The sequence below is a fragment of the Serratia sp. CY31944 genome, from assembly GCF_052169175.1.
GTDB lineage: Bacteria > Pseudomonadota > Gammaproteobacteria > Enterobacterales > Enterobacteriaceae > Serratia > Serratia sarumanii.
Window position 1 is genome coordinate 1 of sequence record NZ_JBJNLG010000011.1, and the last position, 57,671, is coordinate 57,671.

The window sequence follows — 57,671 nt, forward strand, 5'->3', positions numbered from 1 at the left end:
TATTAGGGATGAAACATAAAGATAAAATCCACCGAGAGCAGAATAAGTAAGGGAGCGGTTATTAATGCGGAGCAGGATATTGGCTAGATGCGTCCGCATTAAATGATGTTGATGATTTCAATAATAATAAACTTTCTTTATCTCGCATCAATATCAGAGGGCTTACCGGTTGGTTTTGCACGAGAAAAATTTCCTCCGTCGTGATAGATTAAACTCATGAGATATTGGTTTTAACTTTCAACTATTACATAGCTAATTAAGAGGGTGTCATGGGGTTGTTCACTTTGGAAGAAAAGGAATTCAAAAAGGTTGCTAAAACTACATTTATGCGAGAGTCGATCCTTGAACGCAGGGATATCCAGTCAGCGATAGCCAAGAATATGAGCGATTTTTTGCCTGATTGCCTGGTAATCCAGGAAGAGTTTAACAATTGGGAAAATAGTCAACGTAGAATTGATTTACTCTGCATCGACAAGGCGTTTAATCTGGTTGTCGTTGAGCTGAAGCGGGATGAGCAAGGTGCGCATATGGAACTTCAGGCGGTAAGATATGCCGCTATGATTTCGCAAATGACGTTTAATGATGCTGCAGAATGCTACCAAAAACGTCTTGATAGCGCAGGTCTTGCTAAGAATGCGGAGCAGGAGATACTCAAGTTTTGTGAGCGAGAGGAAAGCGAGATTGCTGACTTCAATACTCAGGTAAGGATTGTACTAATCTCGGCAGATTTCTCTACGGAAGTGACTAATACGGTACTGTGGTTGAACAATAGTGGGCTAAATGTCAGCTGTTTCAAGTTAAGCCCTTATATGCATCTTGATAAGGTACTGGTAAATTTTGAACAGATAATACCGCTGCCCGAAGCAAAAGATTTCTTGGTTAGACAGAAGCGTAAAGAAACGGAGGCCAGGGATGCCAAAGAAAAAGGAGAGAAGGATTATTCGAAATTTATCTATAAGGGAGGGGTTTATAATAAAAGAAATTTGGCATATGAACTGATGAACGACTGGATCATAGATGCTAACCCGGATGATATGCAAGCGATAGCCTCTGTTTTTGGTGATGATATCCATCGCAGTCTGATTAAGGTTGAACAGGATGTGATTGCGTCACGGCGTAAGCGCTTCCATGATGAAACCGTTGAGCTTGCCTCCGGTGAGATAGTACTAATTACCAATCAATGGAGTATTGGCTCTATTCAAAAGCTGATAAATAAGTTTGCCAGTCTTGGCTATAACATTGAGATGCACCAGCAAGAGTGATACCAGGCGGCCAAGCAGACGGTCTCAGTTGTGAAAGCGGAACCTTGCCACTATATGCGATGGCATTGCTCCGCTTCGTATTATCTCCGTTGCTCGCAAACCTTGCCAAGACCGCCTTTACACCAGCGCTATCCCTAACCCTGCCGATCAAACCGATACCAGCGCCGGGATCAGCAACTGCGGGGCGAGGAGGGTGGTTGAGGTTCTTTGGGGGGAGCACCCTCGCATCAGCATAAAAAATATAGCGTTACACTCTAACTAGCGACTCAGTTTCAGTGAGCGAGAGCTGATAGCGTTTCACTGCCTCTGCAAAGGCTTGGGCGGCATCGGCATTCGAGACCATATATTCTTCAGTTACACCCGTTTGAGAGTGGAAAGTAATATTCCCATAAATACAAATAGGGATTTGATAGTTGTCTTTGAATCTGCGGTCTGGTGAGCCATTCTTGTTCGTTTTAGCCCATGTATGCCCAGCTATACTGGCATCATTTGGAACGCCATCCTCTTCATGGAATCTGCGAGGTTCTGCACTAATTTGTAATTCTCGTAAGTCAATTAGAGCAAATGCCCCATCAGCTCGCGGTATGACTGCAACACCGGGATAAAGCAAAATATCGTCACCATTGGCATTTTCAAACCGCATCGCTCGTCCTGTAAACTGAATGAGATCGGTTGAACTAAAATCGAAGGCAACCGGATGACGATTAACAGAGCGTGTGGCTAACGTCCTTTCGGCAAACTGGTCTACAGCTTTATCAGCAGTAATATCCCATTTTTTGACGCTCGATTTTAACACGTCGAATGCACGAACCATTGCGTCATAAGCTCTCTGTGAGGCATCGCTGCTTTCGAAAGTGATAGCGATTTTTGTACTGTCTTCCCAAGATACGAGGCGAGATATTTCTGCTTGGGTTTGGGGAAGTTTGATCTCAAGTTCTGCTATACGACGCTTGTAGAACAAGCGGAATAGGCTTGATTTACGTCGAGCCAATTCGCTTTTTTGTTTTGACTCTTCAGCAATGGCCTCTTGTAAATCAGCTTTTACCTCAGCTCTTTGCTCACGTGCTTTGGCGAGCAAGTCTCGTAAAGGTAAAAGAGATGTGCTTGTCAGAACTTCAACAGAAGCGCTGGAAATTTCATTCATGCCAGTTTGAGGCATATAAATTTTGGCGTTTGATGGAACGTTACCTGGCGTTGTCTCCGGCATTTCAAGATGAGTTTCTGTAGCAGACGGATTCAGTGGCTGGGTAACTGAGTGCTTGGCTCCGTAGGAAAAATTAGGTGTTGTATAAGATAAACCAGAACCCGGTAGTCCTACGGTTGCTCTAATCCCTTTTTGCCCAACATTGACTGTTGCGCCAGATACACCGATGCTCGCGCTGATTCCACGCTTACCAATATTGAGGCGAACGCCGGGGAAAAGAGTAAAGGTTTGTCTGAAGCGGAGAGACATAAGGTAATCCCTGTATAGTAATACGCATCAAAGTCTGAAATTTTCTTCGTATGAACATTAAGTTGATACTGAAGCCTAATTCTTAGGCTATTCCAATGCTGACTTATAGAAATTGATTTTTGCCTCAAAAAATACAGCAATAAATTGGCTTCTTCATGCGTAATTCTCGCACTCAACGGGATAAATATCCATATGAATTATGGTGATGGTGATCAAGGTTAGATTGCGGATAGTACTGTTATAGCCTTTAATTCTAATGATCAAGTGCGAAAAATATTTGGATGCTAATTATGAAAGGTGATCTCGAGCTACATTTCCCATTAATCTCACAATGTGGCCGATTGGAGGCTGCTCACTTCCATTTTCGCCCATATTTACCAATACCCACCAACATCTAGCGTGTGAACTCAGGCGCTGTGTTAACGCCGCTTGCGGACGAGTCAATCACCTGCAACCCTTCCCATTATTCCACTGTTCTCACTCTTAACCCCGCCGATCAAACCGATAAACCAGCGCCAACGCCAGCGCCAGGATCAGCAGCGGCGGGGCGAGGGCGGTGAAGGGCGCGTTGAGGGCGAACAGCAACCCCAGATTGAGAACGATCTGGTAAGCGATGTAGGTCAGCAACCCGATGATGACGCCAAGCGCTAACCGGCTGCCCATGCCGGGGGCGCGTGGAGCGGTGAAGGTAAACGGGATGGCCAGCAAAATCATCGCCAGCACCAGCAGGGGCTGGCCGAGTTTTTTCCACAGCGCCAGGCGGTATTCGGTGCTGGGCTGCCCCGAGCCCTGCAGGTAATCGATATAGCGATCCAACTGTTGGAGCGAGAAGCTGCCCGCCGGCAGGGTCAGCTCTTTCAGGCTCGGCACGGCGAACAGCGAGCGCCAGAGCAGGCTATCTTGCCGCGCAATCGTCTCTTTTCTGCCTTGCCAGCTTTTCAGCATCACGTTGTGCAGCAGCCAGCTGCCGTCGGCGGCGGTGCTGGCGCTGTCGGCGTAGATATAAGATTCCAGCGCGCGGTTGGCTTGATAACGGAAGATCTCGATGCCGTGGGGCTGGTCGTTCTCATCGACGGTCTTCACTGTCACAAACTCGTTGCCGCGCCGCGCCCACAGCGGGTTAACGGTGACGTCGTTATCGTTCGACTGCGCCAGGGCGTTGTTCTTCATCTGCAGCGCGCGTTGCTGCAGCGGCGAGGCCGCCCATTCATCGAGGGCGCCGAGCGAGAGGTTCATCAGCAGCCCGGCGGCGAGCATCACCAGCGCGATGCGGAATATCGACATCCCGGCGGCGCGGATCGCGGTCAGCTCCAGGGTTTTAGATAGCTGCCCCAGCCCGACGATGCCGCCGAGCAGCGCGATAAACGGCCCCAGATCGACCAGGCTGCGCGGCAGGGTCAGCACGGTCACCAGCAGCGCCTGCTGCCAGCGGTAGCCGCCCGGGGTCACGTCCTCCAGCTCGTTGATCAGCGTAAAGGTGGTGAACAGCGGAATGAGCAGCCCGGCCGCGGCGGCGAAGCCGATGAACACGTTGCGGATCAGGTAACGGCTAAAAATAGTCATCGGGAGGGTTTCCGCAGCAGGGATAAGTCGCGCGCCAGCAGCAGGGCGATGCCGGCAGCCATCGCCAGCGGCACCAGCCAAACGCCGGGGATCGTCGGCAGAGAGCCGTTGGCCACCAGCGTGCGGCAAATGTTGCCGCCATAGAAAATCGCGGTAAACAGCACCGTCAGAGGCAGCAGCGCGGCGTAGCGCCCTTGTCGCGGCTTGATGCGGCTAAAGGGGATCGCCAACAGCACCATCAGCACGGTGGTCAGCCCGCGGCTTTCGCGCCATTGCAGTTCGGCGGCGTCACCCGGATCGGCGGAGCGCGCCAGCTCCGCCGGCGAGGCCGATTTGTGCCGGCTCTCGGCGCTGGGCACGAACGGTTTGAGCGCGATGTCGAAGTTGTCGTAATTCTGCCCGTTGTCGTCGGTGCCCTGGCGATCCAGCACATAGGCGGTGCCGGTTTTCAGCCGCACGGCGGGGCTGGCGGGGGAGGCGTCGAGCACCTCCACCGACTGCGCGCGGTACAGGTTGGTATGATGGCCGCCGCGCACATAAATCAGGGCGTCCGTCAGGTGGTTGGCCGTTTTGTCGACGTGGTTGGCGAGGATCATGCGGCCGTTGCCGCTGACGTTGAATTTGTCGGCCTGCAGGTGGCTCACGTCCAGCACCGACTGCGACTCTTGCTGCAGCTGATAAATATTGGCGTACGCCCAGGGCCTGCCATACAGCGACAGCAGCGTGACCGCTATCGCCAGCGGCACGGCCAGTATCAGCACCGCCTTGTACAGCCGTAGCGGGCTGGCGCCGGCGGCCAGCATGGCGGTGATCTCCGCATCGCTGTACAGCTGGCTCAGCGCCACCGCCACCGAGACATACAGCGCGACGGGCAATATCATCTCCAGCGCGATCAGCGATTTATAGAATACCACGTCGGCCACCACCCGCAGCGCCAGCGTGCCGTTGGCGGCGTCGGTCAGGTAGCGCTGGGCGGAGTAGCTGGCGAACATAAAGATCAGAAACCCGGCGATCATCATCACCAGGCGGCGGATCTCAACCGTGATGTAGCGCTCAATCAAAGACATGCGTCATCGGCTCCCGGCGGCGTGCGCTTCATGGCGTCTCCCGCGCGATCAGCGCGCGCAGCAGGGCAATCACCTGGTCAACTTCCTGCGGGGTGAGTGCGCCGTCCTTCGCCCACTGCACGCGCCCGGCCTGGTCCAGCACCACGATGGTGGAGCTCTCCTCTGGCAGCCGCCAGGCCATGCGCCCCAGCCCGTCGCTGTCGACGATGAACTGCGCCCAGGGGTAATTCCGCTTGTTTTTCTCGATCTTGCCGCGCACGAAAAAGCCGGAGCCCGGGATCGCGTCGTCGGTGTTGACGATGGTGGTCGGCTGGAAGCGATCGCCCGGCAGGTTCGCGTCCTTGACGGCGTTGATCAGCAGCGAGTTCTTCTTCTTGGCGGAGGTACGCCCGGCGATGTATTGGATCACCCGCACTTTGCCCGCCAGTTTTGCGCTGTTCCACGGCCGGTAGCTGAAATCGCCGTTGCGCAGCAGCAGTTCGCCGCGATCGGCGATGGCGATCGGCGCCACCGGCCGGCCCTGCACGAAGTTATGCGCGGATGCCGCCAGCGGCGAAAGCAGCAGCGTGAAGATCAGCAAGCGACGCAACGTCATCATGGCTCCTTGCAACGCGCTTATCTGCCCGCCGCGACGGCCGGCGGGGAAAAGGACAGCGGAAAGCGCGCCAGCAGCAGCTCCAGGCGCTGGCGAATGTCGATATCCAGGATCGCCGGCCGATCGTAGATATCGCCGCCGGCCAGTTTGTCCGCCACCATCACGTCGTGCCGGTCGCCCATCAGGCCGTTAATCGCCGCCAGGAAGCGCGAGATCTGCCGGGCCTCGCGGTTGTCGGGGTCGATCGATCTCAGCGTGTCGTAAAACGACACCTGGCGGCTGACGATTTTGCGCACGTTGTGGAACTGGTGCCCGGTCAGCGCCGGGCCGGCGATCAGCGTCTGCAGCTGGCGCATTTGCTCCTGGCGGTAGGTGATAAAGCCCTGTGCGCTTTCCAGCCGGGTGTGGCGCAGCGCATAGCGCACATATGACCACACCGGCTTGCTGAGCAGCAGCCGCAGCAGGTTGCCGTACAGCGTCAGGTTCTTCTGGTTGCCGTTGCGAAACGCGTCCTGAAAATGGCCGAGCACCACGGTGGTGGTGTGGAACAGGCGGTTGGCGCGGTGGGGCGCGCCGTACAGCTGCTGGGCGAAGCGCAGGTGCTTGTAGCGGGCGCGGATATATTTGTAGCGCATGCGGGTGGGCGCCGCCAACTGCGGATCTTGCAGGAAACCGTTCACCAGTTGCAGCAGCTCGCGGCGGGAAAAGCCGTCTTCCCAAAACTGCAGGCACAGCGCGTAGTTGTCCCGGATGCTCTCGGGGGAGCATTCCAGATCGATCTGCTGCGGCAGGCTGATATTCGCCTCAACCAGGTCGTCTTCTTCCACCGCGACAAACAGCGCCTGGGTGGTTTCGGCGGAGAACTTCTTCCAATTATCGTTAGCGGTCATTGATTACTCTCTTTGGGCGCATTCAGCCCCAACATAAAGCGATTGCGGTAGGCGCCGATCGTCGGTATCAGGGATAACAGAACGTCTAAACATTGCCCCAGTAAATAAGCGAAGGCGGCACCCTGCACGCCGAAGGCATACGCCATCGACACCAGCAGCGCAATGTAGGCCGCCGAGGCCGTCGCCTGCGCGATCAGGAAAGCGCGCTGCTTGCCTGCCATAAACAGTAAGGATTCCTGCGGGAAGCCCATCATGGAGACGATGATCGCGCCCAGCATGATTTGAATCAGGTCATAGGCTTCCAGGTATTGCTGCCCGAACACCGCGGAAATGAACGGTTTGCCCACCAGCAGCATCAACACCGCGACGGCGAGACCGATGCCGCCGGCCAGCAGCGAGGAACGCAGGCCCAGCAGCCACGGGGTCTTGGTGCGCGGATCCAGGCGCATGATCTCCGGATAGAAGCTTTTCTCCAGCAGCTTGGCCGGGGTGCCCGTCGCATCGAAGAAGGTCATGGCGATCTTGAACAGCCCGGCGGCGGCTGGCCCGAGCACCACGCCCACCAGCACGGTGGTGCAGGAGTTGCGTGCGGCCCAGATGGTGTGGGCGATGTTGGTGGTCCAGACGAAGTTCCAGGCGCCCTCGATGCGGCGCGCGACGTTGAACAGGCGCGGCCTCAGCGCGCCGTGGATATCGCGGCGGCGCAGCTCGCGCGCGGTGAACCACCAGAACAGCGTGCCACCGATCAGGTTAGAGGCGTACCAGGTGACGATAAAGCCGGGGAATCCCAGATCGAAATAATAGGAGATGACGCTGCCCACCGCCTGCAGGAACGGCTTGATCGCCTGCTGGATAGCGATGAGATCGAAGCGGTTGAAGGCGCGCAGCACGCCGGTCGGCGTGGACGAGGTCATCGACGGGATCAGGGTGCAGTACAGCATGGCGAGCCAGAAGCTTTCGCTGTCCAGCCCCAGGGCGTGAGACAAGAACGGCAGCATGATCATGCCGCCCAGCACGGCGATGACGCCGCTGGCGATATCCAGCCCGAAGGAGAAGGCGACGACGTCGCGGAAGCGCCCGGTGTTTTGATGCTCCAGCGCCGGGGTGCCGAATTGCACCACAAACTGCCAGGTCTGGAATTTGATGAAATCGCTGACCGCTTTGGTATAGGCCTGGATCACCACCAGCACGCCGAACATTTCAGGCGACATGCCTTTACCGGCGCAGGAGAGCGCCAGCAGGCCGAGCAGCGCGCTGGCCACGCTGCCGGAGCCTAAGTAGGCGGCATTACGTAAAATGGAGCGAAACGCGCCATCGGAAAACCACCGTTTCATAACCCAAACCAGCCGTTATCGTTGTTTCTCTGCATCTTGTGTTCCGCTGTCATGCGCTTGCCCTGTATGCGTTTAATAAACCTGAGTTTCTTCGCCAGCGTTTTCGCCGGGTTGCCCGATGTCGCTCTGTGGGCGCTTCGCGGGGTTCACCACGGCGGAAATGGCGTTGAGCGCGTTGCTCAGCACCTCGTCGTAAGGGGCTCTGGCGTCCAGCTCGATGATGCGCGCGCCGTTGTACTGCAGGCGCACCATGGCGGAAATCTTGTCTTTCAGCTCTTCATAGCTGTGATCGGGCTTGCGGGAAAACGCCGTATCGACGTCGATATCGAGGCGAATGATCAGCGCCGGCCGATAGACGGCCATGCGTTGATATAAACGGCGTTCGCGCGCCGCCAGGCGGCTCACTAGCCAGCCTTTTGCGCGTTCCACGCCGATGCCGGGCCCGTCGTAGTAAAAACCTGAAATTTCCGCCTGCGGGTAGCGATCGCTGATCACCAGCACGCCGCTCTGCGCCAGCCGCCGCACCTTGCGCAGGTTGGATGCGCGCCACAGCGAAAATCCGTACATGATCAGCGCCGCCCACAGCGCCGGCGGCCTGTTGCTCATGCGCTGGGTTTTATCGGATTTGGCCGCCAGGCGCCGTTCCAGCCACACGCCGATGAACGGCAACTTCTTGATTTTGTCGCCGTCTTCGCCGGAGATCAGCCCCAAATAGCGCCGCTCCGTGGGGCGATGTTGCTGCAGGTTCTTGACCAGATCGGCGGTCAGCGTGGACTTGCCGGTGCCGTCGCTGCCCACCACGGCAATCAGCCCGGTGATGCAGGCGGAAGAGGTATTCTGTTCGGCGGTGAGTTTATTTTTTTTCATCTGTTTCGGTACGAAAAGGTTATTTGGCGGCTAGGCATTGGCGGCCCTCAGCGATATTTTAACGGCGCGCAGAGACTCGTCGAAAATACGATTGGCCGGCTCGCGGCCGTCTAAATCCAATATGTTAGCGCCGTTAAACGTCAGGTGCGGGATGACGGCGATCTTTTCGCGCAACGCCGCCAGCGAGTGATCGGGTTTGCGTGAATAGGCCGTTTGTTCGTCAATATCCAGCCGAATTAATAATAAGGGCTGATAAGACGCCATCCATTGGTAGAGGTTTTGTTCGCGCTTTCTCAGCCAGCGGATCCAGCGATTGCCGCCGGCGGTTTTCGCCAGCTGCGGGCCATCGAAACGAAACCCCGCCACTTCGGCCTGCGGATAACGATCGGTGATCAGCAATGCGCCGCTGCGGCTTTTCTTCAGCATGCGACGGAATTTATAAACGCGCCAATAGGAAAGTAAAAAAATCACCAGCGCCGTGGCATTATCCGGCGGCGTGGAAGGGCGCTCATGCACGCGCTCCGACTTCTTCAATAAATAACGCCCGAAGGTGGCGCCAATAATCGGCAGCGAACTGATCCATTCGCCGATACGCCCGGATGACTGGCCGAGATAAAGAAGTTCGGCAGGTTCTTGTGCCGATAAGGCGTTGACCAGGCTGGCGGCTAACGTGGATTTTCCCGAGCCGTCACAGCCGGTTATCGCTATTACGCGCACGGGCGAGCGATCAGATGAAGGTCTTATCTGCTGACTCACAATAATTGATCCAATGCGAAAAAAACTATTGTATTCCAATACGCCTTGGGTTCAAGATATTTATTGTGCTTTGCTGCGATAAAATAATGAGATTGCTATTCCTGTTCGTTATTTGAATTGATATTTATAGCGTTCGTTCTTGTTATTTTGTGCTAATTGTTGGTGCGTGGGCCGGTTTCGCTTTTTATGTTAATTTCCGGCCGGTCTCACGGCGAAAAAAGAGCAGGATTTTCAATTTTCGCTTAATGTTTTGTGCTTTTTTGGCGTCGCGTTACGGAAAATTTTTTCCACGCGGCCGCCACGGCAATGATAAGCGGTAGTTCGCTTCAAATATGGCACGCCGTTTCTGGTGTATTGAAAGAGAGTCTTATTATGAGTGCAAAATTTCCGCCGCTGATTGCGGTTATCGGCAGCGACGGATCGGGTAAGTCCACCGTTTGTGAACATCTGATCGCGTATATGAAACATTATGGCCCGGCGGTGCAGGTGCATCTGGGCAAACAGGCGGGCAACGTCGGCCGCGCGGCGGCGAAGTTGCCGCTGCTCGGGCGCTCGGTGGGCAAGGCTATCGAGAGCAATACCAAAAAAGTCAAAACGAAAAAATCCCGCATTGGCCTGCTGCCGTCGGCGGTGATCATCGCTTTCGTGGGGCGGCGGCTGCTGCGGTTTCGCCGCATGCTGGCGTATCGGCGGCAAGGGTTCATCGTGTTGACCGACCGTTTTCCGCAGGCGCAGATCCCCGGTGCTTACGACGGCACGGTTTTTCCCGTCGACGTTGAAGGGAGCCGGTTTGTCCGTTGGCTGGCGGCGCGCGAGCGGGCGGCGTTCCAATGGATGGCGGGGCAAAAACCGGATCTGGTGCTCAAGCTGAATGTCAGTCTGGCGGTGGCCTGCGCGCGCAAACCCGATCATCGCAAAGCGGCGCTGGAGAAGAAGATCGCCGTCACGCCGTTATTGACGTTCGAAGGCGCCGACATCGTGGATCTCGATGCCGATCGGCCGATCGAGGAGGTGCTTTCGGCGGCGGAAAAAGCCATCGCGGAATTTATGGCGGCGCAGGGTTATCGCTATTCCGCTGATGAAGTATCAACGGCTGCGCACTGAGGCGCGCATCGGTTCGGCAGGGCGGCGATGCCATTTTCGGCACCGCCGCCGCGGCCGAGAGGGAAGGCTTTATTTTTTCAGCGCCGCAAAGGCGCGCACGATGGTGTCTATTTCTTCATCGCTGTGCGCGGCATTGACGCTGCAGCGCAGCAGGGTAACGCCCGCCGGCGCGGCCGGTGGCAGCACCAGGTTTACATACACGCCGTGGGCGATCAGCTCGCGCCAGAAACGCAGCCCTTCTTCCTTCGAACCGATCATCACCGGCACCACCGGGCTGATGCGCGGCCCCAGGGTATACCCCAGCTCGGCGAGGCCGTGGTACAGGCGGTGCGCGTTGCTCCACAGCTTTTCCCGCAGTTCGGGATGGCGCGCGATTTTTTGCAGCGCCGTGCGCACCGACGCGATGCTCGACGGCGACGGCGACGCGGTAAAGATATACGGCCGGCTGCTGTAGCGCAGCACCTCCATCCCCTTGCCGCCGACGGCGAAACCGCCGATCGAAGCCAGGCTTTTGCTGAAGGTGCCCAGGATGATATCCACGTCTTGCTCGACGCCCAGCGCTTCGGCCAGGCCGCGGCCGTGCTCGCCCATCACGCCAAAGGAGTGCGCTTCGTCGACCAGCAGATACCCGCCGAGCCGCCGCTTGATGTCGACGATTTCCACCAGCGGGGCGACGTCGCCCAGCATGCTGTAGATGCCTTCCACGATAATGATCGCCTCGCGCGCACGCTCGCCCAGGCGCACCATGCGGCGCTCCAGATCGGCGGCGTCATTGTGGCGGAAGCGAATAATCTCCGCGCCGCCGAGGGCGCAGGCGTCGTAAATGCTTGCGTGGCTGTCCGCGTCGATCAATACCACGGCGCCCGGCCCTGCCAGCGTGCTGATGACGCCCAAGTTGGCGGTGTAGCCGGTGGAGAACACGATGGCGCTCGGGCGATCGAAGAATTCCGCCAGCTCCCGCTCCAGCGTCAGGTGCGATCCGTAGCTGCCGTTCGCCATGCGCGAGCCGGTGGTGCCGGTGCCGAGCGCGGCCAGGGCCGCCTGGCCGGCGGCGATCGCCTGCGCATCGAACGTCAGGCCAAGGTAATTATTGGTGCCGGCGAGGACAATCTTTTGATCGCCGATGCGGCCCTGGGTGGCGGAATAGACTTCGTCGATGCAGGTGCCGAACGGATTCAGACCGGACGTTTGAAATTGTTCGCGGTCATTGGCGAGGCGCGCAAACTTATCATACAGTCCCATGGTTTTTCTCCAGATAAGGGCGCAGCGCGTCAAGCAGTTGCTCAGGCGTTCTGACATCAAGCAATATATTGATAGGAATGGAGATATCTAATTCATCTTCCAGCATCATCAGCAGATCCAGGACTCTGATGGATTCCAGGCCAAGATCATTGACGAGATCGCTATCAGGTTTTATTTCCACTCCGCCTTCGACGATACCTTGCAAACACGTCAGGATATAATCCATTACAGCATCGCGATTTAGCATAAGAACGTTGACACACCTCTATTTGGAATAATTAAAACAGCCCTTCGCGCAGCGCGCGCTCCAAACTTACCTGTGGAAACCAATTAATCTGTTGCGACAGCGCGTGATTACTGGCGGACCAGTCGTGATGGGTTAATTCGCGTATTTTGCTGCGCGTCAGCATCGGCTCCTGTTTTACCAGGCGGTTCCACACCACGCTGATATCCGCCAGGGCTTTCAGCAGCGGCAGCGGAATGCCCACCAGGCGCACCGGCCCGTGCCGCACGGCGGCGCCGATGTCCCGCAGGCGCAGCCAGTTATAGCCCTCGGCCACGCCGTCGCACAGTTCGTAAATATTCGGCTGCGTGGGTTCGGCCTGCACCCATTGGCTGACCGCCTTGGCCAAATCGCTCACGTGCAGAAAAGAGAGCCTGGCGTCAGGCGCGCCCAGCCGGGGCAGCACGCCGCGCAGCAGGCCGTTGAACAGCGGTTTCAGCTCTTTATCGCCGGGCCCGTAAACCGCCGTCGGGCGGAAAATCCCCAGCGCGATCTCGCCGCTGGCGGCGATGAGTTGCTGCTCGGCGGCCTGTTTTGAATGGGCGTACCAGGACAGCGCCGGATGGCGGGCCGCCAGCGACGACATGAACAAGAAGCGACGGCAGCGGCCGTTCTGTTTGGCCGCCTGCATCAGGTTCAGGCTGCCGGTGACGTTGCAGCGGGTGAACACCGCTTCCGCATGCCCACGCACCTGGCCCGCACAGTGCACGACGCACTCCGCGCCGCGCACCAGCTCGGTGAGCGAGGGCCGATCCTCCAGCGCGCCGGGGATCCACTGCAGGTTATCGGTGGCGGCTTTTCCCGCGTGCCGCGTCAGGGCGCGCACGTTAAACCCTTGCGCCAGCAGTTCCTGGACGATGTGCCGGCCGATAAAACCGGTCGCGCCCGTCACTGCCACCGTGCCGCTCATTGCGCGAAACCGGCCAGCTGCGGCATGTGCGGGTAGAGCGAGGCGCTCAGCCAGCGTTTTTTGGCCTCCGCGCGCGCGGGTTTGCCCGACGACGTGCGGGGAATGCTGTGCGGCGGCAGCAGCTCGATGTCCACCGCGATGCCGAACTCGCTTTGAATGCGCGCGCTCAGCGAACGCACGATTTGCTCCCGGCGTTCTTCCGAGCTGACTCGGCACTGGATTTGCAAAATGATCCTGGCCGCTTCGTCGTGCTCTTCGGTTACGAAGGCGATCGCATCGCCGGAACGGATTTCCGGTTCGGATTCCGCGACGTACTCGATATCCTGCGGCCAGATATTGCGGCCGCGAATGATGATCAAATCCTTCTTGCGGCCGGTGACGTACAGATAGCCGTCCAGCAGGTAGCCCAGATCGCCGGTATCCATCCAGCCGGTCACCTGAATTTGCTGTTGGGACTCGTCGTCGCAGAAATAGCCGTTCATCAGGCTGGGGCCGGAGATCGTGATATGGCCGACCTGGCGTTCCGGCAGCGGTTGCCCGGTTTCGCTGCGGATCTCGATGCGGTGGCCGGGCAGCGCTCGGCCGCAGTTGACGAAGGTCGAGATGGCGCGGGTTTTCTTGCCGGGCGCGACCGCTTTACCCTCGTACTCCAAAATATCGCGGTCGACCGCGTTGGTTTGCGGGCCGGAGCAAGGGTCGGAAAAACTCACCGCCAGGGTGTTCTCGGCCAGGCCGTAGCACGGCATGAAGGCTTTGCTGTCGAAGTTGATGCTGCTGAAGTGTTCGCCGAACTGGCCGAGCAGCTCGGCCGGGATCGGCTCGGCGCCCACGCCCGCGACCCGCCAGCTGGAAAGATCCAGATCGGCCAGCTCTTTGGCGTTGCTGCGGCGCAGGCACAGATCGTAGCCGAACGGCGGGGCGACGGACACCGTGCCGCGATTTTTGGCGATCAGTTTCAGCCATTGCATCGGGCGCATGGCGAAATCTTGCGTGCGCAAGTAATCGACGGACAGCTGGGTCGCCACCGGCGTGAGCAGAAAACCGACCAGGCCCATATCGTGATAGAAGGGCAGCCACGAAACGCAGCGGTCGCCCGCGCGCAGCTTGATCCCGTCGCGACTGATCGCGTTCAGGTTCGCCATCGCCGCCCGCTGGGTAATGATCACGCCGCGCGGAAAGCGGGTGCTGCCGGAGGTGTATTGGAGATAGGCGATGTCGTCGGGCGAAGGCGCCGGCAACGCGATTTCCGGCTCCGGCAAGGCGTTAAAATCCGCATCGCTGAGGATGTGCAGCGCCGAGGTGTTTTCCGTGGCCGACGCGATCAGCGGCGTCCACTCTTCGCTGCTGACGATCGCCGCGGGGTTGCAGCTGGCGATCAGCCCTTTCAGTTTGGCGGTGTAGGAGTCGCGTTGGCCCACGCCCATCGGGATCGCCAACGGCACCGCCACCAGGCCGGCGTATTGGCAAGCGAAAAAGGCTTCGACGAATCCTGCGCTGGTTTCGGCGATAAGCGCCACGCGATCGCCTTTCTTGAGTTTCAGGGACAATAAACGCCGCGCGCCCGAGATCGCTTTTTGCTGTAGCGTGCGATATTCGAGAACGGTCACGAGTTGATTGCGACGGTCGTAAAAATTCATTCCCGTATTGCCCAGCGCCGCGTAATCCAACGCGTCCACTAAGGTGGGGAAGTCCGCATAGCGCATGGGAAGAGAATGAACGGAACTTGTTTCAGACATAGACAAACTTAGCCATAGATTAAAAATCACCAAAAGAGAAAATCACTCTTGGCGAGGTAATTGATGTTTTACTATGAATAGGTTTTGAATAAGTTTGTTATTCAACCATCTTCATTCCGCGAACAGCGTATAATGCCGTGCTTGAGGGCACGCCGGTTATTAACCGGTCAGAGCGTGAGTAGCCCGTGTTATCAGCCTTGAGCGGCACCCTGGCGATATACGAGAGACTATTGTAATATCCGGGCTGCGCCGTTCTTTAGCCTGTCTCTTTCGGGCAGGAAATAACTGTCGGCTCATAGGTTATGACCTCATGCATGGCTATCTTGGAACTTAAACACTTCCTAAACAGTATGCCGCAAGAAATCCAAAAGTGAACGATTCATTTAAGGCTAATCTTAAAAAGAGCATTAAGTGGTAAAGATGGCGGCACACCTCCTGATTAAAGTCGGTACACTAAAAGCGGCGAGTTTCTTTTGCCGTAACAGCACGAAATAATAAAAGAGCACCATTAGCGTAGCCTGGCTGCGCCGCTTTCTGTTTCCTTTTTTTATCAATTACGGACATCACAGGGTGAATGTCGGGCGCAATAATGCGCTGTTTCACAGGGGGTAATATTCGGTTTTTCTTATCATTGAACCGGAGGCAATACACAATCCAATAAATGAGAACAGCATAAAAAATGCTAAAGACGTTGTCGCGTGCTTATTTAATTATTTTATTAAAACGTAAGGCTATTTATGATCCGTGTTGAGAAAGTTCTGAGTAAACGCGAACTTAAAGAATTTATTGCTTTCCCCTCGCAACTGTTTCGCGATGATCCGAACTGGATTGAGCCGCTGCATGTAGAGCGCGGAGAGCATCTGTCAAAGAAGAATCCCGGCACCGACCATATTGAATGGCAGGCATGGGTGGCCAAAAAACAGGGCAAAGTCGTTGGGCGCATCACGGCGCAAATCGATGCTCTGCACCGGGAGCTGCATGGCGAGGATACCGGCCATTTCGGCATGATTGACGCCGTTGACGATCCCGCCGTTTTCAGCACTTTATTCACGGTGGCGGAGGAATGGCTGAGGTCGAAAGGCGCGCGCAAAATCACCGGGCCATTCAGCCTCAATATCAATCAGGAAAGCGGCCTGTTGGTCGAGGGGTTCGATACGCCGCCTTCCGCCCTGATGACACACGCGAAGCCCTACTATGCGGCGCAAATAGCGCAGCAGGGCTACAGCGAAGGGATTGATTTGCTTGCCTATTGGATGAAAAGAACCGACCTGCATTTTTCGCCGTCGTTAACCCGGATGATGGATCAGGTGCGCAAAAAGGTGACCGTTCGCCGCCTCAACCGCAAGCGCTTTCGCGAGGAGATGCAGGTGCTGCGCGAGGTGTTCAACTCCGGATGGCAGCATAACTGGGGGTTTGTCCCGTTCACCGAGCACGAGTTCGCCACCATGGGGGATCAGCTGAAGTTCCTGGTGCCCGACGATATGATCCATATCGCCGAGGTGGATGGCGCCCCCTGCGCCTTTATCGTCGGTCTGCCGAACATCAACGAAGCGATTGCCGATCTGCAGGGGCGGTTATTGCCGTTCGGCTGGGCGAAGCTCTTGTGGCGGCTGAAAGTCAGCGGCGTGCGCACCGCGCGCGTGCCGTTGATGGGCGTGCGCCAGGAATATCAATTCAGCCGCATCGGGCCGATTATTGCGCTGCTGCTGATTGAGGCGCTGCGCGAGCCTTTCGCCAAGCGCAATATCGACGCGCTGGAAATGTCGTGGATCCTGGAAACCAATACCGGCATGCGGACGATTTTAGAACGCATCGGCGCGGTTCCCTATAAGCGCTACCGCTTATACGAGAAAACGCTTTAACCGGCTGATAACGCATCGCCTTTTCACGTTCTCAGAATAATAACCGCGCCGGGGCATTTTCGGGCGGTGCCGTTTCAGGGGCAGGGTGACGGCGCGTGAGTGAATGCATCGTCGCCGCAAAGAGAACGGTTAAGGCCTTTAATTAATAAACTCGAGATAAATTCACGCCGCGTGATTTATTCGCGAGTGATTGTGGCAGTATTGACGAGAGCTGATTGCATGCCTGTGGAAAAGAAAAAAGGAATAAGCCGATTAACCTACAGCATAAGGAATTCCTGGGCCGGATTTATTGACGCCGTGCTTACCGAAGATGCGTTTCGCCAATTATTGGTTATTAACGCCATTTTACTGGTTGTTACATTTGGTTTAGATATTACAAATATAGAGCGACTGTTATTAATCGCCTGCAGTTTTCTGCTATTGGTGGTGGAGCTGCTTAATACGGCGATTGAAACCGTGGTCGATCGCATTTCGCTGGAATTACATCCGTTATCCAAACGCGCTAAAGATCTGGGCGGCGCTGCGCAGCTGGTGGCGGTGGTGATGACTATCATTATTTGGGGAATGGTGCTGCTGGGGCGATAAGGGCTTGGGTGGCTCAATTACCAGGCCGGTTGCCGTGGCGCTATAAGCGGTTATCATCGTTGTTTTGCGTTCAGCAAGGAGAGTCGGCCGCTATGCCAGTGAATTTTGATCTCAACGATCTTTATGCCTTCCGCGCGCTGGTGGAGTACGGCAATTTTCGGCTGGCCGCAGAATCCATCTGCCTGTCGCAGTCGGCCTTGAGCCGCAGGATTGAGAAGCTGGAAAACGCGCTGGGCAGCAAACTGTTCGAGCGCACCACCCGGCGCGTGACGCTGACGCTGTACGGGCAGGCGTTTGCCGAGCGTTCGGATCAACTGCTGATGAATGTCGAAGCGGTGTTGGCCGATATCGATAAGGTCAGCCAGGAGCGTACCGGGCTGGTCGCCGTCGCCACGGTGCCGTCGGCGGCCTACTATTTCATGCCCGACGTAATACGCCGTTTCCGGCTTCGCTATCCGCGCGTGCGCGTTAAACTGATCGACGGCAGCGCGGGTAATGTGATTGAGGCGGTCACCGGCGGCCAGGCTGACTTCGGCATCTGCTTTGCCGGGCGGCTGCAGCCTAACCTTGAATTTGTGCCGTTGGTGGGTGACGTTTACGTGGCCGCCTGCCGGCGCGACCATCCGCTCGCCGCTAAAAAGAGCCTCACCTGGCGGGAATTTTATCAGCAGGATTACGTGTCGCTGGATAAAACCTCCGGCAATCGCAATCTGCTCGATCAGCGCCTGGAACACCTCGTGCCGGAGCGCCCCAGCGTGTGCGAAACTCGCCATGTGACGACCATGCTGGGCATGGTTGAGGCGGGCATCGGCATTGCCGCCGTGCCCGCCATGTCGATGCCCGCTTCAGAGCATTCGGTGTTGACGTCGGTGCCACTGGTCGAGCCGGTGGTGAAACGCACCGTGGGCCTGATCCGGCGCAGCGGCCGCATGCAGTCTTTCGTCGCCGCCGAGCTGGAAAAGCTGATTACTGAACGGTATCACTCTGCCTGACCGGCTGCTGCGCCGGCACGCTTCGCATGCCGGTCGCGCGAATGGTCGGCTGTGCCTGAGAGGAGGCGAGGAACTCCAGCAGCGCTTTGCCTTCGCGGCGATGTTCCGCCTTGGCCGTTACCGCGCCGGCGAAGCGGGTGATGTACTGCACGTTTTCCGGCAGTTCGCCGATAAAGGTGACGCCCGCCACGGGCAGCAATTCGCTGACCTGCTGGAAGCCCAACGCGTATTTCCCCTGCGCCACTTCAGAGGCCACCGGAATGCGCTCAACCATGTGCGCTTTTCCTTTCACCTGTTCCTCGATGCCCAGCTTTTTGAACAGTTGGCCGCTGACGTAGCGGCCGCTGGCGCTGTCGGAATAGGCGAAAGAGTCGGCTTGCAGCAAGGCATTACGCAGCTCGGCATCCGTTTTTATCGCCGGCTTGGGCGCGCCCTGTTTCACCACCATGCCGATCGGCGAATCGGCCAGCTCCACGCGCGAACCCCGCTGGATCCAGCCGCCTTTGTCCAGTTGGGTCAGCGCGTCGCCCACCATGATCACCACATCGGCTTGCTCTCCGCGCGCCAGCCGTGCGGGGATCGCCTGCGGCGTTTTCCCCATGGAAGGGCCGGACACCAGAATGATTTTGTCGCCGCTTTGGGGTTCATATTCCGGGGCCAGTTTCTCCAGCGCGGCCTTGAAGCCGCCGGAGATCATCACGGTCACGTCTTTGGCCAGCGCCGCGGTGCTGAAAGAGGCGCACACCAGCGCGGCGAGGATCGAACGAGTGAGTTTCTGCATGGCATTATTCCTTATGGCGATGGCGCGTTAGCGTGCGGTTTGCAGCGGCATGGCGATGCGGCGATACAGATACAGCGTCGCCAGCAATGCGCACAGCGCGGCGAAGCTCATCCAGTAGCCCGGTGAAGCCTTATCGCCGGTGTATTCGATCAACGCGGTGGAGATCACCGGCGTAAAGCCGCCGAACACCGCCGTCGCCAGGCTGTAGGCCAGCGAGAACCCGGCCACCCGTACTTCCGTTGGCATGATCTCGGTTAAGGCCGGGATCATGGCGCCGTTGTAGAGGCCGTAAATGAAGGACAGCCACAGCAGCACGGCCAGCATCATGCTGAAGCTGGGGGCGGCGGCGAGCAGGCTCAGCGCCGGGTAGGCGGTGGCCAGCGTCAGCAGCGTCATGGCGACCAGCACCGGTTTGCGGCCGAAGCGATCCGACAGCGCGCCGCCGATGGGCAGCCAGATGAAGTTGGAAATCGCGACCAGTAAAGTGACCAGCAAACTGTCGGAGGCGCTGAGCAACAGCACCTTTTTGCCGAAGGTTGGCGCATACACGGTGATCAGGTAAAACGCGGTGGTGGTCATGGCGACCATCAGCATGCCGGCGATTACCACCGGCCAGTTTTTCAGCAGGGTTTTAAACACGTCGCGCATCGCCAGGTGGTGACGGCGGGCGGTAAATTCCTGCGTCTCTTCCAGCTTGCGGCGCAGGAGGAAGATGAAGGGAACGATCAGACAGCCGAACAGGAAAGGCAGGCGCCAGCCCCATTCGCGAATGGCACTTTCTTCCAGCGCCGCATTGAGCGCGAAGCCCATGGCCGCCGCCACCATGATCGCCACCTGCTGGCTGCCGGACTGCCAACTGGTGTAGAAGCCCTTACGGCCCGGCGTGGCGATTTCGGCCAGATAGACGGACACGCCGCCCAGCTCCGCGCCCGCCGAGAAGCCTTGCAACAGGCGCCCGCACAGCACCAGCAGCGGCGCCCAAAGCCCGATGCTCTGGTAAGAGGGGATCAGCACGATCAGGAAGGTGCCCGCGGCCATGATCGACAGGGTGACGATCAGCCCTTTGCGGCGGCCGACTTTATCGATGTAGGCGCCCAGCACGATGGCGCCAATGGGGCGCATCAGAAAACCTGCGCCGAATACCGCGAAGGTCATCATCAGCGAGGCGAACTCGCTGCTGGCCGGGAAAAAGGTGTGTGCGATGTAGGTGGCGTAAAAGCCGAACAGAAAGAAGTCGAACTGTTCCAGAAAGTTGCCGGAGGTGACGCGCAGGATCGCGCCGGCTTTGGCCCGGGTGGTCATGGGTGAGGTAGAGGAATGCATCTTTATCTCCAGTTTGTTATGGGCGCCTGACGCCGCGCCTGTTGCTGAAGACTCGCTCAGGAAAATAAACTAAATAAGCGCAATAAACGCATGGCGCGATGCGTTTGGCGCATCAATCGCCGTTAACAATGTTGCCTAACCTGATGTAACGTGGCGTTAACAAACTTATCGCTCACCGCCCGCGGCGGAGAGCGCCGAAAACGTTATGCGCATTTTGTGACAGGGTTCATAAAGGGGCGGCGGGGAAACGCCCCGTGCCTCTGACCGATTGTCCGTTACCGCTCGTAAAAAGGTGAATGCCTCGCACTGCGTTTGCAAAATGTCCGGATGTACGTTCAGCCTTGCAGTAACCACGAATGCTTTTGCATGCCATTCTGACGCCTCTCTGCTATAGCTTTACATCTATATAGTTGTTGATCTATATTGCAGGGAGGTCCCGTGTGGGAAATTAAAACAACGGATGCGTTTGATAACTGGTTTAGCTCACTCCACGATGCCGATCGGGCTGGCGTGCTTGCCGCATTGATGATCCTGCGGGAAAAGGGGCCGAGGCTGCCCAGACCCTATGCCGATACGGTTAAAGGTTCGCGTTACAGCAATATGAAAGAGCTGCGCATTCAGAGCCGTGGCGAACCGTTGCGGGCATTCTTCGCCTTCGATCCGTACCGTATCGGCATTGTACTTTGCGCGGGCAATAAAGCCGGCAATGAAAAGCGTTTTTACGATCGAATGCTTCAGATTGCCGATCGGGAATTCACGAACTGGCTGAACACATTAAACGAGAAGGAGTGACGCGATGGGCAGAACGCTGGAACAGCTTATTGCGGATGAAAAGCCCGAGGTCGTGGCCAAAGCGCAAGCGCTGGCGGCGGACATCATGCTGAACATCCACCTTGCCGAGCTGCGCGAGAAGGTGCAGAAAACGCAGGTTGAAATGGCGCAGGCGCTGGGTATCCGGCAACCGACCGTTGCCGTGATGGAAAAACCGGGCCGCGATCTGAAACTGTCTTCGCTCAAACGCTATGTTGAGGCGGCCGGCGGCAAGCTGCGCCTGGATGTTGAACTGCCGGACGGCTCTCACTACGAATTTGTGCTGTAAGCGCTAACGGCAGAAAAGCAAAAATCCCGCTCGGGTTTCCCTGAGCGGGCTGTTCGCAATATGGCGCCTCCGATATCAGGAGGCAGCCGTGAAAGCAAAGAGGCTCAAGGCTGGATGTATGGGCGCTGCCGTTTGAGCCAGATAGCGTTAACAAGTCACCCGCCGTACCTTCGCGATAAACCATTCCCTGCTCAAAGCTGAAACGATATAATCATTCACATGGCTGATTTTAAAGGGCCATAACAGCCCTTTAAAATTATTCTCATTTATCTGGAATAATAAAACGGCTTACCGACTGTAATTTTTCGATGGTCTCTTCCAGCTCCCTCTCAGGCAACGATTGGTCAATAATCCCCGCACCAGCTTGTAACGCCACTCCACGACCATGCTTATAAAGCGAGCGGAGCACCAGCGCCGCATCCTTTTCACCCTGGCTATTGACCATGAACACGCTGCCGCTATAGGCACCGCGTGAGACCGGCTCCAGCCGCTGAATCGCCTCTATCGCCGAGCGCTTAGGTATCCCCGAAGCAGTGACTGCGGGAAACAGTGCGCCAAAGGCATCCCAGGCATTGAATTCTTTGCGAAGTTGTCCTTTTATCCGGGAGGCCAGATGCTGCACACTGCCACGCAGTGAGACATGCATAAAATCACTGACGTGGGTTGAATGGTTCTCACATAGGGGGATCAGTTCTTCAATGGCGAGCTTGACGGACACCGCATGCTCAGCAATTTCTTTCGTATCGTTACTGAGCACTTCGCGCAATCGCCGATTTTCGGCCTCGTCAGCGGTAAGTGCTCGCGTGCCGGCCAGTGGTTGAGTGCTGACAGCGCCAGAATCAGAGACTTCAACCACCGTCTCAGGGCTAAACCCAATGAAGTGATCGTCGTTCAATCGGGCAATAAACGAACGTGCCGGGGTATTGAACCGGCGGCCAACGTGATAGCTAGCTAATAAATCGACTGGAGCGGCAAGGGTTATTCGACGAGAAAGAATAATTTTCTGATATTCACCGCGCTGAATTTCTTCAACTGCCAGGGCAACGCGCTGGCAGTAGTCGCGCGCATCCTGTTCGCGAATCTGTTTGGCGATTGAAGCTTGCCATTGAGCATCAGGTTCTGGAAACACTGCAACACGATCCGCCGCCTGAACACGCTTCACCAGTTGCGATAAATCCTGATCAGAAGACGCGATCAGTTGTGCTTCCCCCGGCTTTAATTTGATTTGCACATGCGGGATAAAGAGGGTCAGCAGGGGCGTTGCCTCAGGTAAGTGTTTTGGCTGCACATCGTGTATCAGGTGTGAGAACTCGAAATGGCTCACACCATAAGCCTGCCAGTCGCTAAAGGGAATCGCATCCAGCGCCTGTTGCAGATTTGTCTGCCAGTTACCACCTTGCCAGCTCTTTTCCACCGCGTTGGGCAGGGTAAGTTCAGCACGATTACCATACAGTGAGATTTTTACCTGACTGCCTATTCCAATATCCCAGCATTCGTCGCGCTCATAGGCAATGTGACAATCAGATTCGTTCTTCAGCAAGTGATAAATGACATCGAGCGGGTCAGCCTGCAGGATGAGGGTATGGCTGGACTCACTGCTGTCCAGGGCAAGCATGGCAATATCCGCCAGCTGACGCTTATCGATCTTGCCAACGGCGGTTAATGGCCAACGCTTAACAGGTAATAACTGGTCAGGCAGTTTATTATTGCTGACACCTTGTCGCTGCAGGTAGCCACGTAAATCAGCCAGTGTCAGGTGGGTATCACCCGGTAAACAGGCACAGATACGTTCACCTAGGCGTGCATCCTCAACACCAATTACGACGCAGCTTGCCACATCAGGGTGATTAGCGATAAACGACTCAACCTCTGCGCAACCCACCTTTTCCCCGGCACGATTAATTTGCTCTTTGAGCCGACCTTCCACGACGAAGTTGCCCGCATCGGTCAGGCGCACCAGGTCACCAGAACGGTAAAAATGATCCGGTGTGAACGCCTGCAGGTTTTGCGCTTCAGCGCGATAATAGCCGCCGATAGTATAGGGGCCGTGGGTAAGAAGTTCACCGGAGACTTCGATTCCTACGGGAAGTCCATCCTGATTCACCACTCTTATTTGGTCCGCATCTGAAATCGGACGACCCTGAGTGTGTAAAATCACGTCATCGCTATCATCAAGCCGTGTGCAGCAAATCAGTCCCTCAGCCATACCGAAAACTTGCTGGAGCTGACAGTCAAAGGTGGGTTTGACTTTTGCTGCCAGTTGACTATCCAGCCGTGCTCCCCCTACCTGAATAAATTGCAAACTGGAGAGGTCGCTTTCATCCCATGCCCGACACTCCAGCCACAGGGTGACAAGCGGTGGTACCAATGCAGTAAAAGTGACTTTCTCCTGCTCAATAAGAGGGAACACTTCATCACAGCCTGAGGTTTGCGCTAGCACCACTTTGCCGCCTGAGAATAGCGTGCCCAGCACTCCCGGACAGGAGAGGGTGAAGTTGTGTGCCACAGCTAATGTCGCCAGATACACACTTTGGCTGGAAAGCTGGCAGATTTCCGCCATGCGGCGTGCGTTGTAAAAGTAATCGGCGTGCGTGCGTGGTATCAATTTGGGCGTACCGGTGCTGCCACCAGAAAGAAGGAGGAGGGCGATATCTTCAGCATGCGGTGCAGGCAAAGGCTGGGGCTCAGACTGGAACGCTGTCATCAGTGAGTCTGCATCGTCATGGATATTCACCGGCCAGCGTTGCATACCGGGATGTTTAACCGCCATATCCGATGCCAGTGTTTGATAGTCATGCCCAAGATAGTGATGAGGATAAAACCAGGCTTTGGGTTCTGCCAGTTGGCTCAAGGCATCAATGTCTGCCGCTTTCTGGCCAGGCATGGCAAGAATCGGGCGTGCGCCGAGACGGAACAGAGCGAACAGTGTTGCCACGAGGCCAATACAGTTTGGCAACTGCAGCAACACATTATCTTGAGAGCGAATCCCACGCGCGGCTAATCCCGCAGCAAGTCTGTCGGCCAGATTATCCAGCCCGGCGTAACTCAGATGCTGCTTTCCTGCCACCAGTGCGATGCTGGTGGGTTGCCGAATTGCCCACTGGCGTAACTGTTCGCCCAGAGGTTGATCGACCCAATAGCCATTTTGTCGATAGTGTTCACGCTCACTGTCACTCCAGGCGCTGTAACGTTGACGTTCGTTCATCATCTTTCTCCTTGCCGAAAAAGGATTGCCGACTACTGGCCGGCAATTACATCAAAAGTCCCAGCTAAATTTGGCAATCACCTGACGGCCTGCCCCCCAGAAACAGCCTGTGTCGGTGGAATAGCAACCCGCGACAACTTTGCGGTCCAGCAGGTTTTGTGCTGTCAGTTGCACTTTGCCACCGCGTAAAGAAGGATCGAGTTTGCCAAGCTCATAACGAATTGAAGCATCCATCAGGCCATAACCCCCGGTGTTAAACTGATTGTCCATGGTTCCTCCTTTGGTGCCGCCGCTGAAGCGCCCCCCCACAGCGACGCCTAAGCCCTCAACCTCTGTGCCTGCTGGCGCCTGCCAGTCCAGCCATAGCGCACCAAATGTCCGTGGTACGCGCAGTGGGGTTTTGCCTTCGCGGCCTTGAGTGTCCTGGGTGTACTTCACCTGCTGTAGTGTGTAGCTACCGATCACACTGAACTGTTCGGTTAAGGCACCCCGTGCCTCCAGCTCCAGCCCACGTGCACGAATTTTTCCGCCCTGAGTCTGGAAAGCGGAATTCGCCGGATCAGTGCTCAGGCTCTTGTCCTGTGTCAGGTTGTACACAGCGGCAGAAAGCAGGGTCGTGGTACCCGGTGGCTGATACTTCACACCAAACTCATAGAGTTCGCCGCGACTGGGTTTAAAGGGTTGTTGATCGCGAGAAAGACCGGCAACCGGCTGGAAAGATTGCGCCCAGGTGAAATAAGGCGAGATGCCATTGTTAAACAGATAATTCAGGCCAACACGTCCCGTGGTGGCCTGATCGTGTTGCTCGTAATTCTGGCCGTAGAGAAAATCTTTATTGATGATTTTGCTCCAGTCGTGGCGGATACCCACTGTGGTACGCCATTGCTGCCAGGCAATCTGGTCCTGCAGATAGACGCCCGTTTGCGTGGATGAAACGCGGCTATCCTGCCATAGCGCGGTTGGGCCAAATTCGGCGACACCATAGTCAGGATGATAAATATCAAGAGATGACACGCTGCCACTACCGTAGTCAGTATGGCCGCGCATATGGTCAACGCCCACACCCGTCAGTAACTCATGACTCAATGCACCGGTATCGAAAAAACCGTGGATCTGATTATCAAAATTGAGTGTGTTGTAATGCTCGTCAGAGACTGCGGTATTGCGGCTAATGGTGCGCATATCGTCGTTCAGACCTGACATGATCACTGCATCATAATTGGACGTTTCGCCGAAATAGCGACCTTTTAAGACCGTGGACCAGTCTTCGCTGAAATTATGGATGTAGCTGTAGCCCACCGTTGATTGCTTACGACTAAAGGTGTTGTGATTTGGCTCACCAGGGTAAGCATCCCGCGGCAGTTTGCCATTTGGGTTGGTGAACACCGTGCCATAGGCAGGCAAAGAAGTGATCACCCCTAAATCCGGGTCGTACTGAAAACGTGAGTAGAGCGTCAGACTGTTGTTGTCATCAGGATTAAAGGTGATGGAGGGGGCCAGCGCATAGCCTTTGAGTTTCGTGCCCTGCTGCATGCCGTCGGCGAGATGGCCGGTAGCGACGAAGCGATAGAGTACGCTTCCGCTGTCATTCACTGCCCCACCAAAGTCCAGGCCGACCCGTCCGTAATTCTTCGTACCACCTTCAACTTCTACATGACGAATCGTTTCACTCGTCGGCAATTTGCTGGTGAGTGCAATGATACCGCCGGGATTTGATAACCCATACAGCACGGAAGCGGGTCCGCGTAAGACATCGATCTGTTCCAGAAGGAAAGGGTCGATCTGCTGCACACCAAAGAGCAGGCCATTGGTATTGCGTAAACCATCCTGAAACACATCGGAATAGCCAGTGTCGCTGTAATTAAACCCGCGAATAGTGAACTGATCAAATGCGGTTACTCCGCCCCATTGCTCGGAAGCCACACCTGGCGTATACCGTAGCGCTTCATTAAGACTACGCGTGTTCTGATCATCCATCTGCTGTCGGGGAATTACCGAGATCGATTGCGGTGTTTCCACCAGCGGTGTCGTGGTTTTAGTTGCGCTGCTGCTTTCTTTTGCCGAAAGCCGGCCGCTATGTGATTCCTCATCTTGTGCGATGACCGTTATTGTTGAACTGTTCTGCTGCGGCTGCGCCCAGGCACTTTGCAACGCGAGGGTGAGTAAAGAAAGTGAAAGGCCCGTTACTGCGCGTTGTGTGATTTGTTTTCCTGCCAAATACGAAGCGGTGCGTTCCATAACAATCCTCTGCCTGATACAAATCAAAAGGTTTTCTTAATGCTTTTTTTTGAGAATGATTATCAATAGCGTTGATTACTATGTAATGATATAACATATGATATGATCATTAATGAAGCGGAAATTTAATGATTTCGTTAAGGGAGATGCGGGGATATGAACCAGGGTTTAACCAGACGAACGCTGATAAAAACAATGGGTATTGGCGCGGGCATCGTGCTCAGTAATGGATTTTTACCGCTGGCATGGGCGGATGAACCCAAGCCGCAGCGAGGGGGAACACTGCGTGCTGCGTTCGCAGGTTCCAGCAGTGATTCTACCGATGTGTTGCGATCCACCAACAGTAATATCGACTATGTACGTTCACGCTTAGTGTGGGATTCATTAGCGGAAGTAGACAACCAACGTATCGTATGGCGCCTGATGGAATCAGCAGATCCTAATCACGATGCGACACGCTGGACCGTAAAACTTCGGCAGGGCGTCACATTCAGTGATGGTCGTCAACTCACCAGCAAAGATGTGATGTTCAGCCTGCGTACCTGGATGAGCCAGCCGGGTAGCCAAAGTGGCTGGCTGAAGCCACTCGACCTGACGGCATCACGTCTTGAGGATGATCACACACTGACATTGCAGTTGCACAAACCGGTGGGTTCATTTGATTTATTACTGGCGCAGTCAATCTTTATTTTTCCAGAAAATACGCAGGACTTTACTGCGGCAGTGGGGAGTGGGCCTTACACACTCAAATCTTGGTCACAGGATAAAAGTGTGCTGCAGGCGCGTTCAGACTATTGGGATGCGGCAAACGGTGGTCCGTGGTTGGATGAGATTCACCTCTACAGCGTAGGTGACACCACTGCACGCCTCAACGGTTTGAAAGCGGGGCAGTTTGATTATGTGGGGGGGATGGCGCTACTCACCGCGCGATCAGAGCAAGCTAATCCGGCAGTGAAACTGTGGCACTCTCCGAAATCGGAGATGAGCAATCTGGCATTTAGTATGAATCTCAGTAAGGTGCCCTTTAATCACGCCGCGGTTGTCGAAGCGCTGAAATATGCGATTGACCGGGAAACGATGGTACGCGCAGTGACCATGGGATTAGGCGAAGTCGCGAATGATGCCCTGGGCGCGGGGCAACCGTGGTTCAATGGGGAATTGCCTACCCGCCATTACGATCCTGAACGTGCCCGTGCGCTGTTGCAGAAGGCAGGCATAGCCTCTGTTGCCGCAAAGATACGCACCAGCGACTACGAATACGGTACGGCCGAAAGCGCTACATTACTGTTACGCCAGGTAAAAGGGACGGGATTTGATCTGCAACTGGACCGCGTTCCCGCTGCCGATTACTACAGCGATTTTAACCTGCTGCTGAATACACCATTACAAACCAATCTTTATCGCCCGATGCCGCTGCCCGTTGCGTTGCCATTCTATTATGGCCATGCGGCTCCCTGGTCATTCACCGGCCCGGCTACGCCGCAACTTGACGATCTGATGAATGCGATGCAGGCAGCACGCGGTGATGCGTTGCGCCAGCGTGTTGCTGATGTCCAGCACTACCTGTGGCAGCAGGGCGGTGACGCGATCTTTGCGCGAATTCCGTCTATTGCCGCTTCTGCACCAGGTGTGTTTGGCGTCAAAGCGGCTGGCTTCTTTGACTATCCGCTGCTGCGTGATGCCTGGCTGCGTTCAGCATGAAGTGTCAGGTTTTAATTAAACGCCTGCTATGGCGTGCATCGCAGGCGGTTTTCACTTTGTGGCTTCTTTCGGTGATGATCTTTTGTGCCATGTCGCTGGTTAAAGGTGATGCTGCCAGCCAGCGTCTGGCAGGGACGGGGAGCCGCGAGCAGGTGACGGCGTTACGCGCGCAGCTGGGTCTTGATCAGCCTTTAGCTGCACGCTATCTGCAGTGGGCCAAGGGTGTCATGCACGGTGACTGGGGGACCAGCTACTTAAACGGGCGATCCGTAAGTACGCTTATTCGCGAGCGTGGGGGGGCCTCACTGGCATTAGGGGCCAGCGCCAGCGTGTTGCTGGTGGTGATCGCCCTGGGCTTAGGCATCTATTGTGGGCTGCACCCAGGCAGTGTCGTCGACAGGGGCATCAGTCTTCTTTCCCTGGGATTCGTGGCGTTACCGGAATTTGTGACGGGCACACTGTTGGTGATGGTGTTTTCGTTAACGCTTCACTGGTTGCCTGCGCTTTCGCTTCTCTCCCCGGGCCAATCGTTGTGGTCACAGTGGCCACTGTTTATTTTGCCAATAATGACACTGCTCAGTGTCGCGTTAGCGCAGAACATCAAATTGGTCCGCCTTGGTGTTATGCGTGCTTCTCAGTCTCCAGCCTGTGAATGCGCCCGGTTGAATGGAATTGCGGAATACCGCGTGGTATTGCACTGGATCCTGCCCGAAGCATTAGGCCACTGTTTACCGGTCCTGGCACGTTACATCACTTATCTGTTTGCTGGCGCACTGGTTGCAGAAACACTGTTTGGCTGGCCAGGCCTGGCAGCGGCACTTCTTAATGCCACGCTATCGCGCGATACGCCGGTGGTGATGGGCATCTCGATGGTGATGTGTACACTGACGGTGCTACTGAATCTCCTCGCGGATAGTTTGACCGCGTTGCTTAACCCCGCTGCTTTCCGGGGAGGGCGCGATGCGTAAATGGCCATATGCAGGATTCGTTTTCTTCAGCCTGATGGCATTCATAGGTCTTATCGGCCCCTGGCTGGCACCTTATGCGATCGATGAGATACGTGATATGCCCTTTGCTGCGCCAAATTCAACGGCGTGGATGGGGACAGATTATCTCGGCGCAGACGTCTTCAGCCGCCTGCTCAGCGGTGGTCAACAACTCTTATTGCTGGCCTGCCTGAGCGTATTACTGGCCTGGCTGCTTGGCGGGCTGTTGGGGATGCTTGCGGCGCTGAAAGGACGCTGGATTGAACGGATGTTGTTGGCGCTGGCTGACATCCTGCTCAGTATTCCGGGGCTGCTGTTACTGACACTGGTGGTTACCGTTAGCGGGCGCGGTTATACGGCCGCAGTGGTGGCGGCGATATTGGTGATGGTGCCCGATATTTTCCGTCTGGTTCGTGCCGCGACGTTGCAACAATTACAGCAAGATTACGTCGACATGGCGCGCTGTCGGGGAGAGTCACTGGCAGCGATTCTCTGTCGGGAGATCATGCCTAACCTGTTACCCCTGCTCAGTGCAGATATTGGCCTTCGCCTGCTGGCAGCCATTTTTATTTTGGCCACCGCCAGTTTTCTTGGGCTGGCGGCGCAACAACCCCTGGCTGACTGGGGGCTGATGATCATGGAGAACCGTCAGGGGTTATCGTTTCAACCCTGGGCAACCCTCGCGCCGATCTTTGCCATCCTGTTGCTGCTTATTCCTCTGAACCTGAGTCTGGATGGATTGTTTGTTTCTGCGCGTAGAAGATATGCGCCTCCGGTGGCCTCGTTTTCGCACGCACAAAGCATTGCCGATAGCAGGCTAAATATTCAACAGCTTAGCGTGGAACTTCCTGAACAGACGTTGATCAACACCGTTTCGCTGCAGATAAAAAGGGGTGAAATTGCGGCGCTGGTCGGTACTTCAGGCAGTGGTAAAAGCACTTTACTGCGTGCGGCACTGGGGCTCTTTCCCGACACCACAACTGCCATTCGCGGTGAGGTATGGCTCGCAGGGCAGTCGCTCTTTTCAATCAATGCCCGAGCATTGCGAAAGCTTCGTGCCCGGCACGTTGGCTTTGTGCCGCAAGATCCCCGTCTGAGTATGGTACCTTCGCAAACGCTGGGCGCGTATTTACGTTGGATGGCCGCCCGTCGCGGACTCACAGATGCTCAACGCGATCAGCAGGTGACGTCTCATTTCCGTCAACTGGGGCTGCCCGATGATGCGGCTTTTTTGCGGCGCTATCCACATCAAATCTCTGGCGGACAACTGCAACGCGTGATGGCAGTGGCCGCCATGCTTGGCTATCCTGGCTTGCTACTGATGGATGAGCCGACCAGCGCGCTGGATGGATTGAGTACCCAGGCGGTGATGCACTGGATCGCCTCAACTGCGCGCGCACATCAGATGAGCGTGCTGTTTGTCGCACACGATTTACCACAGGCGAGTCAGATAGCCGACCGGATTCTGGTGATGTCAGAGGGGGAAGTGGTTGAACAACAATCCACTCAGGCATTTTTGCGCACGCCTGATACCCAGGCCGGTCAGCGCCTGCTCAATGCCTGGTTGCCTTGTCCCTCTCCTGAGCAGGAAACCTCCTCTGCTCAGGTCGTCCTGCGTGCTGAGGCCGTAGAGGCCGCTTATGGCGGACGCACCGCACTGACCTCACTTCAGTTCTCTCTGAGACGCGGTGAGACACTGACCATTGCGGGCCGATCCGGCGGCGGTAAAACCACTCTTCTGCGCATTCTGGCAGGTTTACAACCTGATGCCAGCGGCACCTTAAGCCTGCATAACATGCCGCTGCCTCTCAGTATCCATCAACGCAGCCCGTCGCAAAAATGGCAACTGCAATATGTCGCGCAGAATCCCGCCAGCTCCCTGAATGCTTTCTATAGCGTGCGTGCGCTGCTGCGCCGTCCTCTGCGTCTTAGCGATCCCACATTAAGCGCTGAACAGTGTGAACAGAGGGTCATCAGCGTGATGGCGCAGGTCGGGCTTGAGGCCCATTTGCTTACTCGAAAACCGTCGCAACTCTCCGGCGGTCAGCAGCAGCGTGTGGCACTGGCAAGAGCATTAATTACCCGCCCTGACGTGTTGTTGTGTGATGAAGTGACCAGTGCTTTAGATGGGCCGACGCGTATGGGGCTGGTCCTGCTGTTGCAACAGTTGCAACAGCAGCAGGGTATCGCTCTGTTAATGGTGACTCATGATTTAACCCTTCCTGTACAGTTGGGCGGTTTGCTCATGGTGATCGAGCACGGGCGGGTTGTCGAACAGGGGCGCGTTTCCGAATTGCTTACACGGCCCACGCATTCAGTGACGTCCCGGCTCATTTCAGCAGCGCAACTCATAGAGGAGACTACGCGTTGACTTCCCCCTGGATACGAACATTAAGCGGATACATTAAGCCTGAGTTACAACTGTTTTGTCTGCCGCATGCGGGCGGCAACGCTGGGCTCTATCGCGGCTGGCGTGAACATCTTCCGCCGGAAATTGAATTGAATGTGATCTGCTATCCCGGTCGTCTGGAGCGTTGGCAGCATCCCATCCCCGCGACGATGCCGGAGCTGGTGGGGGAAGTCTCGCGGGCTATTGCTCCGCATCTTGGCGAGAACTGGGCTATTTTCGGCCACAGTATGGGAGCCGTTGTCGCGCATGAAACGATTCTGGCATTAAAATGCGATGATTTACCTCCACCGCAACTGTTGGCGGTCTCCGCCCGTGAGGCGCCGCAGTTTCATCAGCCCGGCCTTTTACATCAACAGGATGATGAAGCACTGTGCCAAGAGCTACTGCGCCTGGACGGCACCGATCCCGTGTTGTTGACCCTACCCGAGATGCGCGAACTCATGCTGCCCACGATGCGGGCGGATTATGCGTTGATTGAGCAGTGGCAGCTGAGTTCCAGACAGCTGCTGTCATGCCCCATCGCTGCCTTCATGGGCAGCGAAGATCCGGAACTTGATCAGATGCAGGCGGAAGGATGGGCAAGCTGGACAACAGCCAGTTTCACCCTGGACTGTTTTTGCGGTGGACATTTTTACTTCAGGGAACACCCACAGCCACTTCTTTCACGATTACTGGCACGCTTAAGTGCGATTCAGGCACTGTCCTGAGTCTGTTCCGGCTGTGGTTGTACCGGACGAATCAACCACAGTGCCGCCAGACCGGCGAGGGCACTTGCAACGGCGGCAACGCGGAATAAGAGGTTTAATCCATCTACCCATGCCTGCAAGGCCCGTTGCTGCAGTTCGGGCACGGCATTCAGCACATCAAACTGCGCGCTGCTGATGGCCTGAAGGGCTGATGCAGGCTGACTGATACCAGAGGCACTTAACAGGGAGAGCGGCAAAGCTTGCTGGATCACATGGTTGAGTAACAGTCCAAACAACGCGATACCCACGGCAGTACCGAGCGGGAAGAACGTATTTGCAGTGCCCGATGCAGCGCCAGCCTGACGCGCAGGAACAACACTAACAGCGAGATCCATCAGATGCGGCATGGTTAATCCTGCACCGATACCCAGCATCAACAGCAGCGGAAGGATCACCAGCCAGTCGCTGTGGATTTGCACATGGCTACTGAGGGTCAGACCGAGAGCCACAATGAACATGCCAATTGCCAGCACTATGCGGACTGGAATCAGTCTTGAAAGCGGACCACTTAATCCGGCGGCGACCACCATCGCCAGTGACTGACTCAAAAGAATCAAACCGGTGTGCCACGCCGAATAGTGCAACAGGCCGCTCAGCCAAAGCGTAATAAACGGCAGCAAGCCAAAACTGAAAATGCGGCCTGCAAAGCTGAGCAGGATTGCCGCCAGGAACGTAGGGATGCGAAACAAACGTAAATGCAGCAGGGCGTGATCGCCCCGCTGAGCCTCAATCCATAAAAACAATAAAGCCGAAGCGATCCCGATGAGCAGTGCGAGGCGGACAAAGGGAGTGGCATCAGATGAAAAGTTCAGTGCGGCGTAGTTGAGGCTAAACAGGCTGAGAGTGACGAAAACCGCGCCAGCGACATCGACAGGATAACGCGGTGCGGGTACGGGTTTTTCATCAACATGGCGCAGGGTGAGAAAAATGATCAGTAGTCCGACGGGGATGTTGATGGCAAACAGCCATGGCCAACTGGCCCATTGGATGAGTATGCCGCCAATCAGGGGACCAGTTGCTGCTGACACGGCTCCCCCTGCGGCAAATAACCCCACCGCGCTGGTGCGAACCTTGGGTGATTCACCCTCACAGGCACTGGCAATCAGTGCCAGCGCAGTCCCCAAGACCATGGCACCGCCAGCGCCCTGGAGTACACGGGCAACGATCAACGCATTGATGGTAGGCGCCATTGCGCAGCCCAATGAAGCCAAAACAAATAATCCATTACCACACAAAAAAATCGGGCGCCGACCCAACCGGTCGGAGATGGCGCCAGCCAGCAATAACAAGGCGGCGAAGCTCAGGGTATATCCATTAATTACCCACTGTAACTGTGCGAGATTGGTAAGGAAACCTTCACCTATTTTTGGTAGCGCAATATTCACGACCGTGATGTCCAGCGTCATGATAGCAGCACTCAATGCGGCCACCAGTGTGGTCCATCTACGATTTTTTGCCTGTTCTTCATTCATCAACATGCCGTTGTTCCTTGTTTTCATCCCGTCATTTACAAATTGTATTAAAAAACCACCATGATAATGATTATCATTTATATTTATCTTTAGTAACGTTATAACATATAAATATTTGCGGCAATACGTTAAGCCAACGCTGCGATATAAATTTTTTTAATGCCTTTATGATGTAATTGAGAGAAGGACAAGGACTATGGCAAGCACCCTTCAGCATAAAATATGCACAGATATGGCCCCCTTTCTCCCCGGCATATTGCCGGATCGACTCGCTAATGACTGCGACCTGATCGGCCTCGGGCTCGACTCGCTGGCGATGATGAAACTGGCCGCTATGTGGCGTCGGCAAGGTTACGATGTGTCGTTTGCCCGCTTGATTGAACAGCCACGCCTGGATGCCTGGTTGGCTTTGATGACGCAACAAACGCCATCCGCGGAGCAGGAAAAAAAGGCCGTGTTGCCAGGCACACATGAAAACGAACCTTTCCCTCTGGCGCTCATGCAGCATGCATATTGGGTGGGACGCGACAGTGCTCAGCATCTGGGGGGTGTTGCTGCGCATTTCTACCATGAGTTCGATCTACCGCAACTGGATGTTGCACGCCTGGAAAATGCGGTACATCAGTTGCTTGCCCGTCACGGTATGCTAAGGGTGGCCATTCTGGAGGAGGGGCAGCAGCAGGTTCTTGAACACGCGCAGTGGCCCGGGCTTAGGGAATATGATTTACGCCAGGAGACAGCAGATATCGCCACCCTGCGAATGGAGGCGATTCGCGCCGCGCTGTCACATCGCCAGTTAAATATTGCACAAGGCGAGGTGTTTGATGTGCGTGTGACGCATAAGCCCGCCGCCCTCGGTGGTGGCTGCCGCCTGCATTTTAATCTCGATATGATCGCGGCGGATGCCATGAGCCTGCGCGTTCTGTTGGACGATCTGGCGAGGCTCTATCTGGAGCCGCAACAGCCGCTGCCTGTGCTGGATCTCTCCTATTGCCAGTATCAACAACTGCGCCACGCCTGGCTGCAGGAACCGCAGCAGCAGGCGCGCTACGCACAAGACAAGCAGTGGTGGCTGGAGCGTTTAGCCGATTTGCCTGGCGCACCGATGTTGCCCAGCGTTGGGTTAAACCCGGACAGTGCGCAGCAGACGGTGGTCCGTCGCCATCGCTGGTTTGATGCCAGGGCCCGTCAACAGCTGGAGGCCAGTGCGCGTGAACATCAACTGACCTTGCCGATGATGATTGCCGCTGCGTTTGCCGAAGTGCTGACCCAGTTCAGTGACGACGAAGATTTCATTCTTAACCTGCCGTTGTTCAACCGTGAACCGCTGCACACCAGCGTACCTGCGCTGGTGGGAGATTTCACTTCGTCAGTGTTGCTGGCGTGGCGGGGCAGCAACCCCGGCAGTTTCCTTGAACGCGCGCAGCGCCTGCAACAGCAGTTCCGTCAGGATGCGGCACATGCCTGTTTTTCCGGCGTAGAAGTGCTGCGTGAAGCGGCACGCGTGCGCGGTCAGCAGCAGTTTGCTCCCGTGGTATTTACCAGCGCTTTGGGACTGGGAGAGCTGTTCAGCGAACGCGTCCAGCAGGCCTTTGGGCAGCCCGGCTGGATTGTTTCACAGGGGCCACAGGTGTGGCTGGATGCACAAATTACCGAGTTAAATCAAGGTGTTCTGGTGAATTGGGATGCACGTGAGTCCCGTTTTCCAGCGGGTATGCTTGATTTGATGTTCAATCAATTTACAGGGCTGATTGAGGCACTCATCGCCAGTGAGCAGGCGTGGCAACAGCCGGTGCAGAGTGCGTTACCCTCAGCACAACAGGTCGTACGCCAGCGGGCGAATGCCACCGATGCCCCTTTACCTGAGAGCGATTTGCACAGCGCTTTCTTTCGTCTGGCACAGCTGCAGCCGGAAGCGCCCGCGTTGTTTGGACCCCATCAGGTGCTCAGTTATGGTGAGTTGGCTAAACGTGCACGCCGCCTGGCGACCCATCTGCTCAATCAGGGCGTGCAGCCAGGGGAACTGGTGGCGATCGCTTTGCCCAAAGGACCGGAGCAGATCATTGCGGTGTTGGGGGTACTTGCCAGCGGTGCTGCGTGGCTACCGCTCAACCACCTGCAACCGGAGCAGCGCATTAAAGCCATCCTGCAAAATGCCGGGGTGAAACAGGTTATTGACCAACTACCGGATGAAGATTCGCGGCTCCCTCTGGCGGAAGTCACTCACAGCGATCCGCAGCATCTGGCTTACGTTATTTACACCTCTGGCTCAACCGGCACGCCGAAAGGGGTGGAGATCAGCCATCTGGCAGCTAAAAACACCATCGACGATCTTAACCGCCGCTATCCACTGGGCGATCGCATGCGCACTCTGGCGGTGTCGGCGCTGAGCTTTGACCTGGCGGTGTACGATATCTTCGCGCCGCTGTCAGTGGGTGGGGCGGTGGTATGCATTGAGGATGAGAGCTGGCGCGACGCGCAGCGCTGGGTGACGTTGATACGGCAGCATCAGGTCAGCGTACTGAACTGTGTGCCCGCCATTGCGGAGATGACGTTCACCAGTGCCGCTGCGGATAACCTGACGTTACCACTCAGGATTGTGCTGCTGGGCGGCGACTGGGTCCCGCTTGATCTGCCGAAGAAGTTACGCATAGTCGCTGAGCAGTGTCGCTGTATTGCGCTGGGCGGCACGACTGAAACGGCGATCCACTCGACGGTTCAGGAGATCACCACTGTGCCAGCTGAATGGCGCTCGGTGCCCTACGGATATCCGCTTAACAACGTTCGTTGCCGTGTCGTGGACAGCCTGGGCCGGGATCGCTGTGACTGGGTCAGCGGTGAACTGTGGATTGGCGGCGCAGGCGTTGCGCTGGGCTATCGCCACGATCCCGAGCGTACCGCCGACCGTTTTGTCGTAGAGAACGGTGAACGCTGGTATCGCACCGGCGACTTAGCACGCTATCACCCCAGTGGCTCTCTGGAGTTTCTGGGGCGGCGCGATCATCAGGTGAAAGTGCGGGGCTACCGTATTGAGCTGGGCGAAATTGAATCCGCGCTGATTTCCCACCCTGGCGTGGCACGCGGCATTGTTCTGCTCGATGATGAACAACATCTGGTGGCGGCCTATACCAGCCAGCAGCCGGTGGAGAGTGCGGCGCTGCGTCAGCATCTGCAACGTTATCTGCCGCAGGAAATGGTACCGGAACGACTGGTGGCACTGTCTGAACTTCCGCTCAGCCACAACGGCAAAATTGATCGCAATTTACTGCGACAGTTACTGGCCGACCTTACACCGGAAACGGCCCATACCTACGAGGCTGCCTTGCCAGGTGTAGAACAACAGGTGGCTGCGATCTGGCATAAAACACTCGGTATATTACCGGGTCGTCAGGATAATTTCTTCATGGCAGGCGGTGATTCACTGCTGGCTACCCGTGCCGTGGCAGAACTTCGTCGCCAGGGATTTAGCGATGTTACCCTTTCAAAACTCTTTGCTCATCCGGTATTGGCAGATTTCTGCCAGACATTGCGCGGCAATCAACCGACAACCGCCACGCCTGCCATCGTTCATGATGCTAACGGGCGTTACGATACCTTCCCGCTGACGGATGTGCAGCAGGCTTACCTGTTTGGCCGGGAAAGTGAGTTTGCGCTGGGCGGCATTGGCTGTACGTTCTATCGTGAATTTGAGGTTAATCATCTGGATCTCGCACAACTGGAGCGCGCGGTGAACCAGTTGATTGTGCGCCATGACATGCTGCGGGCGGTATTCAGTAACGGCCAGCAGCAGGTTCAAAAAGAGGTGCCGCACTATCAGATCCCGCTGTTCAACCAGCCGGGTGAAGATAACATTGGTCTGCAACGCGCAGAATATGCCTCACACAGCTTCGATCCACAGCACTGGCCGCTCTTTAGCGTCAGCGTGGCGCAGTGGGGTGAAGCGCATCGAGTGGCAATTGCTATCGACAACCTGATCCTTGATGCGCTCAGTATCCTGTTGTTCTATCAGGAACTGGACGCGCTCTATCATCAGCGTTCGTTGCCGACCGTCCCCGCTGTTCAGTTCCGTGATGCGCTACTGGCACGCCTGCCACAGCAGGCGCAACGTGAGGCTGCCTGGGACTGGTGGCGGCCACGTCTCGACCACCTGCCGCTGGCTCCGCAGTTGCCGCTGGCCCGGCAACCTGAAGCGATATCGGTACCGAAGTTTACCCGCCGTGAGTACTGGCTGGGTTCGGATCGCTGGCAGCAGCTGATGCGAAAAGCCCGCCAACACGGTGTAACACCTTCAGCGGTGATGCTCAACGCATTTGCGACAGTACTGCGGCGCTGGAGCCATCAGCCGGACTTTACCCTCAATTTGACCCTGTTTGATCGTCCTGAAGGCCACGATGATATGACCCGAGTGATGGGGGATTTCACTTCGCTGGTTTTGGTGCCGTGTCGTCATGCCGACGGCGGCTGGCTGGATGAAATTTGCCAGGTACAACGCGATATGTGGGGCGCGCTGGATCACCGTTCGCTCTCAGCCGTTGAGGTACTCCGTGAACTGGCTCGTCTGCATCAGGCGCCTGAACTGGTGATGCCGGTGGTGTTTACCAGCGCTTTGGGAATTAGCGCAGAACCGGAGCAGGGCATCTTCAGTCAACCCGTTTATGGCCTGTCACAAACGCCGCAGGTCTGGCTGGATCACCAGTTAACCGAGCTGGCAGGCGGTGTCTCGCTGGTCTGGGATGCGGTAGAGGCTCTGTTCCCGGCGGGTATGCTGGATGCGATGTTCACCGCCTATCAGCAGCTCATCCATCATTTATGTGACCATAACTGGCTGCAGTCACTTCCCGACCTCTTGCCTGTGCCCCAACGTCAGGTGCGAGAGGCAATCACTGCCGCCGCACATCACCCCTATGTAGCGGAAACATTGCATCACGCTTTTTTCCAGCAAGCCAGTCAGACACCGCAGCTGGTGGCGTTGATTTGGATGCAAGAGCAGCAAACCTGTCAGCTTTCTTATGCTGAGCTGGCACAGCAGGCGCTGAAACTGGCGCACTGGTTGCAACTGCAGGGGACGCTGGCGGGCGATAGGGTGGCGATTTCACTCCCGAAAGGCCCGCAGCAGGTGATCGCGGTGCTGGGGGTGTTGGCTGCGGGGGCCAGTTGGGTACCGATTGGTATCGATCAGCCACAGGCACGCAAACAGGCGATTTTGCAAAGGGCTGACGTACGGCTGATGCTCGATCAGAACACGCCCTTGACCGGCGATCAGGCCGTGCAGACGGAAGTCGCGGCGTTGGCTCATCCGGTAGCAATCTCCCCCCAACAGCTGGCGTATGTCATCTTCACATCTGGCTCGACCGGAGAACCTAAAGGCGTTGAGATGTGCCACGCCGCCAGCCATAACACGGTGCACGATTTGCGCCAGCGACTGGCGATACAGCCGCAAGACCGCATTCTGGCGCTCTCGGCACTCGATTTTGATCTTTCGGTATTTGATCTGTTTGCGCCGTTAGGCTGCGGGGCCGCGCTGGTGATGGTGGATGAGGAGTACCGTCGCGATGCAGCTCACTGGATACACTTAATACAAACTCATCGGGTCACCCTGTGGAATTCAGTGCCAGCGCTGCTGGAAATGCTGCTGACAGCCGCGCAAAACGTCACGTTGCCTGCGCTGCGGGCGTCGTTGATTTCCGGTGACTGGGTCCCCCTGTCGCTGCCAGAGAGATTACAAATGAGCGCCCCGGGATGTCGTTTACTGGCGTTGGGGGGCGCCACCGAAGCCGCTATCTGGTCAAACATTTTCCCGGTGACCACGATCAAACCTGACTGGCGTTCGATCCCATATGGCTACCCGCTACATAATCAGCGCTGGCGTGTGCTTAATGCGGTCAATGCCGATTGTCCTGACTGGGTGGAGGGCGAACTGCTCATCGGCGGTGCGGGTCTGGCTCGCGGCTATCTCGGCGATCCAGCGCTGACTGAGGCTCGTTTCCCTGTGCTTGATGGCGAGCGCTGGTATCGTACCGGCGACCGCGGCCGCTACTGGCCAGACGGTACGCTGGAGTTCCTGGGTCGACTGGATACGCAGATGAAGCTGCGCGGCCATCGCATTGAGGCCGGTGAGGTTGAACAGGCATTGCAGACGCTTAAAGGCATCGACCAGGCGGTGGTCTCATTGTGGCACGATGGCATCACACAGCGACTTGTAGCTGCCGTCGCCCCCCACACTCCTACCTGTGTCGAGCAGGATGAGGTATTCCATCCTGACAGTACTCAACGCGGTCTGCTGCAGTATGAATCGGCGGTGGCCGAACACATTCTGACGGAGCTCCTGCAACTGCCTGCGCAAGTCGGTGCAGTCTGGCAAGTGAACGCGCTTCAGCCCGATGAAAAGGGCGAGCAGGTGCTGCAGCTGTGGCTGAAATGGCTGGTGTCGCGTGGTGTGGTTCAGCCACAGGATACACACTACATTGCCACCGGAACTGCTGCCGTGATCGCCAGACCTGAAACGGCGCAGATCGTTGCGGCACGCACCCGTTATGCCAGCTGGCGCGCCATGTTGCGAGGTGAGCAAGACCATGTCGCACTGCTGACCGACAGTGTATTCAGCCCTGCCAGCCTGTCGGCCGCGGATGATGAGACACGGCAATGGTTGTCACAGCTGGCGCTGCATGTTAACAGCCTGCACCACCAGAGCGGCAAGCCGATCAACATCGTGGAACTCAACGGGGCCAGCGGTCAGCACAGTGCTGCGCTGCTGGCGCGCCTGCCGCAGGGCAGCGTGCATTACACCTTGCTTGAATCCTCCCCATTGGCGCTGGAGCAAGCGCGGACTCAACTCGCAAACAGCGGTCATCAGATCGATTTCTTGTTGCTGAATGAACTGTATGTGCCGGAAGAACTGCAAAACTCGGCTGACATCGTGCTGGCGGCGAATGCGTTGCACCGCTACGTCCAACCCTTACATGGGTTGAAGGCAGCTTCTCAGTTGCTGAGGCCTACAGGAGAGCTGTGGATGATGGAACGCCAGTGCCTGACACCGGTTGCCATGATCAGCGCCGGGCTGCTGGCGGGAGGATATGGCAATAGCAAAAAAGATCCGCTGCGTACTGGCGCGGTGTGGCAGCAACGAGCTCAGGCCAGTGGTTTTACATCCTGTGAGTGTAACCTCAGCGGTCTCGCCGCCACCTTAACTCTACGCCCTTCACATCATCATACGCTGCCCGATGACTGGTCGAGTCAGCTGGCGGAAAAACTGCCCAAAGCCATGGTGCCGGAGCGGTTGGTTCTGCTGACACATCTGCCATTGACCGCAAACGGTAAGGTTGATCGTAAGCGCCTGCAGTCACTGTATGACAATCTGCCCAGGTCACAACAACAGCAGGAAACACTCAGTGAAACTGAAGAAAAACTCGCTCAGCTATGGGGAACATTACTTGGCATTACGCCGCACATCGGCCGCCAGCAGGGCTTTTTTGAATTAGGGGGGGATAGTTTGCTGGCCACACGTCTGATTAACCTTATCCGTGATGAATTTGCCGTCGATATCGCGCTGCGAAAAGTCTTTAGCGCACCTGGCCTGCAGGCAATGGCTGCCGAGATTGAGGCACAGCAGGCTCAGGTTGCCACCATGGAAGGAGGTGTTCTGTGATTGGTATTTTGGGAGGATTTGGTGCCGTAGGCAGCGAGGTCGCACGTATCCTGCATCAGTGGGGGGAAACTTCGCTGCGCGTGGGAGGGCGTCACCCGCAACCTGTCGCCTGGGCACAAAGCTGCTATGTGGATGTGAGTGACGAAGAAAGTCTCATGGCTTTCGCCACCGACTGTCGGTTGATCGTGAACTGTGCTGCGCCTTCGGCACGACTGTCACAACAGGTGGCGAACCGACTGCACGCCGCAGGTATTCCGCTGGTTGACGCGGGCGGAATTGATTGCCCGGCAGCGTTAACACCTCCGGTTGGCCGGCATCCGGGCAGCGCGTTGTTCGCAGCAGGCGCATTGCCAGGTTTGTCCGGCATTCTTCCTGTGTGGCTGGCGCGTAAGCTGGGCCGCGTCGATGCGTTGCACTGCTGGTTTGGCGTGTTTGATCGTTTCACCCCAGGCGGAGCAGAAGACTATCTTGAGGGTGTGCTGCGCACGCCAGCCTCTCAGCATACCCTGCCGCGGCGACAGTCCAACGTCATCCTGCCTTTCTTTCCACGCCCGGTGCTGCTGCAGCCGTATGACGATGAGGAGTCGCTCCGGGTCACCGAACAACTGGCGCTTCGTTACAGTCGATGGTATCTCGCGCTTGATGGTGAACACCTGGCCCGCGCGTTAGAAACAGCGCGTGTATTACCACGAGAGGCAGCAATACAGGCGGTGGTGGAGGGGGCGACACTGGATGTGGCGGGTCGACATGCATGGGTTAACTTTTTGATCCAGGTAGATGGCGTGCGTCAGGGCACTAGCACCACGTTAACCTTATTGCTGAGAGCGCCGGGCATTGCTCAGTTAACCGCCGCCTGCGCGGCGGCATGCGCTAAATGGCTGCTGAAGTCACCTGAGCCAGTCCTGGGGCTGGCAGCCGAATGCATCGATATTGAAGCGTTCATGCTGCTGTTCTGCCAGGAGCAAACCGGTATTGATATTGAGTTGTTTGACCGCGGGATTGAGCATTTAAACGAAATGAGCGGAGGTGCGCTATGAACGCGGTACCGTTAAAGGTGCTGGTATGTGGCTCCACTTTTGGCCAGTTCTGGTTGGCAGCACTGCAGCGTTATCCACTGCGCTTTAAAGTGGTGGGGCTACTGGCGAGCGGCAGCGCACGTAGCCGTGATTGCGCGCAACGCTATGACATTCCGCTCTACACCGATATCGCCTCATTACCTGAAGACATTGACCTGGCCTGCGTGGTGTTGCGTGCTACCGTGATGGGCGGTGCAGGCAGCGTTCTGGCACAGCAACTGATGGCCAGGCGCATTCATATCATTCAGGAGCAGCCCGTACATCATGATGAGGTGGTGGCGAACCTGCGCTCAGCGCGTGAATTCGGTGTGCAGTATCGGGTCGGCAACCTCTATCCACATCTGCCGGCGGTGCAGCAGTTCATTCAGTCTGCCCACCGCCTACTGCGGCGGCAAAAGCTTCAGTTTATTGATGCTGCGTGTGCCAGCCAGGTGGCGTTCCCACTGATCGCGATACTGGTGGAAGCCCTTGGTGCACCTCGCCCGTGGCAGTTTCATGCCCAGGAGCAATTACCAGAGGCACCTTTCCAGGTGGTGCAGGGACAGTTGGCAGGAATCCCCTTAACGTTGAGTGTACATAACGAAGTCGATCCGCAGGACCCTGACAACCATTTCCAGCTGTTGCAACAGATCACGCTGGGCTTGCCCGCGGGACGGTTATCGTTGATCGATACACATGGACCCGTGATGTGGTTCCCGCGTTTGCATATCCCTGAGGCGGTAAAACGCGACCGCGATTTTAGCAGCCCGCAATCAGCACATCTGATGGAAGATACCAGCGCCATTATCGGCGAGGTCCAGCGTGCCAGCTGGCGCACCACATTGGCGGAACACTGGCCAGAAGCCATTGCCCAGGATTTACTGGCGCTGGCGGAGAGCATCTTATCTCCTGAGGCCCCCCGCTGGAGTCCGCAATCCCTGTTAGCTCAATGTCAGATGTGGCAGGCGCTGACCAAAACACTCGGCTATCCGCGCCTAAATCCGGACCAGCGGTTTGAACCTCTGGCGCGTACCTTGCTGCCTGTCACCACCGGGCTGGAACCTAAAGCCACCCCACAGTGGGATTTTACCCAGCGGGCAGAGCTGCTGGTGAGTGGCATTACTGCTCAGCAGGTGACGGATTTTGTCGCGCGGATGGATGAAGCTTGCCTGAACGCCATGCTGTTTAGCCTGCAACAGGGAGGCGCGTTGACGCATCCCGATCAGGGTCACGACCTGCCAGGGATTTTGCAACAACTCCAGGTGGCCGAAGCGCATCACGCCCTGATTGGACGCTGGCTGATGCTGCTGGCCGATGCCGGTCTGGTGATGCAACGAGGCGCGCACTACTTTAGCCGACGAACGATCGGCTATACCGAGCTGCATCACAGCTGGCAGGCGGTGCACAGGGTGTGGGACAACCGCCTGGGCTCTGCCACTTTTATCGATTATCTGTGGCAAAACGCGGAAAAGCTGGGTGAGCTGATGTGCGGCGAACAGAAGGCGGCACTGTTGCTGTTCCCGGAAGGCCGTAACGATATTGCCGATGCGGTCTATCGCCATACCATCACCGCCCGTTATCTCAACACCCTGATTGCCGACTGGGTCCTGAAGCAGCTCAGCCAGCGAACGGCACCGCTAAAAGTACTGGAGATTGGCGCAGGCACCGGTGCCACCACCGAACGGGTACGGGAACGGCTGCATGAGGTGTATGGGGAAACGCCGCCGCTCAACTGGCTGTTTAGCGATGTCTCACGCTTTTTCTTGGTGAATGCGCAACAGCGCTATAGCCATCTCTCCTGGCTCTCGACTGCACTGATCGATATTGACCGCCCCCTGACCGAACAAGGCATCGCTGCAGATTCCCAGGATCTGCTGGTAATGGCGGGGGTACTGAACAATGCACGGAACAGCGAGCAAACCATTCGTTGGCTAGCGGAGGTGTTACAACCGGGCGGTGCCATGTTAATCACCGAACCGACGCGGGAACATCTGGAAATTCTCACCTCACAGGCCTTTATGATGCCGCCACCACAGGATGACCGACAGCGCAGTGAACAGCGTTTTCTTTCACCAGAGCAGTGGCAGGATCTGCTACAGCGCGCCGGGTTGATTTGTGAGGCTTGCCTGCCCGACGAGGGGCATGTGCTCGCACCGCTCGGACAGCGCCTGTTTATCGCACGGAGGCCCGGCAATGCTTAGGTGCAGCCATATTCTCTGCAAAGTCGATAACATTCGTGACTGCGTAGCCCAGCTTGAACAGGCTGGGTTCAGCGTGCAGTGGGGGGGCGATCCGGCTCGGGCACACAATGCGCTGGTGTGGTTTGAAGAGGGACCGTTTCTGGAGTTCTTTGAACTGCCGCGTTGGTTCCGCTGGCTGAGCTATCCCTTTGGCTGGCGCTTCGGTTCCAGCGCCGGTCAACGTCTTAGGGGGTGGGCGCAGGCTGGCGAGGGCTGGTGTGATGTGGCGCTGGAACCTGAACAGTATCAGCCCGAAGCGCCACTTAGCCTGGATAACGTCAGTCAGCATTTGCGTCAGCAGGCGCTGGCAGGTTCGCGCGTCGTAAATGGCAGCCGTAAATCGGTACAGGGTGAAAGGGTGAACTATCGCTTTATGATGCCGCGCGGTAACCATCTGCCGTTTATCGTCTCTCATTACCACCCGCTGCAGCGGCCGGTTTGCGTCCGGCATGCCAATGGCGCACGCGCCGTGACCCGGGTGGATTTTCATATCCCGCTGCCCAGCCACCGCCAGTTGCAACGCCTGTTGCCTACGGACCGCTGGCTCAAGAGTCAGCACGGTGAGCGGCGCTATGTCAGCAGCGTGGTTTTACAGGGGTGGCAGGCACTGCCGCAGACATCCGAATTTATTCAGTCGTTATTTAACCCGTCGCAGGAGGCGTAATGCGCGAGCTATTTTCTGCCTTACAGCAGGTGCTGGAAGGGGATTTACTGTTGCCGCAGCATGCGGAATACGAAGTTGCACGCCGGGTACGCAACGCCCGTATTGACTGCCGGCCCACCGCGATTGTGCGCTGTGTCAGCGTGCAGGATATTCAACAGTCACTTCAACTGGCGGAGATTCAGCAACTGCCGGTTGCGCTGCGAGGTGGTGGCGCCCACGTGGCCGGTTACGGCACCTGCCAGGATGGGCTGGTGCTTGATCTGTCCCGCATGAAGCAGATCGCTATTGACCCGGATAAACGCCTGGCGCACGTCGCCCCTGGGACCACCTGGGGCGAACTGGATGCGGCAACGCAGGCGTATGGTCTGGCGGTACCCGGCCCGCGTAATCCCACGATCGGTATCGCCGGGCACACCCTGGGCGGCGGCGTTGGTGACCTGTCGCGCCAGTTTGGCCTGACCAGCGATAACCTGGTGAGCTGCGAGCTGGTTACGTTGTCCGGTGACGTGCTGGAAGTGAACCCACAGCACGATGCTGAACTGTTCTGGGGTTTGCGCGGCGCGGGCGCCAATTTTGGCGTGGTATCGCGTTTTACGTTTCAATTGCATCCCGTTGAGGGCGTCGTGGCCGGCGTGCTCGCGTGGCCCGCACGGGACATTCCTGTTGTGTTGCGCCGGGCACGTAACTGGCTGGCGCAGGCACCGGATCAGGCCTCGTTGATTGCCCTTGTCTGGACGGCACCGCCGCTGCCATTTTTGCCAGAATCACTGCATTTTGAGCGCAGTATCATGCTCATTCCCACCTGGTTTGGTGCGCCAGAGCAGGCGGAACAAGTACTTGCGCCCCTTAAGGTGGGCGCGTTGTGCGACACGCTGCAACCGATGCGTTACGTCGATTATCAGCGCCTTCTGCCCTCGGCGCCCAACTACCTACAGCAGCATGTTTACAACCGTGGCGAATTGCTGCGTGAACTGGATGATGACACGCTCGAACGACTGCTGGCGCTGTTCCAGCGTGCTGGCCCGAATTTCTCGCTGGTGTTTGGTGCACTTGGCGGTGCCATTGCCCGCGCCCCGGCGGGCGCAACTGCGTTTGCTCATCGAGATGCCAACTGGTTTGTTGAAGTCTGCGCCCAGTGGTACGGCGAGCCCGATAACCCAGCGATGCTTGCACCGGCCATTGAGGCCTGGCAACAGCTGCAAGCGGTGAGCTGCGGTCCTTACGCCAACCTGCTGCCTGACCATGAGCCGCGTTGGGCGCAGGCCACGTATGGCAGCGGCTGGGCACGCCTGGCGGCACTCAAACAGAGATTTGACCCGACTAATCGCCTGTGTTTTAACGTCAATATTCCGCCCCGGTCATCCCGCGCGATGGCTCCGGGCAAGGAGGATTTAGCATGACTGACCACTCCATCGCCTTTGAGCTGCTTCAACGCCTGCGCAACCGTGGCGCACAACTGTGGGAGGAGCAGGGCAAGCTAAACTACCGCGCGCCGCAGGGCGTGATTTCAGCGGATGATTTACACACGCTGAGGGCCCATAAAGCCAATGTGTTAGCCATTCTCGCAGGAGAACAGCAGCAGACCACGCTCATAGCCGATGAGACTGCGCGCTTCGCACCGTTTCCTCTAAGCCAGGTGCAGGCGGCGTATCTGGTCGGGCGTAATGATGCCTTTGGCTATGGCGGTGTGGCCTGCCATGTTTATCTGGAGGTGAATTATCCACTGCTGCAACATGCCAGAGTCAGCGCTATCTGGAATGAGCTGGTCGCGCGACACGACATGCTACGTGCGGTATTTGATCGCAGTGGCAGCCAGCGCGTTTTACCCGATGTGCCGGAACTGATCATTGACTGCGCGAGTAGCGGAGCGGAGCAGGGCGAAGCGCTGCTGGACAGCGTGAAGCAGCAGATGGGGCATCGACTCTATCAGCCCGAGCAGTGGCCGCTGTTCAGCCTGAGTCTGTCGCAGTTGCCGGCACGCAGCGTGCTGCATTTGTCGATGGACTTCCTGATTGCCGACTGGGCCAGTATCTGGCTATTGTTGGGCGAGTTTGAAGCGCGTTACCAGCATCCTGACCAGCCGCTGCCTCCGCTAAAGATTCAGTTCCGCGATTATCTGCTGGCGGAGCGCGGCATGGATGAGTCACCGGCGGCCCAACGCGATCGTGCCTGGTGGCAGCAGCGTATTCCTCAGTTGCCCGCCTCGCCGCAGCTCCCGTTGCTTGATACACAGGAACGACAGCCCGCACGCTTTACACGACGTTTTTTGCAACTGCCGGAGGAACGCTGGGCGGCACTCAAACAGCAGGCGGCACAGTGCGGTATTACCCCTACAGCGGCGGTGTTAACCGCCTATGCCAGCGTGCTGCAGCGTTGGTCTGCCAGCGAACACTTCTGCCTCAATCTGACGGTACTTAACCGCCAGCCGCTGCATGAGCAGGTGGATCGTCTGGTGGGCGATTTCACCTCGGTCAGCCTGCTGGAGGTCGATCAACGCCGTCCAATGAGTTGGGCGGAGCGCGCCAGCGCCATCAGCCAGCAATTGTATGATGACCTGGATCATCGCCTTTGTTCCGGCGTCGAGGTGATCCGTGAACTGGCTCGCGCCAAAGGGCGCGATTACGCTTTGATGCCTTATGTTTTTACCAGTGCCATCGGCCTGGTACCTGCCGATGCAGAAAACGCGTTGCAGGGCAAACTGGATGGACGTGGCATTACCCAGACGCCGCAGGTGTTTATCGACTGTCAGGCGATGGACAGTGCTGCCGGTTTACAGGTCAACTGGGATGTGCGCGACGGGGTATTCCCGTCGGGGATGATCGACGATCTGTTTGCGAGCTTTGAATCACTGCTGAATGCCATGGCGCAAGAAGATGCGATTTGGCAGCAGACCGCGCAGGTTGCACTCCCCGAATGGCAACGTGAACAACGGTTGCAGGTCAATGATACCCACGCACCGCTACCCGAAGGCGGGCTGCACCAGCCATTCTTCGCACAGGCTCACCTGACCCCGGATGCGCTGGCGGTGATCGATCCCCAGCAGCAGATGACTTACCGTCAACTGGCGGACGCAGCCTTGCGCATTGCCGGCCATCTGCAACGGCATGGCGTTGCCATCGGCGAACCGGTCGCGATCACGTTGGAAAAAGGCGTAATGCAGGCCGCGGCGGTGTTGGGTGCCATGGCTGTGGGGGCGGTCTGGGTGCCAGTCGATGTCTCACAGCCGGCGGAACGTCGCCGGCAAATTCTGGCAAACGCGGGTATCCAACGGGTACTGACCCAGCAACAGGTAGTAGAGTGCGGCGTCAGTGGAGAGTGGCGTATTGATGTGGATGCACTGAACGGCAGCGAGCCTCTGCTGGACCCACACGCGTCGCGCAGTAGCGATGCGGCCTATATCATCTACACCTCTGGTTCCACCGGCCAGCCCAAAGGGGTGGTTATGGGACATCAGGCGGCACGGAATACAGTTGAAGATATCAACCGACGTTTCGCCGTGCGGGCCACCGACCGCGTGCTGGCGCTGGCGCAACTCGGCTTTGATTTGGCGATTTATGATCTGTTCGGGCCGCTGAGCGTGGGTGGCGCGGTAATCTATCCTGAACCGGCACGCGCCACCGATCCCTCGCACTGGATTGAATGCATCGAATCACAACAAGTGACCCTCTGGAATAGCGTACCTGCGCTGATGCAGATGCTGGAGAGTGCGCTCCAGCACCAGCAACTGGCGAGTTTGCGACTGGCATTACTCTCAGGTGACTGGATCCCTTTAACGCTGCCGGAATCACTGGCGACGCGTCTGCCACAGCTTCAGCTGGTAGCGCTCGGTGGTGCGACTGAAGCAGCCATCTGGTCTAACTATCACTGCTGGCAGGGCCGTGATGCCACGTGGCGCAGCATCCCTTACGGTCTGCCGCTCAGCAATCAGGGTTTCCGCGTGCTGGATGACAACATGGCGGATTGCCCTGTGTGGTTGCCTGGCAATCTTTACATCAGCGGTGCGGGACTGGCGCAAGGCTATCTTAAAGATGCTGAGAAAACTGCGCGCCACTTTATCTATCATCCGCATGATCAACAGCGACTGTACTGGACCGGCGATCGCGCCCGCTATCTGCCGAACGGTGAACTGGAATTTCTTGGCCGCGCGGACAATCAGCTCAAAATCAAAGGGCACCGCATCGAACCCGGGGAAATCGAAGCGGCGCTTAGCGCTTTACCAGGCGTGGAGAGTGCTTGCGTGGTGCCCCATGGCGAAGGTAGCCAGCGGCAACTTCTGGCATTAGTCAGCGCGCAGCGTCAACCAGCGAACCCCGTGGATTACGACCGCCTGACAGATGGTATTGATACTGCAACCGCAGGTCTTGTGCAGAACATCACCGCTACGCAGTTACAACAGGCGATGACAGCCCTGGATGCTGTGGTATTACAACAGATGCGCGACACGCTGCAAGCTTATGGTCTTAATGATGAATTCAGTGAAGCTCAGCTACGAGAAACACCCGTGAATGCTCGCTTCTTCTGGCTGGTGCGCCGCTGGCAAGCGATGCTTGCGCAGGCTGGCGCTTTGCCTGATTACAGCTGGCAGCAGGTTGACGCGCTGTGGCAGCCTCTGCTCGATGGCCCGGCATTTCTGGCTTACATCCGCAGCAACCTGGAGAATCTCGCCGGGCTGCTCGAAGGGCGTGTTGATGCTCAGAAGCTGCTGTTCCCGCAGGGGCAACTGACCAACGTGCAAGCGCTGTATCGTGAAAATCTGATGGCGAAGTACCTGAACCAGGCAGTCAGTGCCCTGACGAGCCTGATTGCACAGCAGCGCGTCCAGCGGCCTTTACGTATCCTCGAAGTTGGCGCAGGCACTGGCGGCACGACGGCGGATGTGCTGGCAGCGTTGAGCGAGCAGACGATTGAATACCACTTTACTGATGTGGCGGCCTTCTTCCTGCCTGAAGCGCGTGCCCGCTACGGCCAACGAGCGGGCATGCATTTTGGCCTGCTGAATATTGACGATGATATTCGCTCGCAGGGCTATTGCCCGGAGAGCTTTGATATTGTGCTGGCCGCCGGGGTACTGGAAAACGCCCGTGACCAACGCCGGGCACTGGAAAATATCCAGTTACTGACCGCGCCACAAGGCTGGGTGATCCTGACGGAGCCGACGCGTGAATGTCCGTGGATCATGGCTTCTCAGGCATTCATGATGACGCCACCGGAAGACAGCGAACGTCAGCAGGAGAGCTATCTTGATCAGCATGGCTGGCAGGCGCTGATGCAATCGGTCAGCGGTGATCCGGTGCTGTGCCTGCCGCGACCAGGTCACGTGCTGCATTATCAGGGCTTCCATTTGCTGGCACAACAAATCAAACGCGATCGTCTGCCGCTGTATCCGCAAGTGCTGCTTGATGCGCTGCAACAGAAATTACCGCGCTATATGATCCCGGCGCAGATTCAGTCGGTTGCAGCACTGCCGCTAACGGCAAACGGAAAAGTGGATCGTAATACAGTCGTCAACTGGTGGGTGGAGGAGGCTGCAGAGCATGATACGCCGCCAGGCCTGCAACCGCAGGGGGATGCGCTTGAGCAGTTGCTGTGCCAGCATTGGGCTGAAACGCTCGGAATTAAACAGATCGCGCTCGACCAGGATGTGTATAACCTGGGGGCTGACTCGCTGATCATGGCACGCATGGCAGGCAAGTTGCGACAGGTGCTGGCCGCTGACCCCTGGCAGATGGGAGATATACCCTTTGACACTTTGCTGCGTCATATGCTGAATGGCCCAACGGTGCGCGCGCTGGCGCAGGCCATCCGTTCGCAGCATGCACCTGATGCGGCTGCCGCAGCGCCTCAAGCCGGAGAGAAACTGCAGCCAGAAATCGAGGGACGGGCTGAGGGCAGCAACGGTATTCTGCTGCCGATGGGGGGCGGGAGTGAAGGCCCGCTGCGTGTGGTGTTCCATGCCGGCCTGGGTACCATGGATTGCTTCCGCCCGATGCTGGCGGAGCTGGAGAAAGATCCACGCGGGCCGGTCATCGGCATTGTGATTGCCGATACCGCACAATATTGCGCCTTGTCCCCACAACAGGCGGTTGAGCGCATGGCAGATGATTACGCACAACGCCTGCTGGCCACCGGACATAGCCGCTTCCAGCTGATTGGCTACTGTCTGGGCGGGTTGTTTGCGGTAGAAGTGGCGCGTCGCCTCAGCGAGCAGGGCGCAGAAATCGCTGACCTGGTGCTGATCAGCAGCCATCCGGTGTTGTTCGAGGTGCAGGATGATCTGATGATCGAATCGCTGTTTATCCCCAATCTGCACATTACGCTGGCGCAGGCCGGTTTCGGTGAGGTTGATGGCGATGCATTAGTGAAGGGCTTTATGCAGGTGATTGAGCAACATCATGGTCGCATTCCGCAGGGTGCGCTGGCGCAGTTACCCGGCGCAGCAGGCTTGTTTTTCCAACAGATGCAGTCATTACCGATTGAAGAGCGTTTTGCGCGTTATGTCGCGGGTGTTGAACAGTTCACCGGTCAGCAGATGCCAGCCGAAATGGCACTGGGCCTGTTCCGCGTATTCCGCCAGAGTTTCCATGCCGCACACTTCACCCCCAGCACTTATGTCGGCGATATCCGCTTCCTGTTGCCCAATCAGGGCTCTGGATTCGCACCGGGTATGGATGACAATACGCTGAACTTCTGGCGTAACGTCTGCCTGGGCGATCTGCAGGTTACTTCGATTGCGGGTAATCACTTCAGTTGCATCGATACGCCCAACGCACAAGCCGTGGCGCAGCGGGTGAATGAGGGGCTGAAATGAAGTTACTGGGACAGCCTGGCAGGCTAGTGGCAAGCGTGCCGAAGGTGGCGCGCTCACTTAACCTGGCACTTCTTTTTGGCAGCGTGGCGGGCTTGCTAAACGTCAGCGGCATAGCGCTGCTGGCATGGGCGGTGACGCCATTACTGTCTGTCCCGATGTTACCACCGCCGTCATTTATCGCCCTCACCGGCAGTGTGCTGCTGTTGGTGCTGGCATTCTGGTTGCGCTTACAGGCAGAAGCACGGGCCCACGAAGCCAGTTATCAATTAGAGGAAGTGCTGCGCGGGCGTCTTGTGGAGCACCTCAGTTGTTTGCCGCTTGGAGTGGTACAGCAATGGGGCAGTGGGCGGTTACGTAAAATCCTCCAGGAGGATGTTAAAGCGCTGCATATTGCGGTGGCGGATGCGGTGCCGTTTATCGGTGCCAGTCTGAGTCAACCGCTGGCCGCGCTGCTGGTGCTGGCGCTGGTGCAGTGGCGGCTGGCGCTGGTGGCGTTGCTGTTTTTGCCGATAAATCTCGTGTGTATGGCAATGATGGCGCGTGAAAATCCCCAGCAACGCAACCGATACAATGAGGCCAGTGAGTCAGTCAATGCCGGGGTGATTGAACTGGTGCAGGGTATGGCGGTTATGCGTACCTTTGATAATGGCGCCGCGGGTTGGCGGCGCTTTAACGCGCGGCTGCAACAGTTTACGTCGGCGGTGGAAACCTGGATGGCAGGCAGCAAAGTGCCCTGGAAAATCAATCGTCTGGCAGGTGCCGCGTTACCGACGGCTGCGGTGCTGATGATAGCAGGTTTTGTGCTGTATCAAGCCGGGCAGGTTACCCTGGCGCAGTGGCTGCTGGCGTTGATGTTGGGTACGTTACCCATCAAAGCGCTCGAACCGTTAGTGCACCTGGCTAACTATCTGAATGACGCTGGCGCGGCCTCAGGCCGCATTGAAGAGGTGCTGCGGCAGGACGTGCTGCCAGAGCCACTACATCCGCAGCAACCGCAAGGACACGCACTCAGCCTGAACAAGGTCAGTTTTCACTACCCGGATCAGCCGCAGCCTGCACTCAGCGACGTGTCATTAACGCTCGCAGCGGGAACACGCTGTGCCATTGTCGGGGCTTCCGGTTCGGGAAAATCGACGCTGGCGCGCCTGATCCCGCGTTTTTATGACGTGACAGAGGGTAGCATTACGCTGGGGGGGAGCGATATCCGCCAGATGCGCAGTGATGTGTTGTTGAAGCAGATGGCGCTGGTATTACAGGAGCCGTTTCTTATCAGTGGCACGCTGGAGGAAAATTTACGACTGGCTGCGCCCGAAGCCAGTGATGCAGCGTTGCAGCAAGTTATGGCCGCGACGGGGGTGAGCGAGATCGTTTCGGCACTGCCACAAGGATTAAACACGCAGATCGGTGAGCGAGGGAGCTCGTTATCGGGCGGCCAGCGTCAGCGTGTGACCCTGGCCCGCGCACTGCTGAGCAATGCGCCCGTGCTGGTGATGGATGAAGCAACTTCTTATCTCGATGCACACAACGAAAGGCATATTCAGCAGGCACTGGCGCAACTCGCGCCGGATCGCATTGTGATCACTATTGCTCATCGTTTGCAGACGGTCATTGACGCGGATGTGATTGTGGTGATGCACGAAGGCAGAGTGGCTGAGCAAGGCCGTCATGCTGACTTGCTGAAGCAGGGCGGTTATTACGCGCGTCTGTGGCAGCACTATCAGCTTGCCAGTCAGTGGACGTTAAAGCGCGAGGGAGAAGTATGATGCGCATTTATCACAACATGATTGCGGTGGCAGGGGAGTTCGCTGCGCCATTTCGCCGAACGTTAGCGTGTGCGGTGGTGGCGGCGATGTTGCAAGCCGCGGGCTGGATTATCACACTGCCGCTGTTTTCGCTCGTATTAACACCGGGCGCACTGCCCGTGCGTGACATCCTGAGCTGGCTAGTGGTGCTCATTGTTTTGCTGCTGCTTGAAGGCATGGTGCGCTGGCGTGAAATGGCTTTTGTCTATGACTACTGGCATCGCGTGACGGAGGCCATGCGTCAGCGGCTGGCACATCGCTTGCGTGCCATGCCGCTGGAGCAGTTGGCACGGCGAAAAAGCGGCGATCTGGCAACGATTCTTGGCAATAACGTCACCTTTGCGGCAACGGCGCTCTCTTCACTGGCTACGCTGGCGATTCAACTGGTGGTGGTACCTGCGGTGGTGCTGGTGTTGATCTTCACGCTGGACTGGCGTCTGGGGGCGCTGCTGCTGGCGGGAACAGGGCTCATCGTGCCGCTGATACGGCGGGCACAACGTGATGCCAATCAGGATTTTCTGCGCATTGATGAAGTGGATGCGGCAGCCAGCGCAGCCATTGTTGAGTATGTGCAGGCTCAGGCGATGTTACGTGCCAGCGGCCGATCTGGCCTGAACGCGCCTTGTTTACGCGGGGTTTTTGCTCACCAGCATCAGGTGCAGCATCAAAGCGGCAATACTGCACGGCTGATTGCCAAAGCACAACTGATCATACAGCTCACTCTGGTGGCTACCGTCGCGTTGGGGATGGGGTTATGCGCAACGCAACAGTTGCCGCTGGCATCACTGCTCTGCCTGACGGTGCTGGTAGCGCAAATGGTAGAGCCTCTGACATTGGGACTTTCCATGGTGCGCCTGTTTGAACTAGCGGACGCGGCGTTGCAGCGGGTGAATGCGGTGCTCAATGAAGCGGATCTGGTCACTGAACTGCCACTCCATCAACCACAGCACTTTGCGATTACGCTCAACAATGTCAGTTTTCACTATCAGCAGCAGGAAAAACCTGCACTCCAGGATGTGACGCTACACATTGCAGAAAAATCCCTGACGGCGTTGGTCGGTCCTTCGGGCGGGGGGAAAACCACGCTAACCCGATTGATGAGTCGCTTTGCCGATCCACAGCAGGGCACTATCACGTTGGGAGGCGCGGAATTAAAGCATATCCCCCCCGATCAGCTTTTAGCACAGGTTTCGGTGGTGTTTCAGGATGTGTGGCTGATGGACGATACGCTGGCGAATAACATCGCGTTAGGTAAACCGCACGCCACGCAGGAGGAGATCATCAACGCTGCACGTAAAGCGCATATTCACCACGTCATTGAAAGTCTGCCGCAGGGTTATGAGACACGGGCGGGTGAAGCGGGGGGGGCGTTGTCGGGTGGAGAACGCCAGAGGGTGGCGATTGCGCGCGCTATTCTTAAAGATGCTCCGGTCGTGTTACTGGACGAGCCTACGTCATCGCTGGACAGCGAATCGGAATATCATGTGCAGCAAGCGATAGACGCACTGGTGGCGGATAAAACGGTGGTGATTGTGGCGCATCGTTTATCCACCATTCGCGCAGCTGACCAAATTGCCTTTATTGAGCAAGGCCGTTGCGTTGAGTGTGGCGACCACGCCAGCTTAATGGCCATAAAGGAGGGACGTTATCGGGCATTAATTGAGGCTCAGCATCACGCCCTCGACAGGTAATCCTTTCTCTTCAGGCACTCACAGCAAAATCGAGTGCCATTCATTCTTCCCCCGGTACTGACAACAAAAAAAGCAGAATAGATGATTGTGCTTTTATTGATATGTTATAACATTGCAAATAATTATCATTTCACCTTTTAGGGAGTTTGGGCCTTATGCAAAACAGGGCACAGAAATGGCCATCGCTGAAACCACTCAGCTTGGCCTTGATGGCAATCATGGTGGCATCGCAGGCCAGTGCAGAAGAGACGATAAATGTCGTCGCCGAATCTGCCGACAGCAGTGGATTGGTCGCAACACACAGTCAGAGCGCAACCAAAAGTGATACGCCATTACTGGAAACGCCGCAGTCGATCTCAGTGATTACTCGTCAACAGATGGATATGCAGAACGTTCGCTCTTTAAATGAAGCGCTGCGTTACACACCAGGCGTGGCGGCGGAGCAATGGGGTGGGGTGAGTGCGTTTGACCAGTTCTCAATTCGCGGATTCAATTACGGCTCCACCGGATTTAACGATCAGTTTCTCGACGGATTGCGCATGAACAACGGGATAGTTTATGGCTATCAACAGGTTGATCCCTTCCTGCTGGAGGATATTACCGTGGTGCGTGGCCCGGCTTCTGTGCTGTATGGCCTGGCCAGTCCGGGTGGAATTATCGCGATGCAGAGTAAACTGCCCACTGCGAAGACCATTCGCCATGTTGAGCTGGAAGGAGGAAATCATCAGTATCAGCGCGGCTCTTTCGATTTTGGCGGAAAAGTCAATGATGACGGCACGATACTTTACCGCGTGGTCGGGACGGCAACTACCAAAGAAGGTCAGGAGCGGGGCACCGAAATGCGGCGCTGGGCGTTAGCGCCTTCCATTACTTTTCAGCCTGACTACTATAACAAGCTCACGATTTATGCGCGTGCGCAAAATGATCCTAAAATGGCAGCCCAGACTTCCCTGCCTGTTGCCGGTACGGCCAAATACAATCCTAACGGTAAATTACCGACAGACGCTTATCCAGGCGAGCCGGATCACAATACCTTTTCGCGTAAGCAGGCCGCTGTTGGCTATAGCGCAGAACACTACTTTAATGATGACTGGGATGTCACCCTGAATGGTCGCTACAGTCAGATGACATCAAAATATAACGCGGTGATTTTTGCCGGATTGCAGGACGATATGCGTACCATCAACCGATCAATCGCCGCATCTGACGAGCATTTCAATACCATCAATCTCGACAATCAGCTGCACGGACATTTCACTACGGCGGATATTGATCATCAACTTCTGGTTGGCATGAGCTGGGAT

At 56.8% G+C, this 57,671-nt stretch carries 37 protein-coding genes and 1 pseudogene (1 of these 38 running past the window's edge); 20 read left to right on the forward strand and 18 right to left on the reverse strand.

Annotation, left to right across the window (positions count from 1 at the left end):
• Positions 1-269: 269 nt before the first annotated feature.
• Complete coding sequence (locus tag ACJ8IN_RS12850; RefSeq protein ID WP_060422593.1) at positions 270-1,262, forward strand: hypothetical protein; 993 nt, start codon at positions 270-272, stop codon at positions 1,260-1,262.
• 247 nt (positions 1,263-1,509) lie between these two features.
• Here ACJ8IN_RS12850 and ACJ8IN_RS12855 read toward each other — a convergent pair whose 3' ends face one another.
• The 8 genes from ACJ8IN_RS12855 to ACJ8IN_RS12890 form a co-directional block, all read right to left on the reverse strand.
• A complete protein-coding gene (locus tag ACJ8IN_RS12855) occupies positions 1,510-2,715 on the reverse strand; it encodes a DUF4236 domain-containing protein (RefSeq protein WP_308325902.1) in 1,206 nt (401 codons plus the stop codon).
• 483 nt (positions 2,716-3,198) lie between these two features.
• Complete coding sequence (lptG, locus tag ACJ8IN_RS12860; RefSeq protein ID WP_308325901.1) at positions 3,199-4,278, reverse strand: LPS export ABC transporter permease LptG; 1,080 nt, start codon at positions 4,276-4,278, stop codon at positions 3,199-3,201.
• Positions 4,275-5,345, reverse strand: a complete 1,071-nt coding sequence (gene lptF, locus ACJ8IN_RS12865; RefSeq protein ID WP_049195339.1) for an LPS export ABC transporter permease LptF — start codon at positions 5,343-5,345, stop codon at positions 4,275-4,277. The genes lptG and lptF overlap by 4 nt, the downstream gene beginning before the upstream one ends.
• A gap of 28 nt (positions 5,346-5,373) precedes the next feature.
• Positions 5,374-5,940, reverse strand: coding sequence for a YtfJ family protein (locus ACJ8IN_RS12870; RefSeq protein ID WP_033635227.1), 567 nt, complete (start codon positions 5,938-5,940; stop codon positions 5,374-5,376).
• A 20-nt stretch (positions 5,941-5,960) separates the two neighbouring features.
• Positions 5,961-6,830 (reverse strand): hypothetical protein, encoded by an 870-nt coding sequence (locus ACJ8IN_RS12875; protein ID WP_308325900.1) that lies wholly within the window; start codon positions 6,828-6,830, stop codon positions 5,961-5,963.
• Positions 6,827-8,164: a lipopolysaccharide biosynthesis protein gene (locus tag ACJ8IN_RS12880; RefSeq protein WP_442519500.1), complete on the reverse strand. Its 1,338-nt coding sequence runs from the start codon at positions 8,162-8,164 to the stop codon at positions 6,827-6,829. Before ACJ8IN_RS12880 ends, ACJ8IN_RS12875 begins: the two co-directional genes overlap by 4 nt.
• Positions 8,165-8,236: 72 nt before the next feature.
• Positions 8,237-9,031 carry a hypothetical protein gene (locus ACJ8IN_RS12885; RefSeq protein WP_060422586.1) on the reverse strand — a complete coding sequence of 265 codons (795 nt, stop codon included), beginning with the start codon at positions 9,029-9,031 and terminating at the stop codon, positions 8,237-8,239.
• A 30-nt stretch (positions 9,032-9,061) separates the two neighbouring features.
• Positions 9,062-9,787, reverse strand: a complete 726-nt coding sequence (locus ACJ8IN_RS12890; RefSeq protein ID WP_060422583.1) for a hypothetical protein — start codon at positions 9,785-9,787, stop codon at positions 9,062-9,064.
• A 372-nt stretch (positions 9,788-10,159) separates the two neighbouring features.
• On the opposite strand from ACJ8IN_RS12890, the gene ACJ8IN_RS12895 reads away from it, so the two are divergent.
• Positions 10,160-10,891, forward strand: a complete 732-nt coding sequence (locus tag ACJ8IN_RS12895) for an ATP-binding protein (RefSeq protein WP_041035915.1) — start codon at positions 10,160-10,162, stop codon at positions 10,889-10,891.
• Between the two features lie 69 nt (positions 10,892-10,960).
• Here the strand turns inward: ACJ8IN_RS12895 and spt are convergent, their stop codons facing one another.
• Genes spt through ACJ8IN_RS12915 form a run of 4 tightly spaced genes read right to left on the reverse strand, consistent with a single transcriptional unit; the run spans position 10,961 to position 15,062 of the window.
• Positions 10,961-12,133: a serine palmitoyltransferase gene (gene spt, locus ACJ8IN_RS12900; protein WP_308325899.1), complete on the reverse strand. Its 1,173-nt coding sequence runs from the start codon at positions 12,131-12,133 to the stop codon at positions 10,961-10,963.
• Positions 12,120-12,380, reverse strand: a complete 261-nt coding sequence (locus tag ACJ8IN_RS12905; protein ID WP_015378483.1) for an acyl carrier protein — start codon at positions 12,378-12,380, stop codon at positions 12,120-12,122. Before ACJ8IN_RS12905 ends, spt begins: the two co-directional genes overlap by 14 nt.
• Positions 12,381-12,411: 31 nt before the next feature.
• Positions 12,412-13,326: an NAD-dependent epimerase/dehydratase family protein gene (locus ACJ8IN_RS12910; protein WP_308325898.1), complete on the reverse strand. Its 915-nt coding sequence runs from the start codon at positions 13,324-13,326 to the stop codon at positions 12,412-12,414.
• On the reverse strand, positions 13,323-15,062 hold the full coding sequence (locus tag ACJ8IN_RS12915; protein WP_308325897.1) for a fatty acyl-AMP ligase: 1,740 nt from the start codon (positions 15,060-15,062) through the stop codon (positions 13,323-13,325). Before ACJ8IN_RS12915 ends, ACJ8IN_RS12910 begins: the two co-directional genes overlap by 4 nt.
• A 737-nt stretch (positions 15,063-15,799) precedes the next feature.
• Here ACJ8IN_RS12915 and ACJ8IN_RS12920 point away from each other — a divergent pair.
• From ACJ8IN_RS12920 to ACJ8IN_RS12930, 3 genes are all read left to right on the forward strand, one after another.
• Complete coding sequence (locus ACJ8IN_RS12920) at positions 15,800-16,924, forward strand: N-acetyltransferase (RefSeq protein ID WP_308325896.1); 1,125 nt, start codon at positions 15,800-15,802, stop codon at positions 16,922-16,924.
• A gap of 99 nt (positions 16,925-17,023) precedes the next feature.
• Complete coding sequence (locus ACJ8IN_RS12925) at positions 17,024-17,509, forward strand: diacylglycerol kinase (protein ID WP_225845495.1); 486 nt, start codon at positions 17,024-17,026, stop codon at positions 17,507-17,509.
• 92 nt (positions 17,510-17,601) lie between these two features.
• Entirely contained in the window at positions 17,602-18,501 is a 900-nt protein-coding gene (locus ACJ8IN_RS12930) for a LysR family transcriptional regulator (protein ID WP_060422579.1), read from the forward strand.
• Here the strand turns inward: ACJ8IN_RS12930 and ACJ8IN_RS12935 are convergent.
• Together ACJ8IN_RS12935 and ACJ8IN_RS12940 are read right to left on the reverse strand one after the other, a co-directional pair.
• Positions 18,476-19,282 (reverse strand): substrate-binding domain-containing protein, encoded by an 807-nt coding sequence (locus ACJ8IN_RS12935; protein WP_442519501.1) that lies wholly within the window; start codon positions 19,280-19,282, stop codon positions 18,476-18,478. The genes ACJ8IN_RS12930 and ACJ8IN_RS12935 overlap by 26 nt on opposite strands.
• 27 nt (positions 19,283-19,309) lie before the next feature.
• Positions 19,310-20,605 carry an MFS transporter gene (locus ACJ8IN_RS12940; protein ID WP_103829662.1) on the reverse strand — a complete coding sequence of 432 codons (1,296 nt, stop codon included), beginning with the start codon at positions 20,603-20,605 and terminating at the stop codon, positions 19,310-19,312.
• A 438-nt stretch (positions 20,606-21,043) separates the two neighbouring features.
• Here ACJ8IN_RS12940 and ACJ8IN_RS12945 point away from each other — a divergent pair, with 438 nt between their 5' ends.
• Together ACJ8IN_RS12945 and ACJ8IN_RS12950 are read left to right on the forward strand one after the other, a co-directional pair.
• Positions 21,044-21,397, forward strand: a complete 354-nt coding sequence (locus ACJ8IN_RS12945; RefSeq protein WP_047571347.1) for a type II toxin-antitoxin system RelE/ParE family toxin — start codon at positions 21,044-21,046, stop codon at positions 21,395-21,397.
• A 4-nt stretch (positions 21,398-21,401) separates the two neighbouring features.
• On the forward strand, positions 21,402-21,704 hold the full coding sequence (locus ACJ8IN_RS12950; RefSeq protein ID WP_033635213.1) for an XRE family transcriptional regulator: 303 nt from the start codon (positions 21,402-21,404) through the stop codon (positions 21,702-21,704).
• A 262-nt stretch (positions 21,705-21,966) separates the two neighbouring features.
• Here the strand turns inward: ACJ8IN_RS12950 and ACJ8IN_RS12955 are convergent, their stop codons facing one another.
• From ACJ8IN_RS12955 to ACJ8IN_RS12965, 3 genes and pseudogenes are all read right to left on the reverse strand, one after another.
• Positions 21,967-23,319: a salicylate synthase gene (locus ACJ8IN_RS12955; RefSeq protein ID WP_223307188.1), complete on the reverse strand. Its 1,353-nt coding sequence runs from the start codon at positions 23,317-23,319 to the stop codon at positions 21,967-21,969.
• Positions 23,317-24,825: pseudogene (locus ACJ8IN_RS12960) on the reverse strand ((2,3-dihydroxybenzoyl)adenylate synthase); the annotation flags it as partial. The pseudogene ACJ8IN_RS12960 and the gene ACJ8IN_RS12955, both read right to left, overlap by 3 nt.
• Before the next feature lie 135 nt (positions 24,826-24,960).
• The gene (locus tag ACJ8IN_RS12965; protein ID WP_060427494.1) at positions 24,961-27,147 is read right to left on the reverse strand and encodes a TonB-dependent siderophore receptor; all 2,187 of its coding nucleotides are present in this window, start codon (positions 27,145-27,147) and stop codon (positions 24,961-24,963) included.
• Between the two features lie 156 nt (positions 27,148-27,303).
• Here ACJ8IN_RS12965 and ACJ8IN_RS12970 point away from each other — a divergent pair, with 156 nt between their 5' ends.
• The 4 genes from ACJ8IN_RS12970 to ACJ8IN_RS12985 are packed head-to-tail and all read left to right on the forward strand — an operon-like array spanning position 27,304 to position 32,951.
• Positions 27,304-28,848, forward strand: a complete 1,545-nt coding sequence (locus ACJ8IN_RS12970) for an ABC transporter substrate-binding protein (protein ID WP_308325895.1) — start codon at positions 27,304-27,306, stop codon at positions 28,846-28,848.
• The gene (locus ACJ8IN_RS12975) at positions 28,845-29,816 is read left to right on the forward strand and encodes an ABC transporter permease (RefSeq protein WP_308325894.1); all 972 of its coding nucleotides are present in this window, start codon (positions 28,845-28,847) and stop codon (positions 29,814-29,816) included. The genes ACJ8IN_RS12970 and ACJ8IN_RS12975 overlap by 4 nt, the downstream gene beginning before the upstream one ends.
• Positions 29,809-32,205 (forward strand): ABC transporter ATP-binding protein/permease, encoded by a 2,397-nt coding sequence (locus ACJ8IN_RS12980; RefSeq protein ID WP_052133495.1) that lies wholly within the window; start codon positions 29,809-29,811, stop codon positions 32,203-32,205. Before ACJ8IN_RS12975 ends, ACJ8IN_RS12980 begins: the two co-directional genes overlap by 8 nt.
• Positions 32,202-32,951, forward strand: a complete 750-nt coding sequence (locus ACJ8IN_RS12985) for a thioesterase II family protein (protein ID WP_072265212.1) — start codon at positions 32,202-32,204, stop codon at positions 32,949-32,951. Before ACJ8IN_RS12980 ends, ACJ8IN_RS12985 begins: the two co-directional genes overlap by 4 nt.
• Here the strand turns inward: ACJ8IN_RS12985 and ACJ8IN_RS12990 are convergent.
• Entirely contained in the window at positions 32,936-34,468 is a 1,533-nt protein-coding gene (locus ACJ8IN_RS12990; RefSeq protein WP_052133497.1) for an MFS transporter, read from the reverse strand. The genes ACJ8IN_RS12985 and ACJ8IN_RS12990 overlap by 16 nt on opposite strands.
• A 190-nt stretch (positions 34,469-34,658) precedes the next feature.
• Between ACJ8IN_RS12990 and ACJ8IN_RS12995 the strand changes: the two genes are divergently transcribed.
• From ACJ8IN_RS12995 to ACJ8IN_RS13035, 9 genes are all read left to right on the forward strand, one after another.
• Positions 34,659-42,107, forward strand: coding sequence for a non-ribosomal peptide synthetase (locus tag ACJ8IN_RS12995; protein ID WP_308325893.1), 7,449 nt, complete (start codon positions 34,659-34,661; stop codon positions 42,105-42,107).
• A complete protein-coding gene (locus tag ACJ8IN_RS13000) occupies positions 42,104-43,144 on the forward strand; it encodes a hypothetical protein (RefSeq protein ID WP_094859978.1) in 1,041 nt (346 codons plus the stop codon). The genes ACJ8IN_RS12995 and ACJ8IN_RS13000 overlap by 4 nt, the downstream gene beginning before the upstream one ends.
• Entirely contained in the window at positions 43,141-45,363 is a 2,223-nt protein-coding gene (locus ACJ8IN_RS13005; protein ID WP_060427488.1) for a bifunctional Gfo/Idh/MocA family oxidoreductase/class I SAM-dependent methyltransferase, read from the forward strand. Before ACJ8IN_RS13000 ends, ACJ8IN_RS13005 begins: the two co-directional genes overlap by 4 nt.
• On the forward strand, positions 45,356-46,066 hold the full coding sequence (locus ACJ8IN_RS13010) for a VOC family protein (RefSeq protein WP_052133504.1): 711 nt from the start codon (positions 45,356-45,358) through the stop codon (positions 46,064-46,066). Before ACJ8IN_RS13005 ends, ACJ8IN_RS13010 begins: the two co-directional genes overlap by 8 nt.
• Positions 46,066-47,466: an FAD-binding oxidoreductase gene (locus ACJ8IN_RS13015; protein ID WP_060422555.1), complete on the forward strand. Its 1,401-nt coding sequence runs from the start codon at positions 46,066-46,068 to the stop codon at positions 47,464-47,466. The genes ACJ8IN_RS13010 and ACJ8IN_RS13015 overlap by 1 nt, the downstream gene beginning before the upstream one ends.
• On the forward strand, positions 47,463-52,874 hold the full coding sequence (locus ACJ8IN_RS13020) for a non-ribosomal peptide synthetase (protein WP_308325892.1): 5,412 nt from the start codon (positions 47,463-47,465) through the stop codon (positions 52,872-52,874). Before ACJ8IN_RS13015 ends, ACJ8IN_RS13020 begins: the two co-directional genes overlap by 4 nt.
• A complete protein-coding gene (locus tag ACJ8IN_RS13025) occupies positions 52,871-54,637 on the forward strand; it encodes an ABC transporter ATP-binding protein (RefSeq protein WP_047571354.1) in 1,767 nt (588 codons plus the stop codon). The genes ACJ8IN_RS13020 and ACJ8IN_RS13025 overlap by 4 nt, the downstream gene beginning before the upstream one ends.
• Complete coding sequence (locus ACJ8IN_RS13030) at positions 54,634-56,367, forward strand: ABC transporter ATP-binding protein (RefSeq protein WP_072265211.1); 1,734 nt, start codon at positions 54,634-54,636, stop codon at positions 56,365-56,367. Before ACJ8IN_RS13025 ends, ACJ8IN_RS13030 begins: the two co-directional genes overlap by 4 nt.
• Positions 56,368-56,522: 155 nt before the next feature.
• A protein-coding gene (locus ACJ8IN_RS13035) for a TonB-dependent siderophore receptor (protein WP_060422547.1) crosses the window boundary here: on the forward strand, positions 56,523-57,671 show its 5' portion. 1,008 nt of this gene lie beyond the right edge of the window; the window shows 1,149 of its 2,157 coding nt (coding positions 1-1,149); the start codon lies at positions 56,523-56,525; the stop codon falls past the right edge of the window.

Excerpts from the sequence above, each read along its gene's own strand:
- ACJ8IN_RS12850 (WP_060422593.1), top strand. The coding sequence starts at position 270 with ATGGGGTTGTTCACTTTGGAAGAAAAGGAATTCAAAAAGGTTGCTAAA.
- ACJ8IN_RS12855 (WP_308325902.1), bottom strand. The coding sequence starts at position 2,715 with ATGTCTCTCCGCTTCAGACAAACCTTTACTCTTTTCCCCGGCGTTCGC.
- lptG (WP_308325901.1), bottom strand. The coding sequence starts at position 4,278 with ATGACTATTTTTAGCCGTTACCTGATCCGCAACGTGTTCATCGGCTTC.
- lptF (WP_049195339.1), bottom strand. The coding sequence starts at position 5,345 with ATGTCTTTGATTGAGCGCTACATCACGGTTGAGATCCGCCGCCTGGTG.
- ACJ8IN_RS12870 (WP_033635227.1), bottom strand. The coding sequence starts at position 5,940 with ATGACGTTGCGTCGCTTGCTGATCTTCACGCTGCTGCTTTCGCCGCTG.
- ACJ8IN_RS12875 (WP_308325900.1), bottom strand. The coding sequence starts at position 6,830 with ATGACCGCTAACGATAATTGGAAGAAGTTCTCCGCCGAAACCACCCAG.
- ACJ8IN_RS12880 (WP_442519500.1), bottom strand. The coding sequence starts at position 8,164 with ATGAAACGGTGGTTTTCCGATGGCGCGTTTCGCTCCATTTTACGTAAT.
- ACJ8IN_RS12885 (WP_060422586.1), bottom strand. The coding sequence starts at position 9,031 with ATGAAAAAAAATAAACTCACCGCCGAACAGAATACCTCTTCCGCCTGC.
- ACJ8IN_RS12895 (WP_041035915.1), top strand. The coding sequence starts at position 10,160 with ATGAGTGCAAAATTTCCGCCGCTGATTGCGGTTATCGGCAGCGACGGA.
- spt (WP_308325899.1), bottom strand. The coding sequence starts at position 12,133 with ATGGGACTGTATGATAAGTTTGCGCGCCTCGCCAATGACCGCGAACAA.
- ACJ8IN_RS12905 (WP_015378483.1), bottom strand. The coding sequence starts at position 12,380 with ATGCTAAATCGCGATGCTGTAATGGATTATATCCTGACGTGTTTGCAA.
- ACJ8IN_RS12910 (WP_308325898.1), bottom strand. The coding sequence starts at position 13,326 with ATGAGCGGCACGGTGGCAGTGACGGGCGCGACCGGTTTTATCGGCCGG.
- ACJ8IN_RS12915 (WP_308325897.1), bottom strand. The coding sequence starts at position 15,062 with ATGTCTGAAACAAGTTCCGTTCATTCTCTTCCCATGCGCTATGCGGAC.
- ACJ8IN_RS12920 (WP_308325896.1), top strand. The coding sequence starts at position 15,800 with ATGATCCGTGTTGAGAAAGTTCTGAGTAAACGCGAACTTAAAGAATTT.
- ACJ8IN_RS12930 (WP_060422579.1), top strand. The coding sequence starts at position 17,602 with ATGCCAGTGAATTTTGATCTCAACGATCTTTATGCCTTCCGCGCGCTG.
- ACJ8IN_RS12935 (WP_442519501.1), bottom strand. The coding sequence starts at position 19,282 with ATGCAGAAACTCACTCGTTCGATCCTCGCCGCGCTGGTGTGCGCCTCT.
- ACJ8IN_RS12940 (WP_103829662.1), bottom strand. The coding sequence starts at position 20,605 with ATGCATTCCTCTACCTCACCCATGACCACCCGGGCCAAAGCCGGCGCG.
- ACJ8IN_RS12950 (WP_033635213.1), top strand. The coding sequence starts at position 21,402 with ATGGGCAGAACGCTGGAACAGCTTATTGCGGATGAAAAGCCCGAGGTC.
- ACJ8IN_RS12955 (WP_223307188.1), bottom strand. The coding sequence starts at position 23,319 with ATGCTTGCCCTGGACAGCAGTGAGTCCAGCCATACCCTCATCCTGCAG.
- ACJ8IN_RS12965 (WP_060427494.1), bottom strand. The coding sequence starts at position 27,147 with ATGGAACGCACCGCTTCGTATTTGGCAGGAAAACAAATCACACAACGC.
- ACJ8IN_RS12970 (WP_308325895.1), top strand. The coding sequence starts at position 27,304 with ATGAACCAGGGTTTAACCAGACGAACGCTGATAAAAACAATGGGTATT.
- ACJ8IN_RS12975 (WP_308325894.1), top strand. The coding sequence starts at position 28,845 with ATGAAGTGTCAGGTTTTAATTAAACGCCTGCTATGGCGTGCATCGCAG.
- ACJ8IN_RS12980 (WP_052133495.1), top strand. The coding sequence starts at position 29,809 with ATGCGTAAATGGCCATATGCAGGATTCGTTTTCTTCAGCCTGATGGCA.
- ACJ8IN_RS12990 (WP_052133497.1), bottom strand. The coding sequence starts at position 34,468 with ATGTTGATGAATGAAGAACAGGCAAAAAATCGTAGATGGACCACACTG.
- ACJ8IN_RS12995 (WP_308325893.1), top strand. The coding sequence starts at position 34,659 with ATGGCAAGCACCCTTCAGCATAAAATATGCACAGATATGGCCCCCTTT.
- ACJ8IN_RS13005 (WP_060427488.1), top strand. The coding sequence starts at position 43,141 with ATGAACGCGGTACCGTTAAAGGTGCTGGTATGTGGCTCCACTTTTGGC.
- ACJ8IN_RS13010 (WP_052133504.1), top strand. The coding sequence starts at position 45,356 with ATGCTTAGGTGCAGCCATATTCTCTGCAAAGTCGATAACATTCGTGAC.
- ACJ8IN_RS13015 (WP_060422555.1), top strand. The coding sequence starts at position 46,066 with ATGCGCGAGCTATTTTCTGCCTTACAGCAGGTGCTGGAAGGGGATTTA.
- ACJ8IN_RS13020 (WP_308325892.1), top strand. The coding sequence starts at position 47,463 with ATGACTGACCACTCCATCGCCTTTGAGCTGCTTCAACGCCTGCGCAAC.
- ACJ8IN_RS13025 (WP_047571354.1), top strand. The coding sequence starts at position 52,871 with ATGAAGTTACTGGGACAGCCTGGCAGGCTAGTGGCAAGCGTGCCGAAG.
- ACJ8IN_RS13030 (WP_072265211.1), top strand. The coding sequence starts at position 54,634 with ATGATGCGCATTTATCACAACATGATTGCGGTGGCAGGGGAGTTCGCT.